The sequence below is a fragment of the Candidatus Planktophila dulcis genome, assembly GCF_002288225.1.
GTDB classification, from domain to species: domain Bacteria; phylum Actinomycetota; class Actinomycetes; order Nanopelagicales; family Nanopelagicaceae; genus Planktophila; species Planktophila dulcis.
The window spans coordinates 1-57,671 of sequence record NZ_CP016777.1; the positions used below are offsets into that span (position 1 = coordinate 1).

Below are 57,671 nucleotides of genomic sequence, written 5' to 3' on the forward strand. Positions count from 1 at the left end.
TCCACAGGTATCCGTCATTTCCGGCCTAAATCAAGGGTAAACCCCTACTTTAGACCACAGCCTGTGGATAACATTGTGGATAGACCTGGGGGCTTGATATGGCAGTTGTTGGCGTTGAGCTAACTGAGCTCTGGGATCGCATCGTTGAGCATGTTTCAGCAGGTGAACCCCAGCATCGCGCCTTCTTAGCGATGACTAAGCCCCTTGGTCTTCTACAGAATGAAGGTGGCGCCACATCCCTTCTTGTTGCAGCCCCTAACGCCTTTGCAAAAGATGTTCTCGAATCAAGGCTTCGCTCTGTTGTTAATGAAGTGCTCACACAAGAACTTGGTGAGAAGGCAAATATTGCAGTGATGGTCGATGAGACTTTAGAGCTTGCAGATCTTCCTGCGCCAACCATTGTTGTTGAAAGTGTCTCCACGCGACCTGGCACAGGACGCGATGATGAAGGCTCGCGCAAAACAGATGAGCCATCACAGCTCAATGCTCGCTACATCTTTGAAACTTTTGTTATCGGTGCATCAAATCGCTTTGCACATGCTGCAGCAGTTGCTGTCGCTGAAGCGCCAGCGAAGGCATATAACCCACTCTTTATTTATGGTGAGTCAGGTCTTGGTAAGACTCACTTGCTCCACGCAATTGGTGCTTATGCAAAAGAGCTCTATGGCAATACTCGCGTTCGTTATGTCTCCTCTGAAGAATTCACCAATGACTTTATTAACTCTATTCGTGATGATAAAGCAACCGCTTTCCAGCGTCGCTATCGCGATCTCGATATCTTGCTTGTTGATGATATTCAATTCTTAGAAAATAAAGAGCGCACACAGGAAGAGTTCTTCCACACCTTTAATACGCTCTATAACGCTAATAAACAAATAGTTATTTCATCAGATCGCCCGCCAAAGCAATTGACTACTTTGGAAGATCGTCTGCGTTCACGATTTGAGTGGGGTTTGATTACAGATATTCAGCCACCAGAACTAGAAACTCGTATTGCAATTCTTCGCAAGAAAGCTGCGCAAGATAAGTTAAATGCACCCGATGATGTCCTTGAATTTATCGCATCAAAGATTTCGACAAATATCCGCGAGCTTGAAGGTGCGCTGATTCGTGTGACGGCATTTGCATCCCTTAACCGCCAGGTGGTGGATATGGGTCTTGCTGAAATCGTTCTCAAAGATTTGATTCCTAATGAGATTAACTCTGAGATCACAGCCCCAACAATCATGGCGCAGACCGCGGCTTACTACAGCCTGACTATCGATGACCTTTGTGGTACTTCTCGATCTCGTGCACTTGTGAATGCTCGCCAGATTGCGATGTATCTATGTCGCGAACTCACAGAGTTATCGCTACCAAAGATTGGCCAGACATTTGGCGGCCGCGATCACACCACTGTGATGCATGCCGACCGAAAGATCCGCGAGCTTATGGCTGAGCGCCGTTCGATTTATAACCAGGTAAATGAGTTGACCACCCGTATTAAGCAGCAGATGAAGTAGACCCCAAATAGGGGTTATGTCCGTTTTCACCCCCTTTACCCCCAGATGGGGATAACTTGTGGATAACTGTGGATATAGGCGCTATTTATGTGGGTAACAGGCTTTGATCAGCACATGCAAAGAAAGGGGAGCTTTTATGAAGGCGGTAGTGCACATTCTTACCCACAGCTTAAGCGGCGTTTCCCACAGCGCCCCACAGGTCAATCAAGGCTCTGACCAGCACTTTTACCGCTTTTCCACAGCTTTACCCCGCGGTTACTACTACTACCTTTATCTATACAAATCCCGTTTCCAAGCGGACCGCTTCCACATTAGATTTCCACTACTACAAAACACCTACATGGATCTGAGGGCTACGGCGTGAAATTTACTGTTGATCAACATTCTCTAACAGATGGAGTGAATTGGGTTTCAAGATCCCTCTCCACACGCCCTATTAAAACCGAGCTCCTCGGAATCAAGATTGATGCAACCGGTGATGATGTTGTCTTAAGTGGTTCTGATTTAGAGACATCTTCTAAAGCGCACTTTAAAGCAGATATTTTAGAAAAAGGCGCAGTACTTGTGCCAGGAAAGTTACTTGCAGAAATCTGTCGCTCACTTCCTAATAAACCAATCTCGATCACACTAGATGGCACACGAGTACTTGTGACATCAGGCTCTGCAAAATTTACTCTTCCCACACTTTCGCTCTCTGAATATCCAAACCTTCCAGAGCTACCTGAGACAACAGGATCGGTTGCAAGTGATACTTTCGCAACAGCTGTGGCACAAGTTGCCATCGCAGCTGGCCGCGATGACTCCCTTCCCACACTTACTGGTGTTCATGTTGAAATCAATGAAGAGACAATCACACTTGCTGCCACAGATCGCTATCGCCTTGCAGTTCGCGAATTTAATTGGAATCCCGCAACACCAGGGTTTTCAACATCAGCACTGATGCGCGCTCGCACACTTGCAGATGCTGCAAAGTCATTAGTGGGCTCAAAGAATGTTTCACTGTCTTTCGCACCCACAACCTCAAATGATCGCCTTGCGGGATTTAGTGGTGATGGCAAGACAATGACATCACGTATGTTGGATGGAACTTTCCCTCCATACCGCCACCTACTGCCAACAGAGACAGTTACCACTGCAGTTGTTGAAGTGGCACCTTTCCTAGATTCAGTACGCCGCGTTGCACTCGTGACAGATAAGACTGTTCCACTACGCCTTGAATTTAAAGATGGCGGGGTCTCACTTGAAGCAGGCGCGGGGGAGGAAGCGCAAGCAACCGAAACTATTGATGTGCTTCTCAATGGCGAGCAAATCTCCATTGCATTTAATCCAGTTTTCTTAGCTGATGGCCTGCAAGCGGTGGGAACACCATTTGTGCAGATCTCATTTACTGGCTCCAACAAACCTGCGATTCTCACAGGGCGCACAGAACCTAATGGCGCATCTATTGAGAACTACCGCTACCTGTTGATGCCTATGCGTTACGCCTCTTAACGAGTTACTTACATGCGCGTAACCCGGCTAGCGCTGACGAATTTTCGCTCCTATAAAAGCCTCGAGCTGGAATTTTCATCTGGCCCCACTACCTTTATTGGCAATAACGGCAGCGGCAAAACAAATATTGCAGAAAGCCTTATCTATCTCGCATACCTTTCATCCCACCGCGTCTCTAATAACCAACCACTAATTTCACTCGGCGCAGATCAAGCAATCATCCGTGCCGAAATTGAGAGTCAAGGTCGCACACTGCAAGTTGATTTAGAGATCAATGCAAATAAAGCAAACCGTGCACGCCTTAATGGCAATGCGGTTAAATCACAGCGCGAGATATTGGGCGCTCTGCAGATTATCTACTTCTCCCCCGAAGATCTTGATTTAGTAAGAGGTGAGCCCACACACCGCCGTGACTTCCTCGACAAACTTCTCATTACTCAATCACCACGCCTTGCAGGTGTGATATCTGATTATGAGCGCGTTGTGAAACAACGCAACACACTTCTTAAAACAAGAGCGCCGGAGAATGCGCTCATCCCATGGACTGAGCAACTGATCGCACTCGGCGCGCAGTTATCTGCAGAGCGCATACAACTAGTGGATGAGTTAAGCCCTTATGTTGCAGCCAACTACGCAAACCTCAATGAGGTAAAAGCTGCATCTATCTCATATAAATCATCTACCGATAACTTATCTGCAGATATTGAACACAACATCGAGATTATGACTGCGCGCCAACTAGAAGTTGCGCGCCAAGAACAAGAACGCGGTGTTTCACTGATTGGTCCACACCGCGATGACTTACATCTTCAGCTCGGAGACTTTCCTGCAAAAGGTTATGCAAGCCACGGTGAATCCTGGTCGATGGCAATCTCGCTACGTATTGGTTCCTATAACTTACTTAAATCAGAAGGGGCAGAACCCGTCTTAATCCTCGATGACATCTTTGCTGAGCTCGATACTGTGCGCCGCCAACAATTAACCTCTGTCACACAGATGGCTGAGCAAACATTTATTACTGCAGCAGTTGAAAGTGATTTACCGGCAGAGCTACTATCGACCAAGTTCTATGTGACACCGGGGGTGGCGGTTAAATGAAGCGCGATCTCGCCCACGACCTCTTCCAAAGTTATAAGACAGGTTTTACTAAAAAGAAGAAAGTCATTGAAGAGCGCAGCCAAACCCCAGGAGATCCCACACTCATCGCCAGTGTCTTAAGTGAGTTAATCCAACAACGCGATTGGGATGCAGGCCTTGCTGAAGGAACTCTCTTTGCAACCTGGCCACAAGTAGTCGGCCCTGAGATCGGCCAACACACAACACCACTTTCGATGCTCGATGGTCGCCTATTAGTTCAATGCTCTTCCACTGCCTGGGCGACCCAACTCAACCTTGTGGGGCCATCTCTGCTTGAGAAGATCCGCTCCAGCGCACCCGGCGCCCTCGTTGAATCCCTGGACTTCATCGGCCCCCAGGCGCCTTCATGGAAGCGTGGTCTTCGCACCATCTCCAACGGCCGCGGGCCCCGCGATACCTATGGCTAGGGAATAAAGCTCTCCCACCTGCTGTTCAACTGTATGAAACCTGAGTCGACTCGACTCAACTCTTTGCGTAGAATCGACTCAGGTTACAAAGAAGCCTCGACCCAGATCGGCTCGAGAGATCACCAGTTCTATAGAAGGAGCAAGAGAAATGGCTAGAGCAGTCGGAATCGACCTAGGAACAACAAATAGCTGCGTATCAGTACTCGAAGGTGGAGAACCAACGGTTATTGCAAACGCGGAAGGTGCTCGCACAACCCCATCGATCGTGGCATTTGCTAAGAATGGCGAAGTTCTCGTCGGTGAAGTTGCAAAGCGTCAATCAGTGACAAACGTTGAACGCACAATCCGTTCCGTTAAGCGTCACATGGGTACTAACTGGTCGATGGATATCGACGGTAAGAAGTACACAGCACAAGAAATTTCAGCGCGCGTATTGCAAAAGCTAAAGCGCGATGCAGAGGCGTACTTAGGTGAGACAGTGACGGATGCAGTTATTACTGTTCCTGCCTACTTCAACGATGCACAGCGCCAAGCAACAAAAGAAGCTGGCGAGATCGCAGGCCTTAATGTTCTACGTATTATCAACGAGCCAACTGCGGCTGCCCTTGCCTATGGTTTAGATAAGGCTGATCAAGAGCAGACAATTCTTGTCTTCGACCTTGGCGGTGGAACATTTGACGTCTCACTTCTAGAAATCGGCGATGGTGTTGTTGAAGTTAAAGCAACCAACGGTGATAACAACCTCGGTGGCGATGACTGGGATCAAGCACTTGTTGATCACCTCGTGAAGACATTTGGATCTGCAAACGGCATTGATCTCACAAAAGATAAGATGGCGATGCAGCGTATTCGTGAAGCAGCAGAGAAGGCGAAGATTGAACTTTCATCTTCACAATCGGCAACAATAAACTTGCCATATATCACAGTTGATTCAGAGAAGAACCCGTTGTTCCTTGATGAAACAATTACTCGCGCACAGTTCCAGTCATTGACCGCAGATCTACTTGAGCGATGCAAGAAGCCATTCCAAGCAGTTCTTAAAGATGCTGGAATTCCTATTGCAAATATTCAGTCAGTTGTACTTGTGGGTGGATCAACTCGTATGCCAGCTGTTGTGGACCTAGTTCGCGAACTCACAGGCGGAAAAGAGCCTAATAAGGGCGTAAACCCTGATGAAGTAGTTGCAGTGGGTGCATCTCTTCAAGCCGGTGTTCTTAAGGGTGAAGTAAAGGATGTATTGCTTCTTGATGTGACACCACTTTCACTTGGTATTGAAACCAAGGGTGGAGTGATGACAAAGCTCATCGAGCGCAACACAACTATCCCTACAAAGCGCTCTGAAATCTTTACAACTGCTGATGATAATCAGCCAGCTGTACAGATTCAGGCTTACCAAGGTGAGCGCGAGATGGCTGCATATAACAAGAAGCTCGGAATGTTTGAGCTCACTGGAATTGCACCAGCACCACGCGGTGTTCCACAAGTTGAAGTGACATTCGATATCGATGCAAACGGAATCGTTCACGTCTCTGCAAAAGATCTCGCAACAGGTAAAGAGCAAGGAATGACCATCACAGGTGGTTCAGCTCTTTCCAAGGATGAGATTGCACAGATGATGGCAGATGCTGAAGCACACGCTAACGAAGATAAGCAGCGTCGTGAAGAAGCAGAAATCCGCAACACTGGAGATTCACTTGTCTATCAGACAGAGAAGTTCCTTACCGATAACGCGGATAAGTTCACTGAAGGTGAAGCTGCAACGAAGAAGGCCGAACTCGATGAAGCACTTGCTCTATTGAAGACAGACCTCAATGGTGCAAACTTCGAATCAATTAAGACAAATACTGAAAAAGTCTCGACTATCTCACAAGCACTCGGTGCAATGATGTATGCAAACGCATCTGCGCAAAGTGAGGGCGCACAAGGCGGATCTGAAGATCATGTTGAAGATGCAGAAGTAATCGACGCTGAAGAAGCTAACTAATGTCAGATACAACAGATCAAGTTGTCGATGAGACAACACCTGTTGTTGAAGAAGTTGTGGAGGCTGCACCGGAGCAAGAGATTGATCCGGTTGCAGCGCTCACAGCTGATTTACAACGACTTCAGGCTGAATATGCCAACTACCGTAAGCGCGTAGAGCGCGACCGCGCAGTTGCCCATGAAACAGCTATTGGTTCAGTACTAACCGAACTTCTTGCAACTCTTGATGACATCGATCGCGCATCAGAGCACAACGAGCTCACCGGTGGCTTCAAGGCGGTTGCAGATCAGATTGCTGCCATCACAACACGTTTTGGACTTGAGAAGTATGGAACTGAAGGCGATGCCTTTGATCCCCAGATTCATGAAGCGCTACTGCATGACACTTCAAATGAAGTAACAACACCTACTGCATCAAAGATTTTGCAGCCTGGATATAAATACAAAGAACGCATCTTGCGCCCTGCGCGCGTTGCGGTTACGGATCCAGAATAAAAAATGGCCGCTAAAGATTTATATGAGAAGGATTTCTACAAGATCCTCGGCGTAGATAAGAAGGCATCTGCCGATGAGATTAAGAAGAAATACCGATCTTTAGCGCGCGATTTACACCCTGATAAGAACCAAGGCGATACAGCACTAGAAGATAAGTTCAAAGCGGTCTCTGAGGCATATGACATCCTCTCTGATTCTAAAAAGCGTGCTGAATATGATGAAGCTCGTTCTTACTTTGAACGTGGGGGATTTAAAGCGCCACAAGGCGGTGGACAGAACTTCCAAGGTGGGGATTTCTCAGACATCTTCGGTGGTGGAAACCCACAAGATATCTTTGCCAATCTCTTTGGTGGAGGCGGCCGTCGCGGTCCACGTAAAGGAAGTGATTTACAGACTGAAGCAGCGATTACTTTTAAAGAATCTGTCTTTGGCACAACACTTGATTTGAAGTTAAATACTGATGGCAATGGACCACAGAGTATTTCTGCGCGCGTTCCTGCAGGTGTTAACGATGGTGCAAAGATTCGCGTGAAAGGAAAAGGTGCACCGGGCGAAGCAGGCCCTGGAGATCTCTTCATTGAGCTACATGTAAAGCCCCACGCTACTTTCTCACGCAAAGGTGAGAACTTGTTATTAACTCTTCCTGTGACATTTGCAGAAGCAGCCCTTGGCGCAGATATAAAGGTGCCGACTCTTTCTGGTGATGATGTCACCGTGCGTTTAGCTGCAGGAACACCAACTGGTCGCGTGCTGCGGGTTAAAGGTCGAGGTATTAAAAAAGGCGCAGTTATTGGGGATTTACTTGTCACGGTTGAAGTGCAAGTACCACGTCGGGTTGAAGGAAAAGCAGAGGAAGCCATTAAGGCATTTGCGCAAGCCACTGCAGATCACGATATCCGCGCAGAATTTATTACAAAGGCAAAGTCATGACAAAAGATTTGCCACAAGATGAGCATCCAGATGATGATGCAGGACTTTATGTAATTTCAGTTGCTGCAGAGCTTTCAGGGCTACATCCACAAACTCTTCGTCAATACGATCGCTTAGGTTTAGTTTCCCCCGATCGCACCGTAGGACGCAACCGTAGATATTCATTGCGAGATATTGCATCCCTTCGCATGGTCCAGCGCCTTGTTGGTGAAGGAATTAACCATGCAGGTATTAAACGAATTATCGAATTGGAAGCCGCAATGGCAAATATGGCTGTTGAAGTCGCCAAGCTCCGTATTGAAGTGGATGCACTCCTTATAGAAAATCCACCTAAAGGGCTGTCACTACGTAAGAAATCAGATGTGATTATCTATAAAGAAGAAAACTAAGCCTTTAAGAATTTAGTGCGACCACTCCACTTACCTAATACAGGTTCAACAGGGGATTTAAGCAGCGATTCAAGAATAGTTGCATAGACATCACGGAAGTCGGTTGTGACTGCAAGATCTCCATTGATTAGGTTCTTCAGCGATGGTTGATCTCCATAGAAGCCACCATTGACCTTCTCGCCCACAATAAACATTGGTCCAGATGTTCCGTGATCTGTTCCTTGTGAACCATTGCCCACAACACGTCTTCCAAACTCGCTATAAACAACGACGGTGACATCTGCGCTACGTGATGTGCTCTTCATCTGCGAGATAAAACGTGAAATGGAATCTGAGACTGAGCCAAGAAGTGCTGCCTGAGCATTTGCCTCATTAGCGTGAGTATCAAAACCGCCGAGTGAGACCGACCAGACCTTTGTGGGTGAGCCTGCAGCGATGAGTTTTGCAACAACATCAAGCTGCTGAGCAAGGTTGCTATCGCCGCCGGCATTACCACCATTAGTGACAGGAAGATCTACTGCAACAGGTGCTGGAGCTTTCAAAATAGGTTGCACAGTTGTTGATACCGAGAAGAGATTGCGCATCGATGTTGCAGCAGCAGCCATTAAAGAGCTATCTGCGCGAGAGATCTTGGCAAGCTGCAAGCAGTTTGTGGCAACACTTCCCTTAGGAATAACAAGGCCACCCAGTGGCAATACAGAGCCAGAACGCTTTGCACCAGCAAAGAGTGGTGGCAGAACAGAACCAAGTGAGATTGCAAGCATCGAATCTTCTGCCTGTGTATCAATCCAGCGCCCCAACCAACCTGTGTTGATATGTTTTTCAGGAGATGCTGTCTGCCACTTTGCCATTGAACTAAAGTGAGAACGATCAGGTTTTGGATAACCAACACCACGAATGATTGCAACCTTCTTCTGATCCCACAGTGACTTCAAACCTTTCATTGCAGGGTTGAGTGCAAGTTCAGCATCCAGCGGCAACAAAGTATCTGCCTTATAGGAAATCTCAGGACGAGATGAGAAGTAGAGAGAATCTGTATAAGGAATAACTGTATTAAGTCCGTCGTTACCACCATAGAGAGTCACCATCACAACAATCGGTGTTCCTGCAGCAAGTGGCCTATTTACTGCAGCAGCTGCAATCTCATCAACGCTAAGTAGCGGTGCCGCAGCACCTACTGCAACTGCACCAGCGGTGAGCTGTAAGAATTTTCTACGGGTTACGGTATCCATGCCGGCTCCTATGCACTCACTACATATTCAGGGCTACATAAAGCAAGCAGTGTGAACTCTTGAGGATCACCGAGCGCGTTACGAAGGGCTGCCTGTGTGCGCGGACTCCACTGCGCAACACCTAACCAATCAGCACTTGCTAAGACGCGACGATCTACTGGAATCTCATTGAACGCACGCAAAGGGCTCTGCTTAATGAGCCAAGATGCAAAAGCAATTCGATACTGGGCAGATGCTGATGACAACCATGCCTCAGCCGCAGGCCATCCTCCAACATTCGGTGGATAGAAAGGAATCTGCCCCAACTTATTAAGGTGGTTAATAAGTTGCTTAGAGTCAATAAGTTTCGATGGAGTTAATTCAAGTGCGCGACAGGCAGAGATAAACCATTCAACCGGGGATTTCACCATCGAGTATTTGGGATCAGACATTGCTCCATCTTGGGCAAGTGATGCCACAGCTGGTGCAACTTCACGAGAGGCAAAGGCGCCAACTGCACTCAAATTCTTTGGCATTTCTTCTGTGCTTGAGATAAATCGATACCACAACCGCTCTGCAATAAATGTGGCGCAATCTGCCTTTGCAACAAGGTAATCGCTGGCACTTTCTGCTGTGAATGTTGAACTCTGCCCCAAAAGTGTTACTGCGCCCATATCGCGTCGCTTCGGGTTCACAAGAACAGTTGCAGCGTTAAGGCTGAGTTGATAACCAGTTAACACTCGAGCCAGTGCTTTGACATCATCTTCGGTATAACGATTGACACCGAGAATAAATAACTCCATTAGCTCACGAGCTAAATTCTCATTAGGAGCTTTGGCGGTGCTGGTCTGACCATCGAGCCAATATTGCAACGCAGCATCATTGACCATTGCACGCGACATCGCAGCAAAGTTTCCTAACGCATATTGGCGAAGAATTTGATTCTGTTTATACATCGCAAGTGGATGGTCTACTTTTGTAATTGATGTTGCCCAGTGGCCATGCCAGAACCAGGCCATACGTTCGCTCAACCCATGATCACTCATCGCCATGCGATCAAGCCACCAGATTGTTAGCTGCTCCGTCTGATTTCGCATCCCTGTTACAAAAGGAATGATTTCTGGGGTGTTGGGTTTAGGGCGCACACCAAGATCGGTTATCACTGGGTTAGCCACAAGAGCAGCACCTGCATCAGTAGCTGGAACTGTGAGAACCTTCTGGCGAGTGGCGCTCACACCAGCTGCAAGAGCTGCTGCAAATTCACCGGGACGGGGACCGAATGCAAAGCGATGGGAAAGGCGAGCAATCTCTAACCTCTTTGCATTCATGTTGGCACGGTAACTGAGAAATAGGTCCCCTGTAAGGTGTGCACATGAATTCAAAGGAACTTCTCCGAGAACAAATTCTTAACAAGGCTGTTGTCCACGGCAAAGTAATTTTGTCTTCAGGCAAAGAGGCTGATTACTACGTCGATCTACGTCGTGTAACTCTCGATCATGTTGCTGCTCCTCTAGTTGGTGAAGTAATGCTTGAACTCACCAAAGATCTTGATTACGAGGCAGTTGGTGGGCTCACACTGGGCGCAGACCCAGTTGCCACAGCGATGATGCATGTGGCTGCCCGCGACGGCAAAAAGATTGATTCTTTTGTAGTTCGTAAGGCTGAGAAAGCACACGGACTTCAGCGCCGTATTGAAGGACCAGATGTAAAGGGCAAGAAAGTTTTAGCAGTTGAAGACACATCAACAACTGGTGGTTCAGTTCTGACTGCAGTGGAAGCGCTCATTGAAGCTGGCGCAATTGTGGTTGGTGTTGCAGTCATTGTTGAGCGCGGTGCAAAGCAAGCAATCCTTGATGCAGGTTATAAGTATTACGCGGCCTACTCGCTGGATGATTTAGGTCTCTAAAACTTACGAGTGATGCCTGCGAGTACTCCACTCGCGGAAGAACTCAATAGCAACAGGTATAACGCTCACAATAATGATGAGCCCCACGACAGGTAAAAGGTATTTATCTACTGACCCTTCAAGCTTCTCACCAAGTAGGTAACCAAGACCGATAATTCCTTGGGTCCAGATGATTGCCCCAAGGACATTCCAAAATAAGAACTTCTTCACTGGAATACCAATAATTCCAGCCAATGGATTAATCAGTGTTCGAACAAAGGGAATAAAGCGAGCTAGAACAAGTGCTTTGCCTGTTCCATATTTATTGAGCCACTTCTCAGTTGCTGCAACCTTTGATTGAGTGAAGAAGCGTCCATCAGGGCGGCTAAAGAGTTTGCGCCCATATGTTGCACCAAACCAGTGACCCACTTGAGAGCCGATGATTGCTGCAATCGGTGCACCGATAAAGAGCGCAACTGGATCAAGAGATGCTCCACCAAGAATGGCAGCACCCGATCCGGATGCTGCAACGCCTGCAATAAAGAGAAGTGAGTCGCCAGGAAATGCGAGCCCTACAAGCAGACCAGTTTCAGCGAAGATAATGGCAAGAACACCGATAAGACCAAGATCGCCAACGATTGAATGTGCATCAAAGAGATTTGCTGCCAAGTTCATGTGGTCGAGGATACGCGAAAATAGTTAAATCGCAGCCGTTGTGCTGCGCACAACCAGGCTCAGCGGAACAACAATTTTCCTGCGCTCTAAGGCGGGGTTGGCGACTTCAGCAATTGCCGAAGCTGCAGCTACTTGGCCTTCAAATTGAGGAGGTTGTGAAACCGTTGTGAGCCCGATGTATTGCGCAATGTCGTGATCATCAAAACCAATTACTGAAATATCTTCAGGAACACGCATCCCTTTATTACGAATTGCTTTTAGTGCACCAAAGGCCATCTCATCTGAGTGACAAAAGAGCGCTGTAGGTAACTTCTTACGGCTCAAGAAAGAGTCCATCGCTATTTCAGATGTGTAGATATTAAAGTCTCCGTGGATTTCTAGCTCTGGATTCCATTCAACACCAACAGCATTTAGCGCCTTGATATATCCAAGGTTTCGATTATCTGAGACATCAAAGTTATATGCAGTCTCGCGCTGACCAGATAAGACTGCAATCTGGCGGTGACCTAAACCAGTCAGATGTTCGGTTGCAACTTTCCCACCGAGCACATCATCGATGGCAACACTTGTGCAACCTTCGTGAGTGAAACCAATTGTTGTAATAGGTATTCCCAAACTAAGAAGTGACGTGAATTCTTCATCTGTGGGAGGCATACTCACAACAATGAGAGCATCTACTTTTCCACGCAGCTGTTTCTGTTGAAAGATTCGCTGTCGTGCATCGACTTGTGAGAAGTTATAGAGAAGTAAATCCATTCCCACTTCACGCAAGCTCTGCTCAATTCCATTAATTGCTTGAGAGAAGAACCATCGAGAGATGTAAGGAGCAATGACACCAATTCTGTTTGTGCGCTTTACTAAACCTTGTGGAATGAGATCTGGACGCAACGGATAATTAAGTTCCATTGCTGCTGCAACAATCTTTGATCGTGTTCGCTCATTAACATGGTGCATGCCGCGCAGAGCCCTTGAAACAGTGGCAGGTGAGACTCCAGCCTTCTTGGCGATCTCAACGACTCCACTCATGGCCGATTCCCCCCTGAAAAAACCTGCAAAACCTCTGCAAAAGGTACCCCTGGGGGCTCTTTTTAGATAGAGCTAGGGGTGATAGGTGAGCGTGGAAAGTAGCGCCCAATACCGTTTATAACGGTTTTATCACCGAGGCCCTCAAAACTCGCTAGTTGCAAGCCCCTAGGAATACCGTTGCCCCACGTTCAGGGCCTCTGGGTTCTCCAGCAGGTCTTAACAACCCTCAATAGAAAAGGTACCTACATGCTAAAGAAAAAGGGTCTACTTGTTGGAACTGCAGTAGCAGTTCTTTCACTTGTAGCAACTACTTTCACAGCAACATCAGCATCAGCTGCTGGCTGTGACGAATATTCAAAGTGGAAGGGCACTGGCACAGTAAAGATTTTCGCTGGTATCCGTGATCCTGAAGCTACAACAATGGAAAAGATTTTCGCTGAGTTCACAAAGTGCACAGGCATCAAGATTGCTTACGAAGGCACAGACCAGTTCGAAACTCTTCTTCCAGTACGTGTTAAGGGCGGAAACGCACCTGACCTCGCAATCATTCCTCAACCAGGTCTAGTAGCAACAATGGTTGCAACAGGTAAGGCTGTCCCAATTACAGCTGCAACTCGTTCAAACCTCACTAACTACTACAACCCAGCTTGGGCATCATTTACAACAATCAACGGACGTATCTACGGTGCACCATTTGGCGCATCATCGAAGTCACTTGTTTGGTACTCACCAGCACAGTTTAAGAAGCTTGGCGTAACAATTCCAAACACTTGGTCTGAAATGGAAGCAGTTGCAGCGAAGTTCAAGGCTGCAGGAGCTAACCCATGGTGTGCAGGAATCGAATCAGGAGCTGCCACAGGATGGCCAGCAACTGACTGGATCGAGCAGATGGTTCTTCGTGAGCAGGGTCCAAAGAAGTACAACCAGTGGTGGCAAGGCAAGCTCAAGTTCTCATCACCAGAAATTCTTGGTGCAATGAACAAGGTTGCTTCATGGCTCGGAACATCTTCACAAGTTGGAGATCTCAAGTCAGTTGCTACACGTAAGTTCCAGGATGCAGGCGTTCCAGGACTCAAGGCAGGAACTTGCGGCATGTTGCAGCAGGCTTCTTTCTACTCATCAATGTACCCAGCAGGAACCACATTCGGTCCTTCAGGTGATGCTGATGCGTTCTACCTCCCACCAACAAACTCTAAGTTTGGTAAGCCAATCATGGGTGGCGGAGAGTTCCCAGTCGCATTCTCAAAGAAGAAGGAAGTTGGATTCGTCCAGGATTACCTATCTTCACCTGTATACGGCATTGAGCGCGCAAAGGCAGGCGGATGGACATCAGCTAACACTGGTATTCCTCTAGCTTCATACGCAGATCCAGTTCTTAAGGTTGTGGCAGCACAGCTTCAGAACAAGTCTGGCGCAATCGTGTTCGATGCATCTGACTTGATGCCAACTGCAGTAAACGGTGCTTTCTGGAAGGAAATGACCAAGTTCTACGCAGAAGGTAAGTCAATGAAGGAAGTAGCATCTTCAATCGACGCTAACTGGTAATTAATACCAATTAGCTTCACTGCAATAAAGAAGTAAAGATGCCGGGGTCCACTCCTTGTGGGCCCCGGTCTCTTCTTGGATAATCACCACCTAATAAGAAAAAACAGATTTCACAATGAAGGGATGGACGAGCTATGACATGGTCAAGTTTTCTCAACAGCTCTGGTCCAAAAATCCTTCAGATCCTCGCAGTGCTCGTTATCTTTTTTGGTTTCTATGGAATCGCATTTGCAGCTGGAGCACGCCTACAAGGCAAGAAGCAGAATGTTTTAGCACTCTCACTATTTTTGGTTCCAGCCCTCATCCTTGCGATGACAGGCCTTGGAATTCCGGCAGTACAAACTTTTATCGAATCATTTAAGAACGCTGACTCATCTAAATGGGTTGGCTTTGCTAACTACACACGTGCATTTAAAGACCCAGATATTCTCCTTGCATTCCGTAACACCATGCTCTGGATCATCATCTCCCCAGTTGTCGTAACAGCTCTCGGCCTAGGCCTTGCGACAATGCTCAATAAGATGAAGCGCGAAGCACTCGCCAAGTCACTGATCTTTATGCCTATGGCAATCTCATTCGTGGGCGGCTCACTTATCTGGAACTTGATGTATCAATACCAAGAGCCAGATATGAATCAGACAGGTCTTGTCGGTCAGATTATGAAATCACTTGGAATTCCACTACAACACCTTTTGTTGTGGTCACCATGGAACAACTTGTTCCTTATGGCTGTTTACATCTGGGGAACTACAGGCTTTGGCATGGTGATTCTCTCTGCAGCTATTAAAAATATCCCACAAGATATTGAAGAGGCAGCTCAGCTCGATGGCGCTTCAGGATTCACACTCTTTCGCACAGTCACGGTGCCGATGGTTAAGACCACCATCATCGTTGTCCTTACAACTGCGATGGTTGGCACGCTCAAACTCTTCGATGTCATCCACACAATGACCGGCGGTAACTTCAAGACCGACGTGCTCTCCAACCGTATGTTCGATGAGCACTTCGTCTATCTCAACAATGGCCGCGGATCTACGCTTGCAATCTTGATCTTCCTTGGCGTTCTACCTATTACTTACTACAACATCCGCTCTCTTCGCGCAGAACGGAAGCACTAACTATGGCAACTCTAAAATTGAAGAAGAATAAGCCACTCGTTGCACCTTCTGGCACAAAGCCATTTACCTCACCTATCGCATCAGCGATTGTCACGGTCATTGCGCTCTTGTGGACAGTTCCAACTCTCGGCCTTGTTGTTACATCCTTTCGCACCAAGGAAGAGATCTTGTCTTCTGGCTGGTGGACATCTTTTACTAATCCATCATTTACTCTTGAAAACTTCCGCACAGTTCTCTTAACTGGTGGTGGATCCCTTGGTTCAGAAGGAATGATTCCTTTCGCAGTGAACTCACTTGCCATCACAATCCCTGCTGTTGTTCTCTCAGTTGGCTTTGGACTTATGGCTGCATACGCACTTGCTTGGATTCCATTCCGCTTTAGTAACCATGTCTTCTACGGCCTCTTTGCACTACAAGGCGTTCCACTACAGCTCTCACTCCTGCCATTACTCACATTCTTTGCAACAGGTGTGCAGCTCTTTGGAGTGCAAATCCTTCCACCACTGGGAATTGTGGGCTCCCTTGCCGCAGTCTGGTTCCCACACGTGATGTTCGGTCTTCCCCTTGTCACATACCTACTTCACAACTTTGTATCTGCTCTGCCTCGCGAGCTATTGGAGGCAGCTCGCGTCGATGGTGCTAATCACTTCGAAGTCTTCCGCAAGATTGTTCTTCCGCTATCTCTTCCTGCAGTTGCATCGATTGCAATCTTCCAGTTCTTATGGATCTGGAATGACTTGCTTGTTGCGCTCGTATTTGCAGGCGGCACAGATGATGTTGCACCTCTGACGCTTCACCTTGCAAACCTTGGTGGATCACTGGGCTCTAAGTGGGAGAACGTTGCACCTGCTGCGCTCTTTTCAATCATCATTCCTTTGATCGTCTTCTTCTCACTCCAGCGCTACTTCGTGCGCGGACTTCTTGCAGGCTCTGTTAAGTCTTAAATCCCTTTGCCATTAGTGGCAATTTGATCGCGATACCAATAACCAGAGTCCTTAATGGTGCGCTTTTGTGTTTCAAAATCAACGTGGACAATGCCAAAGCGCTTCTCATAACCAAGTGCCCACTCAAAGTTATCCATCAGTGACCATTCGTAATATCCCTTCACAGGAGATCCTTGAGCAATGGCATCTGCAACAGCTGATAGGTGTGACTGCAGGTAATCAATACGACGCTGGTCGTGACACTTTCCATCTTCGCTAATTCCTTCATCATATGCAACACCGTTTTCAGTGATGTAGAGATCAGGAAGAGCGCTGCCATACTCCTTATGCCAGCGCACAAGTAGCTTTGTTAAACCAGATGGAGTCAGCGGCCAACCCATATCTGTCAGTGGTCCAGGAGCTGTCTCATCGATGTCAAGGCCAAAGAGGCCTGCAATGGAATGCCATTGATTGGCGCCTCCAAGGGAGGGGTGGATGAAGTTATCGAAGTAGTAGTTGATTCCAATGAAGTCATTTTTAATTGTTGCAGACTCTAGATCTCCTGGCTTAATGACAGATGTGAGCTCATCGCCATATTCATCAAGGAGTATCTGTGGGTAGCTACCTTTCATAAAGGCATCCATCCAGAATCTATTTTGGTGTGCGTCCGCTATATCCAGTGCGTGCTTTTGAATAGGCTCATTCGGATCATCGGCAATGCTGTTTGCTTGATTGAGCACAGGTCCAGTCAAGATATCGCTACGCACAGCGCGCATCGCCTTAGTGGATGCAACGTGAGCTAAGACTGTGTGGTGGGCTGCTGCAAATGCTGCCCTTCTATCTTTCACGCCAGGTGCGTGAATTCCAATACCGTATCCAAGCCAAGAAACTACCCACGGTTCATTAATCGGTGTCCACTTCTTCACGCGATCACCAAAGTGTTCAACTACAGCCGTTGAGTAATCAGCAAATGCTTTAACGATCTCGCGGTTGGTCCAACCACCTTTATCTTCTAGCGCTTGTGGTAAATCCCAGTGATAGAGGGTTGCAAGAGGTTCAATACCAGCTTCCAGTAGCGCATTGATAAGACGGTCATAGAAAGCAAAGCCACGCTCCTCGCGCACGCCATCGCCATTAGGAAACATGCGAGGCCATGCAAATGAGAATCGGTATGACTTAAGACCAAGCTCTTTCATCAGTGCAATATCTTCGAGATAGCGGTGATAGTGATCATTTGCCACATCTCCCGTATCGCCATTAGCAACCTTGCCTGGGGTCTTAGAGAATGTGTCCCAGATCGATTGGCCTCGGCCATCGATAGTGGCTGCGCCCTCGATCTGATAGCTGGAGGTCGCAGCGCCCCAGATGAACTCCTGTGGAAAGTTGGCCATTGGGTGAGCGTACATAGTTGTCATTCTTTTCACGCTAATAAATATGTATAGATTTGCTAAAACCGACCCCTTTGACCCTAAACTTCCCTAATCTTCGCGCCCCTCCCTCAAATAGAGGGCGCCCTGACCAAGGTCACAAGGATGTGGCCAATGGAGGAAACAGCATGAGTGCTTCTTACGCACTATCGACGGTTCAAGTCACCGGGTCCAATCTCAACATCACCTACGTAGTCCTCGCAGTCGCACTCGGTGCGCTCGCGATCGCCTACGCCCTTCGCCAGCAAGTCCTTGCAGCAAGTGAGGGCACAGCGAAGATGCAAGAGATTGCAGAAGCTGTCCAAGAAGGAGCTGCCGCATATCTTGCCCGCCAGTTCCGCACACTCTCCTACTTCGTAGGAATCGTCTTCTTCTTACTTCTAGCACTTCCTGCCGATACGACATCACTTCGTATTGGCCGCTCCATCTTCTTCCTACTCGGTGCTGGTTTTTCAGCCCTTGTTGGATATAACGGCATGTGGCTTGCTGTGCGCGCAAATGTTCGCGTCGCAGAAGCTGCTCGCCAGAAAGATGGCGCTAAGGCAGTACAGATCGCATTTCGCACAGGTGGCGTTGTCGGTATGACAACTGTGGGTCTCGGACTTGTTGGTGCATCCCTCGTTGTCATTCTCTTCCGCGAGAACGCACCCGTTGTTCTTGAAGGATTTGGTTTTGGTGCTGCAATGCTTGCGATGTTTATGCGCGTTGGCGGCGGTATCTTCACAAAGGCTGCGGATGTTGGAGCAGACCTCGTCGGTAAGGTTGAAAAAGGTATTCCAGAAGATGACCCACGAAATCCAGCAACGATTGCAGATAACGTCGGCGATAACGTCGGTGACTGCGCTGGAATGGCTGCAGACCTCTTTGAGTCTTATGCAGTCACTCTGGTTGCAGCGCTGATCTTGGGTAAGGCAGCATTTGGTAACGAAGGTCTTATCTACCCACTGATCGTTCCTGCAATCGGAATCATCACAGCAGTAATCGGAATCTTCGCAACTCGTTTGCGTTCAACAGATAAGTCAGCGATGAGCGCAATTAACCGCTCATTCTTTATGTCAGCAATTATCTCAGCAGGCCTTACAGGCCTTGCAACATTTACTTATCTTCCAGGTAAGTTCAACTTGCTTACTAACTACTCACCAACAGTTCTTGAAGAAGCGGGAAACATCAACCCACGTGTTCTCGCCTTTGGCGCAGTCATCATCGGAATCGTTTTGGCCGCTGCAATTCAGGTACTTACAGGCTTCTTTACTGAAACCGGCAAGCGCCCTGTAAACGATGTAGCAGCTTCATCTCAGACAGGGGCAGCAACAGTAATTCTCGCTGGTATCTCAGTTGGTTTTGAATCAGCTGTTTATTCAGCACTATTAATAGCATCGGCAGTATTCGGTGCATTCTTGCTCGGTGGCGGATCAATCGTCCTCTCACTCTTTGCAATCGCACTGGCAGGCACTGGCCTTCTTACAACAGTAGGCGTCATCGTTGCGATGGATACCTTCGGCCCAATCTCAGATAACGCACAAGGCATTGCAGAAATGTCAGGCGACGTTAAGGGTGAAGGCGCACAGATTCTTACCTCACTCGATGCAGTGGGTAATACAACCAAGGCAATTACTAAGGGCATTGCAATCGCGACAGCTGTGCTTGCAGCAACTGCGTTGTTCGGTGCATTCACCGATGCAATCAAGGAAGCAGTGATCAAGGCAGTAGGAGAGGGCACAACAGTGGCCCTTGAATACCAAGGCATCCTAGATATTGCATCCCCTCGCAACCTCGTTGGTCTAATTATTGGAGCAGCGGTTGTATTCCTCTTCTCAGGACTTGCAATCAACGCAGTCTCTCGCGCAGCAGGTGCTGTAGTAGTTGAAGTGCGTAATCAATTCAAACTTCACCCAGGAATCATGAAGGGCACTGAAAAGCCTGAGTACGGTCGCGTTGTCGATATCTGTACTCGTGATTCCTTGCGTGAACTTGTAACTCCAGGGTTACTTGCAGTGATGGCACCCATTGCTGTGGGCTTCGGCCTTGGCGTTGGCGCACTCGGTGCATACCTTGCAGGTGCAATCGGCACAGGTACTTTGATGGCTGTCTTCCTATCAAACTCAGGTGGAGCTTGGGATAACGCAAAGAAGATGGTTGAAGATGGACACCACGGTGGCAAGGGCACAGATGCCCATGCTGCAACAATCGTTGGTGACACTGTCGGAGATCCATTTAAGGACACAGCAGGGCCTGCAATTAACCCACTGATCAAGGTGATGAACCTTGTTGGCTTGTTGATTACACCTGCGATTGTTAGCTTTGCTCTTCCAACACAATCATCAAAATCACTTCTTATTGCAGCGATTGCAACTCTTGTGATTATCGGAGCACTTATCCGTAATCGTCGTCAATCGACATCTATCGAGTACTAAGCCAAGAGAAAGAACTTCCCCCTCTACCTAATGGCTAAAAACTTGAAGAAGCTGGTGATTGTTGAGTCCCCTGCAAAAGCACGCAAAATTGGCGGCTACCTCGGCGATGGTTACATCGTCGAGGCTAGCGTTGGCCATATTCGCGATCTGCCTCAGAGAGCAGCTGACATCCCTAAAGAGGTCAAGAAGCTCGCCTGGTCTAAAGAGGGCGTCGATATCGAAAATGATTTCGCACCTTTATATGTCATCAACCCAGATAAGCGAGCGAAAGTTGCTGAGCTTAAGGAGTTGATGAAGGAAGCTGATGAGATCCTTCTTGCAACTGATGAGGACCGCGAAGGCGAAGCTATCGCCTGGCACCTGGTTGAAGTACTACAACCAAAGATTCCTATTAAGCGCATGGTCTTTAATGAGATCACAGAAGATGCCATCAAGGCAGCAGTTGAAAACACCCGCGACCTTGATTACAACCTGATTGATGCGCAAGAAACCCGCCGCGTCCTAGATCGTCTTTATGGCTACCGACTTTCACCAGTTCTTTGGAAGAAAGTTATGCCACGCATTTCAGCAGGCCGTGTGCAATCTGTTGCAACAAGGTTGATTGTTGAAAAAGAACGTGAACGCATGGCCTTCATCTCATCCTCTTGGTGGGATCTCAACGCTAAGACAGAGCTTGGCTTTACTGCGCGATTACTGTCGGTTGATGGCAAGAAAGTAGCCTCCACCGCTGACTTTGGAGCAGATGGGGCAGTGAAAGAGAAATCCCTTAAAGACATTCTTTTGCTTGATGAAAAGCAGGCGACAGCGCTGACTGAGTCTTTAAAGAACACTCCACTGACTGTGAAGTCGATGGAAGAGAGCCCACGCACTGAGCGTCCTAAGCCACCATTTACAACTTCAACAATGCAGCAAGACGCCGGTTCTCGCCTTGGTTGGGGCGCACAGATCACTATGCGTATTGCACAGCGCTTGTATGAAAACGGTTACATCACCTATATGCGTACAGACTCAATCAACTTATCTGATCAAGCGATTAAGGCAGCACGCGCTGCTGCGACTTCTCTTTACGGAAAAGATCATGTTTACGAAACCGCACGCGTCTACCAAGGTAAATCTAAGAACGCACAAGAAGCGCACGAAGCTATTCGCCCTGCCGGTGATGTCTTTAAGACACCTGGCGAACTAGCACCAGAACTTTCTCGCGATGAATTCGCGCTCTACGACCTCATTTGGAAACGCACCGTCGCATCCCAAATGGCTGATGCCAAGAAGATGCAGATGCGCGTTGATTTCGATGCAAAGACTGCAGATAAGAAAGAGACCATCTTCCGCGCCAATGGCTCTGTCATCACATTCCCTGGATTCTTAGCCGCTTACGATGACATCGCAACCGATGAAAATAAGGATGAAGAATCTGAAGACCGTCGCTTACCTGCAATGACAGTGGGTCAATCAGTAAAGGTCGATGAATACTCTTGCGAAGGCCATGACACCAAGCCACCTGCGCGCTACACCGAACCAACTCTGGTTAAGAAACTAGAAGAACTCGGCATCGGCCGCCCATCAACATTCGCATCCATTATTCAAACTATCCAAGATCGTGGATACGTCTCAAAGCGTGGCCGCGCACTCGTTCCAACCTTCCTCGCATTCTCAGTGACAGGCTTGCTCGAAACCCACTTCACCAAGCTTGTGGACTATGACTTCACCGCATCAATGGAAGAAGATCTCGACAAGATTGCAGCCGGTGAAGCAGGCCGCGTTGATTGGCTCCGCGATTTCTACTACGGCGTCGATGGTCAACCAGGGCTAAATGAGCTCTCACTTGATCTTGGTGTGATTGATGCCAGAGCTACCAACACAATGAATTTATCTGACACGATCGAAATCCGTGTGGGTCGTTACGGTGCGTATCTACAAGAAAACATTCCTGATCAAGATCGCAAGCTTGCCAACATCCCTGAAAACCTTGCACCGGATGAACTCACACTTGAAAAAGCAATCGAACTTCTTGCTGCCCCATCAGGAGAACGCGAACTCGGCGTAGACCCAAAGACAAACTTTGAAGTGGTTGCAAAGTCAGGACGATTTGGTCCATACATCACTGAAATCTTCCCTGAAGAACCTGTAGAGCTCAACGATAAGGGCGAGCCAAAGAAGAAGCGTAAGAAGAAAGATGCACCAAAGCCAAAGACAGCATCCTTGCTATCCACCATGAACCTCGACACCATCACACTCGATGATGCGCTACAACTTCTCTCACTTCCTCGCGTTCTTGGTACAAACAGTGCAGGCGATGACATCACCGTGCAGAACGGCCGATACGGTCCTTATCTCAAGGCTGGTGCTGATTCACGCACACTCACATCTGAAGATCAGCTCTTCTCCATCAACCTCGATGAAGCACTTGAGATTTACTCAAAACCAAAGGAACGTCGCCGCGGTGTTGCAAAGCCACCACTGAAAGAACTTGGCGTTGATCCAGGCAGTGAAAAACAAGTCATCATTAAAGATGGAAGATTTGGTATGTATGTCACCGATGGCGAAACCAATGCAACGCTTCGTCGCGGTGACACTCTTGAAGCAATGACTCTCGAGCGCGGACTCGAACTCCTTGCAGGCCGCCGTGCATGGGAAGCAGAGAACGGCCCTTCACCGAAGAAATCACGCAAGAAAGCAGCAAAGGTAAAGCCCGGCAGTGTGGCTCCTACACTGACAAAGAACACCCTAAAGAAGGCTGCAATTAAGAAGAAAGCAGCTAAGCAAGCATCAGGAAAAGCCAAGAAGAGCGCTGAGTAGAATCTAATCATGAAAGTAACCTGGTACACGAACGCGTGCGTTCGCATAAGCGTTGTCTCTGGAGCAAACATATTATGCGATCCATGGGTCAACCCGGGGGCATTTCTTGGAAGTTGGTTTCAATGGCCCCCGCTCCCCGAAGATCTTGAGGAACAATTGCTGTCTGAGCGGTGTCACGGTGTATATATCACCCACTTGCATCCCGATCACTACGATCCAAAATTCTTGGCAAAATTTACAAAAAGGAATCCACACGTACCGATATATATTGCAGAATTTGCTCATAGCTGGTTAAAAAGATCAGTGAACGCAGTGGTAGGACCACAAACAAGAGTAATTGAAATCCCAGTAATGGGCCTTGTAGAAATTGAAAAAGACTTCACCTTAAAGGTCTTTGCATCTGACACGTGCAACCCGGCAGTTTGTGGCTCAAACATCCCATGCCAATCCGAACCCAAACTGCGAGGCATTGATTCAATTGGTGTTTTCAAAGGAGATGGATTTACTGTTGTCAACGCAAATGATGGAATGGGGATTCAGCTAGTACCGAGGATTGCAGCAAATATAGGTCAGGCAGATTTGATTATGGGGCATTACGGTGGTGCAAGTCCTTTCCCGCAATGTTTCCCAGAAGTTTCTAATAAAATAGAAGCAGCTAAAAAAGTAGTGGAAGCAACTTGCCACATGCTGATATCTGCTGCTGATGCCGTCGGGGCCAAGAAGATAATGCCTTTTGCAGGACAGTACATCCTTGGGGGAAAATTAACACACCTGAATGATTTTCGAGCAACTCTGCCTCTCGATGAAGCTGCAATTCTCCTGCGGCAAATCACGGAAAGAGAAGTAGTCACCGTTACCCCAGGAGGAAATATAGATTTAACTCAAGGTCTGCAGAGCGCGAGCTACGTGGAGCCTTCCGAAGATGTTAAGAGAACCTATATTCAGAACATCTCCAAAATCGATTTTAACTACGAAAAAGAGCGTAGTACCGCGTGGAATAGCATTGAAACCGACCTGATAGTTGCGGCTACACCAGTAGCAACAAGAAGCGTTCTGGCAAAGATTCAAAAGGAAAACAGTTTTGTTATTGGTGATGGTGAGAATTTTGTAACAATCAACCTTGACCCACAAGGGAAGAGAACTGGCGTTGTATCCGGTAACGCCCCTATTTTTGAAAGCGTTACAACCATAACAATGCCAACGGAACTCCTCAGGAGGCTGAGCACTCGCGCGAAAGGATACAAAGGTTTTACGCCCATGCATTGGAATCAAGCAGATGTTGGTTCCCATTTCACCTGGCAAAGATGTGGTGATTATGACCGTTCATCGCACTCGCTCTTGAACTTCTTTGGGATTTAAATGAGTAAACTTCGGACATGACTCAAGAGACGTGGTTACTTACCGGAGGCGCTGGATATATCGGCACGCATATCGCTGATGAATTCATCGCAAGCGGCAAGAACGTCGTCATCTATGACTCGCTCTACCAGGGCCTTGAATCCCGCATCGTCTACCTGCGCGCAAAGCACAAGGTAGAGATCCCACTCATCAAAGCTGATATCCGTGATTACAACGAGATCGAAAATGTAATTCGCACCCACAACATCAACGGCATCGTCCACACCGCAGCACTCAAGGCAGTCGGTGAATCAATGGAGAAGCCAGATGAGTACTTCGAAGTAAACCTCGATGCAACAACAGAACTTTTGAAAATCGCAAAACGTAACGGTGTTAAGAAATTCATCTTCTCATCCACTGCAGCTGTCTATGGCAGCCCAGATTCAATGGATCCATGCAAAGAAGATGGGGAAAAGAAACCAATCTCTCCTTACGGGGACTCAAAGTATCAAGCAGAGTCAAAGGTCACCGACTTCATCAACACTGATGGTAACTTTGGTACATCACTTCGATTCTTCAACGTCGTAGGAGCCGCAGCCCCAGAACTTTTCGATAACTCAGTTGAAAACCTTGTCCCAATCGTTCTCGGCAAACTCAACAAGGGTGAAGCACCAACAATCTTCGGTACCGACTACCCAACTCCTGATGGTACATGTATCCGTGACTACGTCGATGTTCGCGATATCGCTCGCGCACATTTAGCTGCAGCAAGCGCCACAACCAAACTTCCACCTGCAATGAATATCGGCACAGGCCGTGGCGCTTCAGTGCGCGAGATCATCAAGCTCGTCCTTGATGCCACCAACAAAGCCGATACCAAGGTTATTGAGGTCGAACGTCGCGCAGGCGACCCAGCCTTCTTATGTGCTGATATCAATCTCGCAAAGAGTGCGATGGGCTTTGAATCTGCCTATTCACTCGAGCAGAGTGTGAGAAGCCTCTTTTAATTAAATTGTTGCAACTCCAAAGAACTTTCGGATGTCAAAAATGGCAAAGGATTTCTTAAAGTTTGACTTTGAGGCCATTCCCCATGCAGTCGAAGCGTCGATATCGTCCGAAACGAGCAGTCCACCAGAATGTAATTTTGAGATTGCAAGATTGTATTCAAAAGCTTGCCACTGGTAACCATGATTTGAATCATGGATCCAAAGATCTACTTCACCAAACTTGGCTACCTGATTAGCTAGATCCTGTTCAAGGTTTCCCCTTAAAAGATGAAAGCTCCAGGAACCCTTTCCCTGGTAGACATTTTCGGTTCGCGGATCAACATCAAAGGAATGGAGTGAACCACCAGTCACCTCTAATGCCCTCATGATTACATTTGTCGTAATCCCGTTCGCGACACCAGTTTCAATCACCAATGAAGGCTTGGCACTAAGTATGTGAGCATAAAGAAATGAAGCTAGGCCAGCTTCGCAATCGAAATTCTTACCGAAATTCTCACCAGATTTTTCTGCAACTACTGATTCAAACACCTCTAGCCCTTCATTCAGATGATTCGCCAGTAGGCCCACGACGCAATCTGGGCCATTAGCAAAACTTGAAATGTCAGGAAAAATAGAATCACATTGTTTAGATAGCCAATTACCACTCACGCCGTGGAAGTTGCCTTCAGTAAAATAGTGGACTCTTTGCTGTAACAGGCGCCATTTTCTATTTTGCATGTTCGAAGAGTACCGAACAAACACTCACAGCCCTACGGGGACATTTGTTTGGGGACGGCATCGTCTCCTAACCGCTCCTAAAGGCTTCTCGCACGATCTCAAACATCTTGCGATGTCCTTCTTCACTCAGGTGAACACAATCTAGAAGATAGTTCTCTTGTGTGAGAAAGCTTTCTGGCAAGGTGATCACTGTGAAGTCAGAAGATCTGTATTTCTGCAGACAGCGCTCAATCTCCGTGTAGTAACGCTTATAGCTGCGTCTCTCCAAGAAGATGCGCCGATTCTGCAGGGCTTGATGCTGAATCCACATGATCCGTTTGCTCTGGTGCTTTGCAAGGTGCACAACAGCATCTAACTGATCTTCAATCTCACGTCTGCTGATTCGTGACTTATAGAGACCCGTGAAATACAGAGCGTATTTGACTGTGTTTCTAAAGCGCACCTTCAGTGCGCGCTTTAAGCGCTTACTCCATGCTTTGCTGGCATAGGCAGGTTGATGGAAGCTAAATTCACTTGCAAAGTCAATTCCCATCTTGTGGCCGAGTCTTACGACAGAGACTGGCCAACCAATAGAAGTCCCAAAGTGGAAGACGAGGAGATCTTCATTGGGGAAGTCTGCAAGCTCAGTGATTGCGCGAACAAAGGTGAGACCACCACGTGTCTCCACGCGAAAGTCGATATGTGAGGGAAGGGATGATTTGAGCAGATAAGGCCACGACTTCTGCCTAACGTCATTAAAGCTGGAGGCTGCTGAGCCCCCCAGCACTGTGATTGATTGCAATCTCTCCAAGAATATTCTCCGTAACCACCGATGAATCGGTTGTAGGCGTGTGTGTATGTAAATGCGCAGACACGACTGCAGGTGGAGAGTTGGCAACTGGCAAGAATATTGAAGAGTGGATATGTGAAAGATTTATATATGTGACATCACTTGCTCGCACAGTCTTACGTTTAGTATGTGCAACATCAACCGAGAGTGATTTATCAGGAGTTACATATTTCTTATAGGTTGCATAGGTGCGATGCTTTTCAGGAATTGAATTTGCACCTTCGTTGCTCTTAAGCTCTGCTTGGTGAAGCAGAGCGTGTCCATCAACCGCACTGTCTGTGACAAGATGCTGATCCACAATCAGTGAAGTGAAATTAACTTGAGCTTCAGATGCGCCTGTGAACACGCGGGCTGTAACCGATAAAAGCATGACGAAGAGAAAGAACCCTCTAAATCTCTTAAACATTCGTGGCATAGCTAATGGTAGGTAGGGGGGGTGAGATAGGTCTGCTACGAATCTTGAGAGAAGAGTAAGAAATGGGCGGATTTAGCCCTTTCTAGCCCTATCAGCGCCTGCCGATAGACTCACCTCATGCCTGCAAGCCTTCCAACCCCTGCTGCTCCAGCGCAGGATGCTCGCCGTGGAGTCCTTGCAATCCCAGCCTTTCGCAAGCTCTGGAACTCGATGCTCTTCTCATCCCTTGGTGATTGGCTCGGCCTTCTTGCAACTACAGCCCTTGCACAACAACTCTCTGGTGGTTCTTATGCCACAGCAAACTTTGCAATCGCAGGAGTCTTTATCGCTCGTCTCTTACCGGCTGTCTTTCTTGGACCAATAGCTGGAGTAATCGCAGATCGCTTTGATCGCCGCAGATTGATGGTTTCAGTTGATGTGATGCGAGCTGGGCTCTATATCTCTATTCCAATCGTTCACACATACTTCTGGCTCTACACCGCAATGATTCTCGTTGAGTGCCTCACTCTCTTCTGGTCACCTGCCAAAGAGGCATCAGTTCCCAACCTTGTCCCACGTGACAAGCTTGAAAACGCAAATCAAGTCTCACTATTGGCCGCCTATGGCACAGCACCTATTGCTGCAATCCTCTTCTCACTTCTCACACTTCTCTCTGGTGCTATTGCAGCAATTAGTCCACTCTTACCAAGTAACTCAGTTGATATTGCTCTCTATATCAATGCACTCTCATTCCTCTTTGCTGCATGGACAATCCGTGGCCTCAAAGAGATTCCAAAGGGTTCAGCATCTAAATCAAACAAGGATGAGAACGTAGGACAATCACTGATTCAAGGATGGAAAGCCGTCTCTGAATCTAAAATTATCCGCGGCCTCATCATCGGAATGGTCGGTGCATTCTCAGCAGCTGGCGCTGTTATCGGCCTTGCTCGCACATTCGTGGGCGACCTCGGTGGCGGAGATGCTGCATACGGTGTTCTCTTTGGTTCTGTCTTTACCGGTCTTGCAATTGGTATTGCATTTGGCCCAAAAGTATTTGCACAGTTCTCACGTCGCAGGCTTTTTGGAGCATCGCTCACAACATCAGGTGTATTCCTTGTTCTCTTAGCTCTTATCTCAAACCTAGTTCTCTCAGTGATAATCGTTGCAATCCTTGGTGCCTTCAGCGGAATTGCCTGGGTCACTGGCTTCACCATGCTTGGCATGGAGGTCCATGATGATGTGCGCGGCCGCACCTTCGCCTTCGTACAATCATTGATCCGCATTACTTTGGTAGCTGTTCTCGCTATTGCCCCCATTATCGCAGCGACTATTGGTGTGCACCGTTATGAATTCCAGACAATCGTCCTTAACTACAACGGCGCACAGATCACCATCCTTATTGCGGGCCTCATCGCTGTTCTCATTGGTTCTGTCTCTTATCACCAGATGAAAGATCGCCCAACAGTCTCTCTCTGGTCAGACATCCTCGCGGCCCTTCAAGGTGAACTCGGTGCAATCACCGGAGCACAAGCAAAAGGAATCTTTATCGCATTTGAAGGTGGAGAAGGCACAGGAAAATCAACACAGTCAAAGTTATTGCAGAAGTGGTTAGAGCAAGAAGGAGAGACTGTTGTTCTCTCTCGTGAACCTGGTGGTACAGACCTTGGAAAAGATCTACGCAAGATTCTTCTTGGACATGAAACCGGAGTCATTAGCCCACGGGCTGAAGCGCTTCTCTATGCAGCAGACCGCGCTCACCATGTCTTCTCGGTTATCCGCCCTGGCCTAGATCGCGGAGATGTTGTCATCACCGATCGCTACTTCGATTCATCTGCTGCCTATCAAGGTGCAGGTCGCGTTCTCAATCCTTCAGAAGTCGCACGTATCTCTCGTTGGGCCACAGAGAGTTTGTATCCAACTCTGACAATCCTGATCGATGTTCCAGCGGAGGTGGGCTTAAGTCGTCTTCAATCACGCGACCGACTAGAGGCAGAACCCACCGAATTCCACGAGCGAGTACGCCAAGAGTTCTTACAAATCGCAATTATGGACCCAGAGCGATACTTCGTAGTCGATGGCACACAAAGCGTTGAAGAGATTCATACACAAATCATCGCCCGCGTCGCCGAACTTCCTGCACTCAAGCGCAATGCTCAAGGCCCACAACAGAATAAGTTCCTCAAGCCAATTCGCATTGCAACACATGCAGTTACAACGACAGTTACCCGCGCAGCCAAGGCAAGCAAGTCAGCGACAATAAAGAAGAAGAAGTAGTAGATGACCTCCGTCTTTGACGATCTTGTCGGCCAAGAACACATCGTTGAAATTCTGCAGGGGGCTGTTGCCGCAGCTCGCACAGGCGAAGAATCACAGGAAATGACGCATGCTTGGGTCTTTACAGGCCCTCCAGGATCGGGTCGTTCATCAGCTGCAATTGCCTTTGCTCAAGCCCTTATCTGCCCCAACAGTGGCTGTGGCACTTGCAACGACTGTAATTCAGCGAAAACCCACAGCCACCCAGATGTTGAACTAATTCGCACGGAAGGTCTTTCGATTAAAGTAGAAGAAGTTCGCGAACTCCTAACTCGAGTTGCATGGGCACCATCAATGGGTGGTTGGCGTGTAGTTGTGATGGAAGATTCTGATCGACTCACTGAATCTGCAGCTAACGCACTCCTTAAATCAATCGAAGAACCTGGCACACGCACAGTCTGGTTACTCTGTGCACCCACTCTTCATGATGTCTTGCCAACAATTCGTTCACGTTGCCGCCACCTCCAACTACGCACACCATCTCTTGAAGCAGTCACCAACGTTCTTATCAATCGCGATCACATCGCACCTGCCATGGCAGATTTTGCGGCACGCGTAAGCCAAGGTCATATTGGCCGTGCAAAGTATTTAGCAACCAACGAATCAGTTCGCAGCAACCGCAAAACCATCATGCAACTTCCTCTACAACTTGGCTCACTTGCAGCAGCATTCCAAGCAGCTCAAACATTTGTGGACCTAGCAACAACAGAAGCGAATGCCACGTCGGATGAACGTGATGAGATAGAAGTCGAGAAACTTCAAGAAGCCTACGGAAAAGGCGCAACCGGCCGCGGCATGGCTACCGGCGGAGCCAAGGCGGTTAAAGAACTTGAGAAAGAACAGAAGTCTCGTTCTACCCGCATGGTCCGCGACTCAATAGATGGCGCACTTCTCGATATTGCCACCTTTTACCGCGATGTCATGATGGTGCAGTCTGGGAACATTGATTCAATGATTAACACGGATATGCACGAACAGATTGAAAGCTACGCAGCTAACTCCCCATCACACTCAACCATTAACAAAATCAACGCCATCATGGAAGCGCGCGAGAACCTCGCACGGAATTCAGCGCCGCTTGTCACCTGTGAAGCGCTGATGTGCCAATTAGCGCGTAAATAGCCTCTCAACCAACCCTTGAGGGTGGTCACCAGCACCCCTTTCCATACGGCAGAATTCCACCATGCGTCTAGACCATGTTTCTTATGTGACTTCCCATGATCAACTTGCTGACACAGTACAACGCTTAGGTTCGCGCCTCGGCAGTACCTTCGTAGATGGTGGCATCCACCCACGATTTGGAACACGTAACTTCACAGCATCATTGAAGAACGGTCAATACATTGAAGTTGTTTGTCCACTAGATCACCCAGCAACCGAACAAACTCCTTGGGGTAAAGCAGTTTCGAAGAAAGCCAACGAAGGCGGCGGTTGGTTTACATGGGTATTTAGTACAAAAGACATTGCGCCAATTGAAGAGAAGTTTGGACGCGAGGCTATTGAAGGTCACCGGACACGTCCGAATGGGACAGATCTGAAGTGGAAACAAATCGGTGTGAAAGAGATCGCGGACACTCGCGAATTTCCATTCTTTATACAGTGGTTATCGGCCGACCACCCATCACAGGATGGAACCCCGCTAGCTGAAATTAAGAAGATTGTTATTGCTGATAAAGATCAGCTCACAGATTCATGGTTTAAAGAAGACATCCTTGCCTCACTCGGTGACGTGAATATCAAGTGGGTTGATCCATCAACAAATGACGACCAATCAGGAATCGTAGCTGTACACCTCTCAACACCAAGTGGTGTTGTTGTTCTAGACTAGTAAAGTTACATTTATTGAAGTCAAGGGGTCTTAAAGCTAACTAAGAAATCAATAACTCTTTCTGCGCCTTTGAGATCAATTAAGCCCGAAACGGCTTGCTTCAAGGCATTACGTTTTTCTTGGCTTCCTAACAAATCTTTAATCGCTTCCACATTGAATTCCCAACCCTCGGCGAGAGTCCGCACCCCAATTTGAGTGGCATAACCCAGTCGACCAAGTTGTTCGAAATAATCCTCTTGGTTACCCATTGCACACACCATGCCGGTGGGAATCTCCCGAGCAATAAACTCGAGACTCGAAGTACTTGCGGTGGTCAGCACCACATCTACTTCGCGCGCAATTAAGTCGAGCTCTGTCCCAATCGGATGGAAAACAACCCCCTCAAAAAATTTAGTATGGATTTCTTCATTCGTGAAAAGATGAACCTCCAAGTTAAATTTGAGTGAACGTATTACCTCAGCAACAGCTGGCACATATCCGAAGGGATCAGATCCGCCACCCACAACAAGCACTCTTGTAATTCCGCCCTCATGTTTCATTTGAATTGATTTGACAATGCCTTTACGAATCAAAATGTGCTCTGCACCAGATAGCACTATCGGTGTTGCCGGAATTTCTCCAGGTTTCTCAAGCCCAGGACGCAATTCAATATCAACAGCATATTTAGGTGATACCTGGTCACAAATGCTCATCGCAAACCTCCAGTTCGTTTTCGCGATAAATGCATCGGAAACCGGAATCGAATACGAATCCAGAACAAGTACATCAGTTTCTGCATCAGCCACGAATGAGGATTCATCTGAAAGCACTTGCGCGAACCCCAAGGTTGAAATTCGGTCAGCAACCCAATTAAGACCCGATATACTTCCAACGAAAATGCACTCATAACCGCGGGAAATCGCTTCCTCGGCCAATACCGATGACCTCATCACGTGCCCCGACCCGATTTCTGGCGAAGCATCCGCGCGAAAAATGAATCTCATAGGAATCAAGAGTATGCTCTACACGATATTTCGCAAATAAAGCACCGCATGGGGGAAATTGATGTCTCAGCTAGACAATTCTTCAGTTTTAATCACCGGAGGAACGGGTTCTTTAGGTAGAGCGCTCATCAAATACTTGATGGAGAATTCTAAAGTTCGCCGTATCGCTATCTATTCACGCGACGAACTCAAGCAACACAACCTGCGAAATGAAATCGGTGAGAACGAGCGCTTAAGATGGTTCATTGGAGACATTCGCGACCTAGAACGTCTGAAGCGCGCACTTCACGGTGTTGATTTTGTCATCCATGCGGCAGCACTTAAACAGGTTGATACCGGTGAATACAACCCGATGGAGTTTATCAAGACAAATATCTTAGGAAGCCAAAACGTAATTGATGCCTCGATTGAAGCAGGCGTAAAGAAGCTGGTAGCACTTTCAACCGACAAGGCGTCCTCTCCAATCAACCTCTATGGTGCAACGAAATTAACTGCAGACAAATTGTTTGTAGCCGCCAACAATTACAGCCACAGTTACGGAACAACATTTTCAGTTGTCCGATACGGCAACGTCATGGGCAGTCGCGGTTCGGTCATACCTCTATGGAAATCACTTGCGGATTCAGGACAACCACTTCCCATCACAGATTTAAGAATGACGCGATTCTGGATTAGCATCGAACAAGCCGTCCGGTTTGTAATGGAATCTCTCGAAATTATGCATGGTGGAGAGCTGTACGTCCCCCGTATCCCCAGCATGAGAATTGTGGATCTCGCATCGGCAGTCGCACCAGATGCACAGTTAGAAGAAGTCGGCATGCGACCTGGCGAAAAGCTTCATGAAGAGATGATTTCAGCGGATGACAGCCGTAGAACTTTTCTTATTGGCGACCGGTATGTAGTTACTCCCGTAGTTGCAGAATGGGGATATAAATCCCCTAAAGGAACTCAGATGCCTGAGGGAGTGGCCTATCAATCCCAGACAAATGATTTGTGGATGTCAAAAGAAGACATTAGAAATTTCCTTACCGAAATTTAATTTTAATGATTCCTTACGGACGCCAGTCGATAAATGACGATGACATTGCAGCGGTAGTTCAAGCATTAAAAGGAAATTTCCTAACTACAGGTCCATTGGTAGAGCAATTTGAGCAGGAAATTGAGAAAGTAGTCGGCGCACCTTGCGTCGTGGTCTCATCGGGTACTGCAGCGTTGCATTGCGCATACGCTGCTATTGGCTTAGAACCTGGTGATGAGATAATTACCCCACCCATTACGTTTATAGCAACCCAAGCGACGGCGGCTCTAATGGGCGCAAAAATAGTGTTTGCTGATATTCAACTTGATACAGGCAATATTGATCCAAAAGCAGTTGAAGCCGCAATTACGCCCCGAACTAAGGCGATAGTTGCAGTTGATTACGCTGGACACCCCGCAGACCTTGACGAATTACGAGCAATCGCAGATAAACATGGTGTTTACCTAATAGAGGATGCGGCGCACGCAATCGGCAGTTCCTATAAGAACCGTCCTGTGGGCTCAATCGCAGACATAACTACTTTTTCCTTTTATCCAACCAAGAATCTGACTACTGCAGAAGGAGGTGCTGTTTCGTCAATTCACCCTGAGCTTCTCCAGAAAGCTCGTAGGTTTTCGCGTCAGGGTTTAATTCGAAACAAGGAGGAGTTTGTAAATAGAACCGAAGGGGCATGGCATCAAGAAGTGCAACAATTTGGATTGAACTACAGACTTCCTGATGTCCTATGCGCATTAGGTATATCTCAACTCAGCCGATTGTCTGATTTTAAGGTTCAAAGAAGCAAACTATTTAATGGATACAACTCACATTTCAATGAATTAGAGGGAATAGTTGTTCCGAGAGTGAGAGATTATGTTTCTCCCATGTGGCACTTGTACCATATGCACGTAGCGCCAGAAATCAGAGAATCCTTATTTAATTTTCTAAGACAAAGCGAAATTTTTGTACAAGTTAACTACATTCCAGCTTATGCACACCCTGTTTTTTCTTCAATTGAAACGCATCAGGGTGAATTCATAAATAGCGAATACTTTTACAAGTCTGAAATCTCACTGCCAATGTATGTGGGATTGCAAGACGAAGAATTTGCTAAAATCTTGATAACTATCTCAAAGTATTTTGGTTAGTAAATCTCACATAGCGCACGAGAAACCCTGAAACCTTCTCTTCGAAAACAAACCCACATCTTTCAAAAAGTGAAATAGATCTAGTATTGGATAAGTGAATTAGTGCTTCAATTCTGGAGAATCTGAGCGAATCCGCACGAAACATCATTCGTGTCAACAATTCCTGACCAATCCCTTGCGATTGGTACTTAGAATCGATATTGATTGAAATGGAACCAGAGTTGTCGTCTAGCGGAACTAGAAATACAATTCCAATTAATTGGTTCGACAATACCGCAACAATTTGAAGTGCTCTAAAATCCGTCAACCTAGAAACGAACCATCTTGCGTGATCCTCAGAGGAGACAGTGCGAGGGTTCTTAAAGAACTCCAAATTCGAAGGACTATTTCTAAGTGTTAATAAACTAGCTTCATCATTAAGCTCTATATTTCTGAAAATAACTACATCAGGGTTTGTCATTAAAACTACTCTCGCATGAAAGCGATTTGAAAAGCTTCTGCATTCGAAACGCCGACGGTAACTCCACGAACCATACTCCGCGCCTCTATTCCAGCGAAAGATCTTGCCTCTGGGAAAGCCTCAATCTCAACCTGGTATTCCCTGAGAGCTTTCATTTTAACTTCAAAACTTTCGGTGATGTCGACAAACATATTTGGTTTAAACTGAGAAGCTCCAAAATTCCACTCTGTGCTGGATTGAACTTCAAAGAAAAGCAGGGACTTGATTTTGCAATTTACTTTTGGTCGAGCGGCAACTAAACACGCCTGGCCAGTAATTCTATGATCAACATTTAGGTCGTGGGGAAAATGGGTGAATAAAACTGTAGGACTAAAGTCATTTATGCTGTCCTCAATGGTCTTGACAATATCGATTAAAGTTACAGAATCCATTGAATTGTCTGGGTAATCACAAAAATACACGTCCGAACAATTTAAGATTTTCAAAGCCTTTGTTGCGGCTGTTCGCCTACTAACTAAACTCTCTCGAATGTCTTCTCGAGAATTAACTCCATCAGAGAGAAAAACAACTCTGACCCGCGAACCCAGTAAACCCAATTTGTGAATTGTTCCGCCCATTCCAAGAGTTTCATCGTCTGGGTGCGCGGCAATAACTAACACCTCTTCGTTGCTAAATAACATCATTCACTGCTTTCAAATATTGCATAGGCAGATAGAACCCCATCCATTTTTATAACTTTTGTAAAGTAAACTTTGTAATTATCTTGACTTATAAATGCATTTGGGTAGTCAAGACCATCAACCATTCGAATCCTGTCGTAGAGATCGTTTATACCGGCTCGTTTTGGGAGCTCCGAGTTTGATGCGATTAAACGCTTGTTAACTTCAAAATTGTCAACTTGTGGCGTCGGCTTTAGATTACCCATGACAATTTCAGTCATCATGGAAGAAATAAGCAATGATATTTTACGCAAGATAAATTCGATATCACCTTCAGAAAGATCGATTTTGCGCTGCGTGTATATTGCACCAGAATCAATTTTATCCTCAAGGGCGATAGCAGAAACTTGTGTCAGATATTCTTTCCTTAAAATTTTATTCTGAATAGGGGAGCCCCCGCGATCTTGTGGAAGCGTACCCGTATGGAACCCTATAAATCTTACATTTGGGAAAGTCTTCAACTCAATAATTTTTGAATAGTGGGGTACAAAAACGGTGCAGTTTTCTGAATTCTCGAGGATTTCCTCACAAATCTCTTCTAAGTGATTACTTACTTGGATTTCAATTCCGAGAGCTGCGAAAGATTTTTTGGCATCATCCAAATAAAAATCATGCTTCGCCACTACAAAATACCTGTGGCTTTGCTTGATTTTATCTTGACTCGAACTCACTATGGCATTATGACATGGTAACTTCTTAAAATCACCTCTATAATAGGTCCTTCAAGGTCGTCTAGTTAGGAACCATTGTGCGGGATTATCCATTGTTTGTCGCAGAGATTTCAGCCAACCACATGGGGTCTCTGGACCGGGCTCACCAATTGATTGAAGCATCTGTCGACGCAGGAGCAACAGCAGTCAAGTTCCAGACTTATACACCCGACACGATGACATTGAATCTAGAAAGTCTAGCTGTTTCGGGCGGCCACGAATTATGGGGAGGGCGAGCCCTGTATACGCTTTATCAGGAAGCCATGACGCCATGGGAGTGGCACGCTGAACTCTTCGAACATTGTAGAAATCGTGGCGTTATTCCATTCAGTTCACCATTTGACCCAACGGCAGTAGAGTTTCTAGAGTCGCTGAACGCACCGATGTATAAAATTGCATCTCTTGAAACTTCAGACCATCAACTCATTAGGCTAGTTGGCGAGACAGGCAAACCTACAATAGTTTCTACTGGAGCGACTGAGCTCGAAGAAATTGAAGAATTGGTAAGCGTTTTCCGAGCCACAGGAAATCAGGATTTAACATTACTTGTTTGCACTAGCTCGTACCCAGCGCAACCCCGAGACGCAAATGTAAACCGAATGGAATTGCTTCGGGAGAAATTCAATGTCAGGGTTGGACTTTCCGACCACACCCTTGGAATAGGTACATCAATTGCGGCTATTGCACTCGGAGCAACCGTAATCGAGAAACACATAACTCTTGATCGTAGGCATGGCGGACTTGATAGTGCATTCTCAATGGAACCGGCTGAATTTGCTCAACTTGTCTTAGAAGGGAAGTCGGCATCGGAAAGCTTGGGAGTGTCTTCTTGGAGCATACAGCCATCAGAAAGCGAGTCACGAAGACTTAGGAGGTCACTCTACATCGTTCAGGATGTACTTTCAGGAGACTTTGTATCTCATGAAAATGTAAGAGCAATTAGACCAGGTTATGGTGCACACCCAAGATACTTGGATGGTTTGATTGGACAAAAATTCAATAGCGACTATGCAATCGGCACACCAATGTCTCAAGGATTAGTTGATTGAAACTTATTGCAATTATTCCCGCTAGGGGTGGATCTAAGAGGATACCTAAAAAGAATATAAAAAAATTCTGTGGACAACCCATTCTTGAACTCACAATTCATCGACTACTCGGGTTTGAGATATTTGATCAGATTTTTGTAAGTTCTGATGATGATGAAGTTAAAACAATAGCGAGACAGGCTGGGGCTGATGTAATAAATCGCCCAGTAGATTTAGCCGATGACTTTGCTACAACGGTAGAGGTTATGTCTTCGGCTGTTAGGGACCTGAGCCTGAACCAAAATCTGGATAACACGCTCGTATGTTGCGTTTATCCCGTATCACCTTTCATCACTAAGAATCGTCTTGAAGCGGGGTTAACTCTTCTTGATAAAGAGAAAGTAGATTACGTGTTCACTGCTAAAGCAAACATCGGATCGATCTATCGCAGTTTCTCCAGAGGCCCAAACAATGAACCTCTGTTGCTTTACCCGGAGAATTCGGAAAGTAGAACACAAGACTTACCAGAAAACTTTTTTGACGCCGCTCTCTTCTACCTTGGCGCGCCAAATGCATGGATTGCCGAAAAGCCTATTTTGACCGGAAATTCAAGATTTATAGAAATCGGGAAATATGAAACAATAGATGTGGATGAGATTGAAGATTGGAATTTTGCACAAGAAATCTATAAATTAAGAATGAAAAGTTAGCTCGCAACTAATTTTAAGCCTTAACAAAATTCACTGCTACCTTTAGAATTATGGAGTGGCTTCACCATCTTTGGGGGGGTAATCAGTTCCTTCAAACCTAATTGCCTGGTATACGTGCTGGTATTTTCCAATTTTTTCTGCAGCAATAGAATTTCGATCTACAGGAGGAGTGAGTACAAATTCCGGAAGTGGTATCCCGAAATCGGATGCTGTGAATTCAAGTTGGAAAAGCAAACGGTCTCCAGAGACGCAGTGCTTACCCTTGTGCAATCCGCGAGTATCTTCCACTATCAGAGTCCCCCCCTTACCAGTAAATTCCTTGTATTGGTTCGGCAAGAATGAAGAGGCTACTTCTTGATCGGTTAGTCTCACGTATCCCTTCTTTCGAAGACTAAAGGGTATTCCAAGCTTTCTGTGACTTCTGGCAATAAAAGTATGAGGCCCCGTGTTGGTGTCAACATCGGTTATGTAGAAGAAAAACTTAATCCATTTGAGACGGTCCATATCGAAGTGGAACCACTGCGCTGCTTCTTTATCTGGAACAGTACTAAAAGTAGTGTGCCACCACATTGCAACTAAGTCTAAAATTGGTGCAGAACCAAGATAATTTTGTGCAAATCTTAGAATCGATTCATCGAATATTAATTGTTGGAGTACGGGGCTGGAAATAAGGTCTGAACTTTCATAATCAAAGCGGATACCCGCAGGCGCTTCGCGATTGAAATAGATTTGCTCATCTACCCTTTTGCCCCCATCCATAATTCTGGTCTTCCCTGGGATAATTTCCGACTCCTTCAGGATTCTGCTACAAAGCTCAGCCGACAGCACATTCTGCAAAACTATGAAACCTTCATCTTTAAGATGCTTTGATGCAAACTTAAGATCCTTTTCTGAAAATTTCGAGAGGATTCCTTCTTCACTAAAATCTATTTTTGGGGAACCTAACCATTTCGATGCAACTAGTGGAACAAATCCACCAAATAAGTAAAATGTACTTAAAAGATGGGAATGAGCGTTGGAATTTCTCTTCCGCAGAAATTTCATCGCTAAAATATCAACTAGAAACAAAATTGTATCTAGACTTCGCCTTAGAATTATTCTGCCACTTTGCAATATCGGCAAACTCATGATCAAGCTCCTTGGGCTAATTTGGTGTACCTACATCGTAACTTCAAGGGAGTCTCTTCGCTAGTATGTGTAAATGCGAATCTTGATTTTTTCACCTTTTGCCAGTATTTGGAGACATTCCATCCTCGAATCCCAGTTGATTGATGCAATTTCAAAGTCTCCAGAGATAGAAACTTACTGGGTGGGTTGCGGGGGTCTCTTCCCCTCGGACTGCACTGCACGAGAGTATTTGAGGGGTGGGGCTATTAACACGGATGAGCGATCCGCCGCCAACTGCATCAAATGTCTAGCTAGCCGTGAAATTCTTGTCCAGCACTCCTCAGCTCGTACTTTGGAGTTATTGGATTTTGTAAATCCAGAGGAAGTTGTTTGCGTCGAGAAATTTGTATCAGAACTAAAAAACGACAATTTACTTGAAGTCGTTTATCAAGGCATTGAAGTTGGTAAAATGGCACTCTATGAAATAATGCTGAAACACAAGAAACGAAATTTAGAATTAACTGAGCCTCAGTTTGACGAGTGGAAAACCATAGTCAGAAATGAGTGCCTGATAGTTTTCCCGTCAGCTGAAATATTGAAAAGCGTCATCCCGGATACAGTGGTTACTTATAATGCGCAATACGGTATTCCAGGAACTTTTGCAGAAGTTGCAATCATGGCAGGTATTAAGACCTACACTATGACTGGCTCTTCATCACCAGCCGAAGTTGCAACAGCTTTACAGATCTGGGATTGGGAAAAGTACAAAACAGAAGGCCCAGCCAAATATGAATGGCCCGGTCTAGAAGACGCACCGCACATCCAGCCGAGGGATTTTTCCCGATTATGGCGACATGAAAAATACATCGAGACAGGGAAATCCCCGTGGACTTATAGTAAGGGGAAGTCGGGCCAGAACCCCTTCGAATTCTTCGGGATAGACAGCGCCGATAGAATTATATTAGTAGTTCTGAACAGCGAAGATGAAATTTTTGCAGCGAAAACGGCAGGCTTTTTCCCCTACGCTCGAACGCAGAGTCAAGTTTTCTCCTCACAGCTCGAGTGGGTTAAATACCTGATAGACATGTACTCTAATAGGAATGGCGTGCAGGTGATTATTCGGTTGCATCCGCGAGAATTTCCAAATAAGCGAGAAAAGCAACTCTCCGAACAGGCTTTGATTTGGATGAAACTTCTAGATTCGCTACCTACCAATATTCACTTAGACCACCCCGATAGCGAGTTCTCGCTTTACGACTACTTTCCATATATACAAGTGTTAACCACCGGTTGGTCTTCTACGGCAATCGAAGCTCTTTCCAAAGGGATCCCTGTTGTGACTTATGACCAACAGCTTTTAGGTTATCCTGCGGACATTCTGTTGACCGGTAACTCTAGAGAAGACTACGCAAGAAATCTAGAACTCGCTGAGTTCTTGCTGCGGGATTCCAAATATACTTCCGCTGCCCATAACTGGACCCTTTTTTCACTCTTTCACGGTTCGGTTTACTTGGGTGGTGGGCTGCAAGATGCACATCTACGTTATGATAATTCTTATTATAAGTTTCTACTTCGAGGAATTAATAGATTCTTAAACACTTTTTTTCCAGGAAAAATTAGATTGATTGATCTGAGAATTCCAAGGAGCAAAAGGGATGATAAAAAGATTATAAGTCTATTTCTAAATAAAAAGGACAATCTCTATCAAATCTAGTTAAGCTTCAACGCTCGACTTTAAGTGACGAATTTGATTTGATGCACTAAACATCTGAAAGTTGCAAAATGACACCTTTTGAATGAAAAGAAGACACCTAAGGGACACGGTAGACGAATTAGTTCTGTTCACCATGAGTCGGTATCACTACTTAGATGGTAAAGAAATCCCGATCCCAGCACCTGGGTACCAATGACTTAATGGCTCCTCAGCAAAATACAAGAAATTGCGGTCCTTGAGCAGAGAATATTTCAGTAATGAGTCCGAGATGTGTGCGTTATCACCCAGAATCACAGCCATTTTGGAAAGCTTGGACTCCACTGCTGAATACTCTCGGAATTCGTAATCAAAGCTATGGTCGCTGTCATTAATAAATAGATCAATCGAGTTCTCCTCGAATTTACGAATTGACTCAATTGAGTCGCCATAAAGAATCGTACAGTTATCATCAATCAGGTCTCCAACCAGCCAGCCTGCCTGAGTATCGATATCTGTGCCAAAGTACTTTCCTTCAAACCCCTCAGCCCTATTCCTTGCGAGGGCTCTATTGAGAACTAGCGCGCCCACACCATGATGCACACCGGTCTCCACAACTATAGATGGTTTTAATATTCTTGCTATCGCATACCAGCCCAACCGTCGACCAAGAAACATCTTACTATCCCGCAAATTAGGGTTTTCATTCTTGAAGTTAGAGAGTTTTGCAATCAATTCTTGATCAGTATCAATTTCATTGAAGAATTCCAGGGTCGACTCTGTACTTACATTAAAAACATAGGATATCAAAGCAGCAAGTTCGTTCCTGTTCTTAGTCGTAAGGTCATAATAGAAATTGCTGAATTCCGTATGCTGCTTTGACCAAGCGCGCGCAGAAATTAAGTCATCTTTAAAGTAAGACTTTGCCCGAGAGCTTCGATGTCTACGTCGTAGATACTCTTTCAATAAAGTTTCACTAAGAAATTTTTTCATGAGTGTAAGCATTCAAAACACCCTTCATGTGAATTGTTCTCAAAAATATGAGAAACTGGAGTACGGAAGTTCAAGGAAAGTCTAAGCTAGAGGTATATAATTCTATCGAGCGCACTAATACACTACAAAATCAACATAAGGTGAAATCACCGTGATATTGTTCTTGGATGAATAGTATAGGAATTAAACCTTTATGAACCCTTCAAATTCCTTAATAGCACGATTTGCTCAGAGATTGAAGAACGGGATTCCTTTTCGGAGTGACAAAACAATTGTTCTGTCGAAAAATTATGATGATCCACTTATTGCTGAGTATGTGACTCGAAAGACGATGGATGGTCTAAGGAATACAAACTCATTAGACTTCAATTCACAGAACTATCGCTATTTTGCCCTGTTCGCATTCCTTTCTGATCATTCTGGGCTAAGGGTACTCGATTTTGGAGGCGGAGCGGGGCAACATTTTTATTCTCTCGAGAAATACTTCTTAAATAGAATTTCAAATTGGACTGTTGTAGAGACTAAATCAATGGTGATAGCGGCGAGTAAAGTAGCTGCTAACACCCGCCTTAGGTTTGAAGAATCGATTTCTTCAATTATTGATCAAGAATTTGACTTCGTATTAGCAAGCTCGTCTATCCAATACTCAAAGAACCCAATTAAAACCTTGGAGGAATTGATAAATGTTAATGCTAGGTATATGTTTATAACCAGAATGCCCGTGTGGGATAACCCAACAACTACAGTAATTCAAAAATCTCGTTTATCAAGCAATGGACCAGGACGCCAACTGTATGAATTTGAAGACGGCGTAGTTGAATATCAACTTACTATTCTAAACAGAGAGATATTTGAGCGCTACTTCGAAGAGAGATTTGAACAGATATTCTGCTCCCTTGAATCTGAGGGTGTGCATAAAATCGAGGGAAGAGTAGTTAGTCAATATGGCTATCTTTTCCGAAATAAGGAATTAGCTTAAAGCGTGAACCATTCTATGTGATTTTTAGTGTACGCTTGAGTGTATTCTTTAATACCCACATGAAATCTTGGCTGATTCTAAATTGGTGGGAGCGCAATCTCAATTTCGTTGAGGTAGCAAGAAGCTGAGAAACATATGGCTTGTAGATTTCTTTGAGAGGTAGAATTTTGATTTGGTAGCCTGCTGCAGGGACATAAATTCCCGCGAAACCTCGTAGGAATCGAAATTCCAACCCATGAAAATGAAAAAAATACACTTTATTTAGTCCAATACATATAGCCTCATCTTTTGAGTGGATTTGGTAGTTGTTTAAATTCCAAGGGGCGAGCCCGATTCCAGGATTCTCAAATATGTGCAACGAAGAATACTTCGTTGGCCACTCATTCAAATATGTTTGATCACCGCATCTACCGTTCGACATATCTACATCACACCGAAGAAGAACTTGCTCTCTCCAGACTCCCACGCAAGTATTGAATTCGGTTCCAGATCTCCCAATTACAACTCCGACGTTAAAGCGCCCCGATTTTGGAAGCCATTCGATGCGGTCTGGAGAAAATTTGTGCTCATGGATCGCGAAGTTTTTGGAATCTGGAATTTCCGACAACATCTCAAATACATCAGCTACGAAAAAACAGTCTGCGTCAACGTAACCCACGAAGTCATAGTCTTTTTCTGAGTTTAGGCAAAAATAGAGTAGGCAAGCTGCACTCGTCCAACAAATCTCACGCCAAGGACGCTTTCCAGTGAGCGACCTCAGCTCCTTATCGTCAAAATCTTCAAATGAAATAACCGAAATATTCGCTTTAGATAATTTCCTCAGTTCAATACTTACCGTGGAGTCAAGAGCGAGAATCGTCCAATGAATTTGCCCTGAAGAATTTTGTTCAACACTATTGATGAGTGTCAATCCCTGAGCAAGAAAATTCGAATCGAAAAGGGTGCACAGATGAATTGCCGGAATTCGGGTGGTCTTTTCCATGGATTCCTTAAACGGTAATTGACATATAGAAGCATAGTATAGATGCCCTTTAGCCTTCTAATTCCATTAGAATAAGTTTATGAGTCTTGCACCAATCGCAATATTTGCGTTTAATCGACCCGATGCCCTGGCCAGACTTCTGGATTCATTAAAAAGGAATCCAGAGGCCGGTCAATCGAGAATTTACATTTTTATTGATGGTGCGAGAAGTCCAATTGAGCAAATGAGAGTCTTGAATGTTGAGAGAGTCGCACGTGATTTTCGAACAAGTGGTCATGTGGAAGTGATTAAGCGGACATCCAATTTAGGATTGGCGAAATCAATTATCTCTGGAATAGATAGAGTCTTCGAAGAGTTCGACTCATTGATAGTCCTCGAGGATGACCTAGTTGTTGCAGAAAACTTCCTGCGCTTCTGTAATGTTGGACTAGATCGTTATGCCGACGTTTTGAATGTAGCGAGCATTCAAGGATTTACCCATGAACTTGGGTATCGCAAACATGATGTTTACTTCATGATGGGAGCGGATTGTTGGGGTTGGGCAACTTGGAAGAATCGCTGGCAAGAATTTGAACCGGACGGAAGTAAGCTACTGAAAAATCTTAGAGGCTCAAAAAGAGAAGCTGAGTTTGATTTAAAGGGTTCCTATCCATATACAAAAATGCTTGAACGGCAAGCTTTGGGTCTCGTCGACTCCTGGGCTATTCGTTGGCATGCTTCGATGTTTTTACAGAACCGATTGTCGCTATATCCGTCACAGACTCTAGTCGAAAACTATGGACAAGATGGCTCAGGTACCCACATCGGTTCGGACGACTTCGTCCCACGAGAACTAACTTCTTTTCAACCAAAACTGGAAGACATTCCAGTAACGGAAAGTGCAGAGGTACGTCGTAAAATTCGAAAAGCATTAAGAGAGAAATATGGAACATACTCATTTTTTTACCCAAAGAAGTACTCTAATTTTCTCAGACGAAAAATAAGCGATGCGGTTAGATAATAGAATTCTGGTTTGCGGTTTGGCAAGAGATGTCGAGCATTCCATCTCATCTGAAATTCTGAGAATGTGCCGATCGTTAAAAGGGTTCCGCGAAGTTCACTTCTATGTCGTTGAGTCAGACTCGAAAGATAGAACTAGGGAAAAACTCGAAAAATTGAGAAATTCTACAGTCAACTTTAGATACATTTCATTAGGGAATCTCGCCACGGCAATCCCAAATCGTATTGAAAGAATTCGATACTGTAGGAACAAGTACGTAGAGTATATTCGAGAAAATTCCGAGAAATTTGATTATGTAGTGGTTGCAGATTTGGATGGAATAAATACTGGAATTTCTAGACAAGCTTTCGAATCCTCATTTACTTCTGTACTTGAGTGGGACATGTGTGCCGCAAATCAAACTGGTGGTTACTATGACATTTATGCACTTAGAGCCAAAGGGTGGTGTGAATCTGATTATTTGAGAGAATTAGAAGTCAAAAGTCAGGGTCTGAATAATCGACAACTTTTCCACTTTAGGACGGCCCTAATTTATGATCGAATGAAAAAAATTAATCGACAATCGCCTTGGATAGCAGTCGAATCGGCATTCGGAGGGATAGCGGTGTATAAAAGTAAGCTATTCCTTGAAGCAGATTACAGTGCCCTAGATGAGAGTGCCCTAAGACAGTGCGAACATGTTGACTTTAACCTTAAGCTAAAGAATATGGGCTATAAACTATTTATAAACCCGGCACTAATCAATTCCCATTGGAACACATATAACATCAATCGATTCACGGTAGTCAGGAGAATAAGAGGGCTGAGGCGAAAAATCTCCGAGAAACTTTCTTAAATGTAAAGTACGTGGACAATTAGCAATGTAGGATGAAACAGTGTTTATAGAGTTGAGCCTGCCATGAGTAGATCTTCCGTACTGATTACTGGCGGAGCAGGTTTCATTGGTTCTGAATTTGTGCGACAGTGCGTTGAGTCGGAGACTTATTCAGATATTTACGTCATCGATAGCTTAACGTATGCAGCAGATTTAAATAGAATTCAGGACGCCCTAGATGGTTCAAAAATTGAATTCATTCAATGTGATATTTCTGATATTGAGAAATACCAGAATGTGTTAAAGAGTGTGAATCACATCGCACATTTTGCAGCAGAATCTCATGTGGATAGAAGCAATGAAAATGGAATGCCATTTCTACAATCTAATGTTATCGGGACGTATGCTCTCCTCGAGGCGGCAAGATTTCATTCACAGATCAGGACTCTGTTAGTTTCAACCGACGAAGTTTATGGATCTATTGACGAGGGCCTATTTTCGGAGATTAGTCCTTTGAATCCCTCTTCTGCCTACTCCGCAAGCAAGGCATCATCGGACTTCTTTGGCCTTGCTATGAATCACACTTTCAATCAGGACATTGTTATTACTAGAGGCTGTAACACATACGGTCCTTTTCAGCATGCTGAAAAATTGATTCCACTTTGTATTTCCAAACTCTTACAAGGGACCAATGCACCTCTTTATGGTGACGGTAACAATATTCGCGAATGGATTCATGTTTCGGATCATGCGCGTGCCATACAAAGTGTAATTCTCAATGGAACAGCTGGGGAAATCTATAACATTGGTTCAGGCTTTAGGTTGTCGAACAGAGAGGTACTTTCACATATTTTGACTGAGCTGAAATTGGATTGGGGTAGAGTTGATTTTGTGGCCGATCGACCTGGTCACGATAAACGTTATGCGCTCGATTTTTCGAAAATTAAAAAGGAAACTCAGTGGGAAGCCCAGATAGATTTCCTGAATGGAATAAAGACCACAGTCGATTGGTATCGTCGAAATCACGTGAACCCATGAAAGCAATACTTCTAGCAGGTGGAACTGGAACCAGAATCTGGCCATTAAGCGCCGCGGTAAACAAACACCTTCTCCCGGTCTACGACAAGCCAATGATTTACTACCCATTGACCACTCTTATGTTGGCTGGAGCAAGCGAAATTCTCGTTATAACTGCGCGTGAAGCAAAGGAAGCAATAGAAAAACTTCTTGGAAACGGAAGTAAATGGGGGCTATCTATCACGTATGCAATCCAGGAAAGGCCGGGAGGAATTCCTGAGGCGTTCATACTAGCTCCAGAGTATTTTAGAGATAACTCGGTGATTCTTATGCTCGGTGATAATTTGCTATATGGCATGGGGCTTGGAGAATCACTAAATCAGAACTCGAAACTTGTAGGTGGAAAAATCTTCGCATACAAGGTATCAAATCCCGAGGAGTATGGGGTAGTGGTTCTGGGGCCTAACGGACAGCCTACACGCATCGTTGAAAAACCAGATTCGCCAATTTCCAATCTGGCTATTCCTGGGCTTTACTTTTTTGATTCAAGTGTTTACGACCGTGTTCAAAGCATTCAACCAAGCAGGCGCGGGGAACTCGAAATTGTAGACATCTTGAATTCCTATTTGGAAGATCAATTACTTCAAGTGCAAGTTCTTGAGAGAGGCACCGCTTGGCTAGATACTGGCAACCCAAAATCACTCCTAGCCGCGGGGGAGTTTGTTAAAGTAATCGAGGACAGACAAGGTTTAAAAATTGGCTGCCCAGAAGAAGTAGCCCTAAGAACCGGGTTCATTTCGATTGACACTTTAGAAAAGAATTTGAGAGAAATTCCAGATGGAGAATATAAGAATTACCTTAAACAACTTCTGTTATAGAGGTGGTTCAGCAATTAGATAATCTTCTTGATCATATGGATGACTTGCTAGCACGCCCATTATCGAATTATTTGAATTGAATCTAATTTCACACCAATTGTATGGTGGGACAATAAGGAGTTGGTCTGGCTTCAAAACGTGGGTCTCGACTCCACTGAGGTTTTTGATTACAATCTCTTGACTTCCTAAACAAGAGAAAAAAGCCTGCCAGCACTCCTTGTGTGCATGTCTCCCACGAAATAAATCTGGACCAGTTACAGAAATTGCAAAGTATCTGTTTACTTGAAATGGAATCTCTGTAAACTCTATAGCCTTAAGTTTACCTCTTGCATCTTCTCTTACTAGAAAATTCAACAAGAATGGAGACTCCGCATCCTGATACTCCAATTCAGCCACCATTCCGCCTAAAGAAGTCATTGAGACCCTCTTCCACATGGCTGATCTCAGCTTCGGACAACTCCGGGAATAATGGTACAGACACAACTTGATCACAATGAATCGAAGTGCGAGGCAATCTAACCTGTTTACTCGACTTGAGTCCTGGCTGATCATAATCCGGGAACGGATAATGAATAGCTACCCCGATATTACGCACCCCCATGTGCTTTATGAACTCTTCTCTTCTGGCAACCTTTAGAACAGCTAAATGCGGGACAAAATCATCTGCCTTATGTCCAAGAATTTGGACTCCGAAATCCTCACAGAGAAGTGAATATCGATTCCAGATGCGTTTACGAATTTCATTTCTAGATTTCAAAGTTGCCAGCTGGTCAAGTAGCACTAAAGATTGAATTTCATCATTTCTATGATTTCCGCCACCGGCCACAGTGGAGGAATATCTTTCTGTCCAGCCATATTCACGAAGCTGCCGAACACGATAGCTTAGAATTTGAGAATTAGTGCCAACAGCACCTGAATCTCCAATGCCACCCAAATTTTTTGTAGGATAGAAACTGAATGCTGCAATATCTCCCAGTGAACCAACGTGCATGGAACTAAATGTAGATCCGACGGCCTGTGCACAATCTTCAATTACTTTGAGGTGATTTCGGGAAGCAATTTCAATCAAGGTATTCATATCGCACACTTGGCCGTATAGGTGGGTAACAATTATTGCTGATGCACCTTCGAGACTTTGCTCCAAATTGATTAAGTCTATTAATCCAAAATCATCAACGTCAACGTACCTCACTTGAAACCCTGCATTTCTTGCAGCAATGGCCGCGTAACCTCCAGCGTTTGCCGTCGTAAGAATTATCGAATTTACGGGAAGTTCAAGGGCCTTGATAGAGAGTTCCAGCGCAGAAGTTCCAGAAGCAACCGTGGTACAGAAATTTACCCCTACAAATTTAGCAAATTCAGTCTCGAAGCCTTCTGTATATTTGGAGTTAAAGTACGGTCCATTAACGATTAATTCGTTAACTGAACTCAACAATTTACTTCCATGCGCAAATCTTCGTGAAAGATCATTGATTGGAACGCTTGATGAAGAAATTGCCATGTTGGAATATTACTTCAATAATAGTGAATATGAGGCGGCTTATCGAGAATTTTCTCAAGCTGTGATTCCATTTGCCAGGGTAGCAATGAAACCAGATTCTCCCCTGAGTTCATTCGGAAAACTGTAACCCACTCAGAGATTTTGCTAGGCGTACCTACGAAGCATAAAACACGTACGAGAAAATAGATAGTTTCTTGAGGAGTTAAGTCTGTTGGGATGAATTTTCCAGCTGGGAAATGTTCACCTAATTTCGACACTGCAATTTCCACGGAATCAGAACAAACAAATACTGGTGCATTTTTGTCTGAAATCAAATCTTTGGCTAATTCAAGCCCACGTGCCAGGACTTCCACCTCTAAGGGCTTTTTACTTTCTAAGTGGAGCAAATCTCCCAACCTAAAATGTATGGCCATTTCAGAAAGACCCGAATCCCTTGGGTGAGTAGCAATTCCCTTGAATAATTCAGCACTTATCATTGAACTCACATCTTCTGATATTGTTCGATTAGAATAATGGCCGCGGAGCGAAACTACCCAAGGTTTTAATTTTGTAAACTCCTTGTTTGTATTAGCTACAGCGACTAACCCAAATAATCTGCACGGAATTCTCAAAATTCCAAAGCAGAGTCGGCTCAAGTAAATTCGACACCTGGCTGGAAATGATTCTTTTGAGTTGTTTATGTAGTCCTGAACATAAACTTTTCTTATTCCCGCCGTATAGGAATCAATCTCTGGCTCCCTTTGAGTCACACCGCCGTTGTGAAATACGAGCACAATTTCTCTTCGAGGGTACCTCCGCTGGAGAGAGATCAGAAGTGCCCATGCGTAGAGTTGAGAGCCTAATCCTCCCCAAATATGCACACGAATTGCGGGGTAAGATAATCGCATAATGGGAGATATTATCCCAATTTGGGAGAACTGAGGACGCAATTGTTGGCTATATATGTGTCAACGCTAGATCCAAACTACTCCCGTTCAGGAGCGATTTTTGCCTCTGATCCTGGGGCGAAAGTTTTTATCAAGTTCCCTTCAGAAAGATTGAAGCAAGTACGAAAAATTCTCGAACTTAAAAGAAAACACAATCCAAATGATGCTTGTATTGTACTTATGTCCCCCAACCACATTCTGGTCCCATTCTTTCGAGTACTAAGTCGCTTTCAGGTTATCCTCGACGCGGGATGGCCACTGTCTGACTCAACCCAAAATATCACCAAGCGTGGTCTAAAACCGAAGCAAATCCTCAATAGACTAATTGACAAGGTCAGCTTTACGTTAGCAAATCAAGTGGTACTGGAATCCAAAAACCAGATTGCCTCTGTTGAGGAAAGATTTGAAATTTCAGGAGCTAAGCTTTTTTGGATTTTTACTGGTTTCAATGAGCTTGAATTTAGCAAAGCGAAAGAAAACCCCGAGATACCGGCAGAATGCAGGTATGAATATGACAAGGGTAAACAATTTGTTTTCTTTCGCGGAAAAAGCAATTCTGAATCAGGTTTGGATTTAGTTCTCTCGGCTGCGAGATTACTAAAAAATGACGTCAACTTCGTGTTAGCAACAAATACCACAATTGTGCCGGGCTCCCCGAATGTTATTGTAATAAACAGATTTGTTTCAATAGAGGAATTAGTTTGGTTGTATACACATAGCACTCTTGTTTTGGGGCAAATATCAAACATGGAAAGGCTTAATAGAACACTTCCTCACAAGCTTTTCGAAGCGGCGTACTTTTCCAAATGCTATGTTTCCCCCCCAAGTCCAGCGCTATTCGAGCTTCTTAATGAGGATTCCTTCATTTCGGTGTCGACAATCACCCCTGTAGGGCTCTCTGAAAGCATCAAAAAAGGATTATTAGACGAAGAATTGAGATCTCAGTGCGAAAAGAATATCAATCAAAATTACCTCGAAAATGCCTCGCAACTATTTTTAGGAGCACGAATGCGAGAAATAATCGAAACTAAGAAGTAATGTCGTTATAAATTTTTAAAATTTTGAGCGACATTTCACGGGGATTAAAAAGGGAAATTCGAAGTGCCTGCTGGGCTAACACTTTTTCTCGATATTCCCTATCCGAGAGGGCCAAAATTTTCTTTGCAAAATCTTCAGCAATCGAAGTTTGTGCTAAACCCAAATGATTTGTCCCCAAAACCTCAGGGATAGCTGAATTATTTGAAGCTACTATGGGGCATTTAGCAACAATAGCCTCAATCAAAACAAGTCCGAAACCCTCATAAAGACTTGTAAGAACAAAAACATTCATAATTGCGAGGTACTCGTTGATTTCTGAAGTTCGGCCTACCCAGATTATGCGATTTGAAACACCAAGATTAAACGCTTTATTTGCAAGAAACTCTTTGTCTGGACCTCCACCAACTATGACTAATCTTGCATGAGGTAAATCTTTACAAATATAGGCAAATGCCTGCAAAAGAGTTGAAAGATCCTTTTGAGGAGATAACCTTGCAATCGTTCCGACGACAAAGTCGGATTTTGAAAGTTTCATGTCTTCCCTCAATTGTTCAACTCTTAAAAAATCAGTAGGTGCGCAATCAGGAATGCCATAAAGCACCACGTCTAGCTTAAAATGTCGTGAAATTTCACCGGAGCTAACAAGATAATTTTGTACAGCGTCAGAGATTGCTATGCCCTGTATCGCTCGAAAAGATACAAATCGAGAGAGAGTTTTAGATAGAAGTCTTGGAGCTCCTGGGAAAAATGGCTCTGTGTTATGACGAGAAAACACGAAATAGCGTGGTCCCGATAGTGCGACTAAGAGCTCAGCCCGAGGCAAGTGGGCATGGACCAATGACTTCTTGTATACCGAATTCCGAAGTGCTACAACCTGCGCGAATATGGACCTGTTCATGATTTGTAAATCAACTCGAGCGCCGGCAGTCAAAAACTCTTCCAACAATTCAGGATTTCCCTTTAAAGGAATCACCGTCACAGTCAAACCTAACGAAACTTGTTCACGGACTAGAATCAATAATTGGTTTTCAGCCCCCCCACGTTCAATCGTGGTTATTACATGAACAACCTCATTCACTGCTTCAGCTCGCCTGAAAAGTATTCGATTGTTCTTCCTAGGCCTTCGTCGAGCTCAACTTCTGGTCGCCAATTTAGAAGGGAGATGGCCTTGCTTATGTCGGGGCGTCGCTGCCTTGGGTCGTCTTCAGGCAGAGGCAAGAAATCAATTTTACTATTTGATTTAGTCATCTGAATAACCTTGTTGGCCAACTCGAGCATTGTAAACTCATTAGGATTCCCAAGATTTATCGGTGTGTCTGGAGAATACGGAAGATTCATCATTTTCAAAATACCTCGCACTAAATCATCAACAAAACAAAATGATCTTGTTTGCGACCCGTCACCATAGATTGTTATGTCCTGATCCGTGAGTGCTTGGACTATAAAATTGCTGACAACTCGGCCATCAGCTATGGCCATGTTGGGGCCGTAAGTGTTAAAAATTCGAATTACACGGGTATCGATACCGTATTGACGTTTATAGTCGAAACAAAGGGTCTCAGATGCTCGTTTACCTTCGTCGTAGCATGATCTGATTCCGATTGGATTTACATTCCCCCAATACTCCTCAGGCTGTGGAGAAATATCGGGATCGCCATAAACCTCGCTTGTTGATGCTTGGAGAAGAGGGATATCACGAGCCTTTGAGAGATGAAGTAAATTTATCATCCCCAAAAAATTGGTTTCTATTGTTCTGACTGGGTCTGATTGGTAGTGAATCGGTGAGGCAGGGCAAGCAAAATTGAGGATTTGATCAACTTCTACAGTGATTGGGTCTCTAACATCGTGCTCCATAAATTCAAATTTGTCATTTTCAACAAATGGACCCATATTCTTGATTCTGCCCGTGGACAGATTATCAATCGCTACCACAGAGTGGCCCTCCGAAAGGAGTCGGGCGGTTAAGTGGGAACCTAAAAATCCTGCTGCCCCGGTGAGCAATATCCTCATCTGCTTATCATAACGGATTGGTTCGTCAATTTTGGGGCTAATTGAAGAAGTTTGCGATAGCTCTTGTCCAATTTTCCAAACTATGATTTTGTTCAGCAATCTCACGACGACTCTTTGCGATTTTGGCAATTTCGACTTTATCCTGATTTAAAAAAGATTGACACTCTTGAAGAAGTGAAGGGTTTTGTTTCCCAGACCACGATCCAAAAATCCTTATATATTCTGGGTTAACCGTTATAACTGGAATCGTGAGAAAAGTGGCTTCAATCAGAGTCTTATCAAGTGAACCTCTATAAGCATGAATGAAGGCTGAATGTTTTTCCATTTCACTCGAGATATCCGCCCGTAAAATTGATGGTAAGAACGAGACCCAGTCCAGCTCTCTGAACTCTTCGCGAATTAGGAACGCCTGCTTTTCATAAATATCTGTCGAAGGAGCACCAATTTGAGTGAAGATTATTTCTTGTCCAGATTCTCTCAAAACTTCACAAGTTTTGAGAATTTCTCTTATGTTCTTGCTCGGATCAAACCGTCCAAAATGTAAAAATCTTACTTTCTTTAAATCTGCGTCTAAATGGATTGGCAAAAATTTTGAGGAATCCACACCTTGACCTACTGGATGTACTTTGAAATCACTTATCGGGCAGGAACCAGAAGTCGAAGTAATAATTCCAGACGTCAACAAATGACACCATTTGAGAAAAATTGAATTTGATAGATGCGCGTACCAAAGATAGTGTCGAATTCGGAATAATCTTGTAAGTGGGGCAATTAGCGCAGATTGCACTTCGGTCATGTGCGAAAAGATTTGAGTATTTTTCTTCATTAACAACGGAATGACCTTAATGTAAAACTGACCAATATTTCGACATCTATGACCTGGCATCCATTCGGTGCTTATTACTCGAATATTTGAACTAGGCCGATAAGTTCCGATTTTTCCGGTGACCACCGTGATTTCTTCAAAGTAAAAAGCAAGTGATTCTACGGCTTGTGCTTGGTGGGCGAATATTGGACTGGAATCATCCATGACGTAATTAAAAATCAATAGCTTGTGCTTCAAATTGAACCAATCCACTCGACAAGACACCATTTTAACTCGGAATTCTCACTTATGGGTAGACTAGAATCGTGCGATATTTGGTAACGGGTGCAGCGGGCTTTATAGGGTCGCACCTAACTCGAAACCTCCTGTTATCAGGGGCAGAAGTTGTTGCTGTTGATAATTTTTCAGATTACTACTCCCTAGATCTAAAAAGGGCGAGAGAGTCTAATTTGATTTCTCCACTGGGCCTGAATATTTCAAGAATTGATCTAGCCGATGGAGAACAAGTCACCAAATTGTTGAATTCATACGTTTTTGATTCTGTAATTCATTTAGCGGCCCAACCCGGAGTAAGAGTCCCTTTAAGCCAGCACCAGAGGTATATATCAAGTAATCTCACGGCATACGCTAATTTGCTAACTAAGGTCCGAGAAAATTCAATTCCGAATTTTCTCTATGCCTCTTCATCAAGCGTATACGGAAACAGTAACGACCAGTTGTTTTCTGAGCAAGGTTCAATTACTGACCCATTAAGTTTCTATGGTGCAACTAAATTGACAAATGAAGTGCTGGCAAGATCCGGTCGACATGAATCGCCTACCAGGACGCGTGGCCTTCGATTCTTTACTGTATATGGACCGTGGGGAAGACCAGATATGGCCTATTTCCGAATTATTGCCAGCCTACTAAATGGGTTTGAGTTTCCCCAATACGGCAACGGGAGTGTCTTGAGAGACTTCACTTTTGTAGATGATGCAATAAACGCAGTCGTGAAATTGAATGTGCAACTGTCATCGGAAGAAGAAGGTCACTCTGACGTTGTGAACATTGGCGGCGGTCACCCCTATTCGCTGATGGACATGATTGAGACCCTACAAAATTTAGTAGCAAAAAAGGTAAAAACAAATTTAAGTCCCACTAATCCGAATGATGTGATTAGGACTTGTGCGGATTCACAACTTTTGAAATCACTGGTAGGAACTTCACCCGCAACTTCGCTAGAAGAAGGACTGAGCGAGGTAGTGAAATGGGCGCAGCGTCAAGATGTTCAATCAAAACTCACCGCATGGTGTGAGTCCGTTTCCTAATTTGCTGTCCAGCTCTCACAGATTCTTTTCATTGATTCGCGATCGATTGCCTCCTGGATTTTTCGTCCCTCGATGCACTGGGCGGGCGACCTATCTCCTGTTAGTAAATTTGTGATCATGCCGTTGGCTTCGAAGACCGTGTCGTAAAGGTAAATGCCGGATTGAAAGCTTTCCATGACTATTTGGGTTCCTTCATTTCTTCGCGCTACTACGATTGCTCCGGAAAGAAGCGCCTCTCGGATTGCAAGCCCATACCCTTCCTTTACTGCCGCACTAATCACAACGTCCACATCAGATAATCTATTTAACAGCTCGAGATGTGAGAGTGAACCTTCCAAAGTGATCTTTTCAGGGTGCTCGGACTTATATTTCCAGACTCGAACAATCTTTTCTAATGGACCGGAACCAAGAAAGTAAACTGTAGAAATCCTGGAGCTTCCTAGAAGACTATCAAGAATTTCAAGAATTTCAGTAACATTTCTTTCCATATGGAGCCGGCCAATCACTCCAATATTAATCGATTGAAAATCACGAGTGTGGAATATTGGGTAAACAGAAAATGGAATCGGTGCAATAAAAATTATTTTCGGGTCAACTCGAAATGAACTAATCATTTCATGCTTAACTTCAGGAGAAACCACGCGAACGCTCTGTACCGAAGGAAGCGAAAGTCTCAACAGCGCAATTCGCAAGAATGATTTTGCAAATGAAATGGGATCGCGCCTATGGCCAAAAAATGATCCATGAATCGAAATTTGAATAGGAATCTCAAGATTGCTAATGGACCTCGCTCGAAAACAAGACAACAGTCCTAATGATGTATCACCTGCAATAAATACATTGGGCTGTATTTGGAGCGTATCAAGAATTGCCATGCTTCGTTTCGCGAAAGATTGGAAATTAAGAGTCGGACTTGAAACACGAATCACCCGCAAGTGGGGGTAGCTGGAGCTCACGTTACCGGGTAAATCCGCAGAGTGAAGACCAACAAGTAGAGTGAGTTTGAATTCTGAGTCATCGATTTGGTTGGAAATGTTTGAAGCGTAGAGATTCATTCTCTCCAGAAAGTCAGATGGCCTTGTTGCAATCTTGGATAGGCGCGGATGAAACATCACAGGCATTGGAGAAAGAGATTTCTTCATTTGATACACAAATCCATGATCTTCCTATAATTAATTTCTAAGTTAAAACTCCTTTCAACTGAAAGTCTTGCAGCAACTCTCATTTCTTTACTATTTTCGTCTTTATATAATCCAATTCTCATTGCTTGGTTTAAATTGATCCCAGACTTTACGCCGCAAAGTAAGCCGGTCAAATTGTGTGTGATCACCTGTTCACTTCCAGTACTTTCATTGGCGATTGTGAGGAGTCCATTGGCTTGTGCTTCAATCAGTGCATAAGAAGTCGCCTCAAAATTACTATTTAACACAAACGTTGAACAATCTTTCAAATACTGTGGTACATCTTCGGGTGGAATCTCACCAACAAAAGTGACGTTCGCGTTTAATGAATCCGACAATTTTTGGAGAGAATCCCGTTCGGGACCGTCACCAATTACCAATAACTTCACGCCTAATTCCGAAACGTTTATTATTATTTCATCAACACCCTTCCAAGGCACTAATCGGCACACAGTCACAAAATCAAACTTCTTTTCTTCACTCGAGAAATCTGGTTTCGTAGGAAGAAAAACAGAATTATTTATCAGAACTATTCGAGATTTCTGTACACCCCAAGATTTACAAAGTTCTCCGAGATGCTCGGATGGCACGATTACCCATTCCGCTTTGCGCAGGGAAAAAGCGAAAAAATATCTCAAAATTTTATAGCTTAGCCCAAGTGGTTCATTTTGAAAATTGTCGATGTTCTTTGTAGTTTTGCCTAGATTTCGTGCTCGCTCCCACACTATGTCACCAGGAACCTTTGCCACGTATTTGAAATTCATTAGGTGGCGGGCAATTGCAACTTCCCAGAAACTCCCATTAACTAAGATTGAATTATTCGACTTCGCAGATTTAAGAATACACCAAGTCATTTGAAGAAA

The 57,671-nt window shown here is 45.1% G+C and carries 54 protein-coding genes (1 of these 54 running past the window's edge); 31 read left to right on the plus strand and 23 right to left on the minus strand.

Features of this window, described 5'->3' with window-relative positions:
* Window positions 1-98 precede the first annotated feature (98 nt).
* The 8 genes from dnaA to A1sIIA65_RS00040 all read left to right on the plus strand — a co-directional run bounded on the left by dnaA (window position 99) and on the right by A1sIIA65_RS00040 (window position 8,334).
* Window positions 99-1,502 carry a chromosomal replication initiator protein DnaA gene (gene dnaA / locus A1sIIA65_RS00005; RefSeq protein WP_095675573.1) on the plus strand — a complete coding sequence of 468 codons (1,404 nt, stop codon included), beginning with the start codon at window positions 99-101 and terminating at the stop codon, window positions 1,500-1,502.
* A gap of 360 nt (window positions 1,503-1,862) precedes the next feature.
* Window positions 1,863-2,993 carry a DNA polymerase III subunit beta gene (gene dnaN, locus A1sIIA65_RS00010; RefSeq protein ID WP_095675574.1) on the plus strand — a complete coding sequence of 377 codons (1,131 nt, stop codon included), beginning with the start codon at window positions 1,863-1,865 and terminating at the stop codon, window positions 2,991-2,993.
* Window positions 2,994-3,005: 12 nt separating this feature from the next.
* On the plus strand, window positions 3,006-4,091 hold the full coding sequence (recF, locus tag A1sIIA65_RS00015) for a DNA replication/repair protein RecF (RefSeq protein WP_095675575.1): 1,086 nt from the start codon (window positions 3,006-3,008) through the stop codon (window positions 4,089-4,091).
* Complete coding sequence (locus tag A1sIIA65_RS00020) at window positions 4,088-4,537, plus strand: DciA family protein (protein WP_095675576.1); 450 nt, start codon at window positions 4,088-4,090, stop codon at window positions 4,535-4,537. The genes recF and A1sIIA65_RS00020 overlap by 4 nt, the downstream gene beginning before the upstream one ends.
* 148 nt (window positions 4,538-4,685) lie before the next feature.
* Complete coding sequence (gene dnaK / locus A1sIIA65_RS00025; protein WP_095675577.1) at window positions 4,686-6,521, plus strand: molecular chaperone DnaK; 1,836 nt, start codon at window positions 4,686-4,688, stop codon at window positions 6,519-6,521.
* The gene (gene grpE / locus A1sIIA65_RS00030) at window positions 6,521-7,015 is read left to right on the plus strand and encodes a nucleotide exchange factor GrpE (protein ID WP_095675578.1); all 495 of its coding nucleotides are present in this window, start codon (window positions 6,521-6,523) and stop codon (window positions 7,013-7,015) included. The genes dnaK and grpE overlap by 1 nt, the downstream gene beginning before the upstream one ends.
* 3 nt (window positions 7,016-7,018) lie before the next feature.
* Complete coding sequence (locus tag A1sIIA65_RS00035) at window positions 7,019-7,945, plus strand: DnaJ C-terminal domain-containing protein (RefSeq protein WP_095675579.1); 927 nt, start codon at window positions 7,019-7,021, stop codon at window positions 7,943-7,945.
* Window positions 7,942-8,334 (plus strand): heat shock protein transcriptional repressor HspR, encoded by a 393-nt coding sequence (locus A1sIIA65_RS00040; protein WP_095675580.1) that lies wholly within the window; start codon window positions 7,942-7,944, stop codon window positions 8,332-8,334. Before A1sIIA65_RS00035 ends, A1sIIA65_RS00040 begins: the two co-directional genes overlap by 4 nt.
* Here the strand turns inward: A1sIIA65_RS00040 and A1sIIA65_RS00045 are convergent.
* The gene (locus A1sIIA65_RS00045; protein WP_095675581.1) at window positions 8,331-9,566 is read right to left on the minus strand and encodes a DUF1501 domain-containing protein; all 1,236 of its coding nucleotides are present in this window, start codon (window positions 9,564-9,566) and stop codon (window positions 8,331-8,333) included. The genes A1sIIA65_RS00040 and A1sIIA65_RS00045 overlap by 4 nt on opposite strands.
* Before the next feature lie 8 nt (window positions 9,567-9,574).
* A complete protein-coding gene (locus A1sIIA65_RS00050) occupies window positions 9,575-10,873 on the minus strand; it encodes a DUF1800 domain-containing protein (RefSeq protein WP_095675582.1) in 1,299 nt (432 codons plus the stop codon).
* A 44-nt stretch (window positions 10,874-10,917) separates the two neighbouring features.
* Between A1sIIA65_RS00050 and pyrE the strand changes: the two genes are divergently transcribed.
* Window positions 10,918-11,451, plus strand: coding sequence for an orotate phosphoribosyltransferase (pyrE, locus tag A1sIIA65_RS00055; RefSeq protein WP_095675583.1), 534 nt, complete (start codon window positions 10,918-10,920; stop codon window positions 11,449-11,451).
* 3 nt (window positions 11,452-11,454) lie between these two features.
* Here the strand turns inward: pyrE and A1sIIA65_RS00060 are convergent, their stop codons facing one another.
* On the minus strand, window positions 11,455-12,105 hold the full coding sequence (locus A1sIIA65_RS00060; RefSeq protein ID WP_095675584.1) for a DedA family protein: 651 nt from the start codon (window positions 12,103-12,105) through the stop codon (window positions 11,455-11,457).
* 24 nt (window positions 12,106-12,129) lie between these two features.
* Window positions 12,130-13,131, minus strand: a complete 1,002-nt coding sequence (locus A1sIIA65_RS00065; protein WP_095675585.1) for a LacI family DNA-binding transcriptional regulator — start codon at window positions 13,129-13,131, stop codon at window positions 12,130-12,132.
* 246 nt (window positions 13,132-13,377) lie between these two features.
* Between A1sIIA65_RS00065 and A1sIIA65_RS00070 the strand changes: the two genes are divergently transcribed.
* The 3 genes from A1sIIA65_RS00070 to A1sIIA65_RS00080 all read left to right on the plus strand — a co-directional run bounded on the left by A1sIIA65_RS00070 (window position 13,378) and on the right by A1sIIA65_RS00080 (window position 16,738).
* Window positions 13,378-14,676: an ABC transporter substrate-binding protein gene (locus A1sIIA65_RS00070; protein WP_095675586.1), complete on the plus strand. Its 1,299-nt coding sequence runs from the start codon at window positions 13,378-13,380 to the stop codon at window positions 14,674-14,676.
* Window positions 14,677-14,810: 134 nt separating this feature from the next.
* On the plus strand, window positions 14,811-15,794 hold the full coding sequence (locus tag A1sIIA65_RS00075; RefSeq protein ID WP_095675587.1) for a carbohydrate ABC transporter permease: 984 nt from the start codon (window positions 14,811-14,813) through the stop codon (window positions 15,792-15,794).
* A 2-nt stretch (window positions 15,795-15,796) separates the two neighbouring features.
* Window positions 15,797-16,738, plus strand: coding sequence for a carbohydrate ABC transporter permease (locus A1sIIA65_RS00080; RefSeq protein ID WP_095675588.1), 942 nt, complete (start codon window positions 15,797-15,799; stop codon window positions 16,736-16,738).
* Here the strand turns inward: A1sIIA65_RS00080 and A1sIIA65_RS00085 are convergent.
* A complete protein-coding gene (locus A1sIIA65_RS00085; RefSeq protein ID WP_095676800.1) occupies window positions 16,735-18,108 on the minus strand; it encodes a GH1 family beta-glucosidase in 1,374 nt (457 codons plus the stop codon). The two genes, A1sIIA65_RS00080 and A1sIIA65_RS00085, sit on opposite strands and share 4 nt — an antisense overlap.
* 164 nt (window positions 18,109-18,272) lie before the next feature.
* Between A1sIIA65_RS00085 and A1sIIA65_RS00090 the strand changes: the two genes are divergently transcribed.
* Genes A1sIIA65_RS00090 through galE form a run of 4 tightly spaced genes read left to right on the plus strand, consistent with a single transcriptional unit; the run spans window position 18,273 to window position 25,702 of the window.
* Window positions 18,273-20,558 carry a sodium-translocating pyrophosphatase gene (locus A1sIIA65_RS00090; RefSeq protein WP_095675589.1) on the plus strand — a complete coding sequence of 762 codons (2,286 nt, stop codon included), beginning with the start codon at window positions 18,273-18,275 and terminating at the stop codon, window positions 20,556-20,558.
* A gap of 30 nt (window positions 20,559-20,588) precedes the next feature.
* Entirely contained in the window at window positions 20,589-23,357 is a 2,769-nt protein-coding gene (topA, locus tag A1sIIA65_RS00095) for a type I DNA topoisomerase (protein WP_095675590.1), read from the plus strand.
* A gap of 9 nt (window positions 23,358-23,366) precedes the next feature.
* Window positions 23,367-24,716, plus strand: a complete 1,350-nt coding sequence (locus tag A1sIIA65_RS00100) for an MBL fold metallo-hydrolase (RefSeq protein WP_095675591.1) — start codon at window positions 23,367-23,369, stop codon at window positions 24,714-24,716.
* Between the two features lie 17 nt (window positions 24,717-24,733).
* Window positions 24,734-25,702 carry a UDP-glucose 4-epimerase GalE gene (gene galE / locus A1sIIA65_RS00105; protein WP_095675592.1) on the plus strand — a complete coding sequence of 323 codons (969 nt, stop codon included), beginning with the start codon at window positions 24,734-24,736 and terminating at the stop codon, window positions 25,700-25,702.
* Here the strand turns inward: galE and A1sIIA65_RS00110 are convergent, their stop codons facing one another.
* The 3 genes from A1sIIA65_RS00110 to A1sIIA65_RS00120 all read right to left on the minus strand — a co-directional run bounded on the left by A1sIIA65_RS00110 (window position 25,703) and on the right by A1sIIA65_RS00120 (window position 27,663).
* Window positions 25,703-26,419 (minus strand): class I SAM-dependent methyltransferase, encoded by a 717-nt coding sequence (locus A1sIIA65_RS00110; RefSeq protein ID WP_095675593.1) that lies wholly within the window; start codon window positions 26,417-26,419, stop codon window positions 25,703-25,705.
* 67 nt (window positions 26,420-26,486) lie between these two features.
* Window positions 26,487-27,086 carry a hypothetical protein gene (locus A1sIIA65_RS00115; protein WP_095675594.1) on the minus strand — a complete coding sequence of 200 codons (600 nt, stop codon included), beginning with the start codon at window positions 27,084-27,086 and terminating at the stop codon, window positions 26,487-26,489.
* Between the two features lie 67 nt (window positions 27,087-27,153).
* Window positions 27,154-27,663 (minus strand): hypothetical protein, encoded by a 510-nt coding sequence (locus A1sIIA65_RS00120; RefSeq protein ID WP_125932717.1) that lies wholly within the window; start codon window positions 27,661-27,663, stop codon window positions 27,154-27,156.
* A gap of 117 nt (window positions 27,664-27,780) precedes the next feature.
* Here A1sIIA65_RS00120 and tmk point away from each other — a divergent pair, with 117 nt between their 5' ends.
* The 3 genes from tmk (at window position 27,781) to A1sIIA65_RS00135 (ending at window position 31,783) form a co-directional block, all read left to right on the plus strand.
* Window positions 27,781-29,916: a dTMP kinase gene (tmk, locus tag A1sIIA65_RS00125; protein WP_095675596.1), complete on the plus strand. Its 2,136-nt coding sequence runs from the start codon at window positions 27,781-27,783 to the stop codon at window positions 29,914-29,916.
* A gap of 3 nt (window positions 29,917-29,919) precedes the next feature.
* A complete protein-coding gene (locus tag A1sIIA65_RS00130) occupies window positions 29,920-31,077 on the plus strand; it encodes a DNA polymerase III subunit delta' (protein WP_095675597.1) in 1,158 nt (385 codons plus the stop codon).
* 61 nt (window positions 31,078-31,138) lie between these two features.
* The gene (locus A1sIIA65_RS00135; RefSeq protein WP_095675598.1) at window positions 31,139-31,783 is read left to right on the plus strand and encodes a VOC family protein; all 645 of its coding nucleotides are present in this window, start codon (window positions 31,139-31,141) and stop codon (window positions 31,781-31,783) included.
* Between the two features lie 20 nt (window positions 31,784-31,803).
* On the opposite strand, the gene A1sIIA65_RS00140 is transcribed toward A1sIIA65_RS00135, so the two are convergent.
* Complete coding sequence (locus A1sIIA65_RS00140) at window positions 31,804-32,568, minus strand: hypothetical protein (protein ID WP_125932718.1); 765 nt, start codon at window positions 32,566-32,568, stop codon at window positions 31,804-31,806.
* A 259-nt stretch (window positions 32,569-32,827) separates the two neighbouring features.
* Here A1sIIA65_RS00140 and pseB point away from each other — a divergent pair, with 259 nt between their 5' ends.
* Both pseB and A1sIIA65_RS00150 read left to right on the plus strand, forming a co-directional pair.
* Window positions 32,828-33,805 carry a UDP-N-acetylglucosamine 4,6-dehydratase (inverting) gene (gene pseB, locus A1sIIA65_RS00145; protein ID WP_095675600.1) on the plus strand — a complete coding sequence of 326 codons (978 nt, stop codon included), beginning with the start codon at window positions 32,828-32,830 and terminating at the stop codon, window positions 33,803-33,805.
* Between the two features lie 5 nt (window positions 33,806-33,810).
* Window positions 33,811-34,932, plus strand: coding sequence for a DegT/DnrJ/EryC1/StrS family aminotransferase (locus tag A1sIIA65_RS00150; protein WP_095675601.1), 1,122 nt, complete (start codon window positions 33,811-33,813; stop codon window positions 34,930-34,932).
* Here A1sIIA65_RS00150 and A1sIIA65_RS07070 read toward each other — a convergent pair.
* From A1sIIA65_RS07070 to A1sIIA65_RS00165, 3 genes are read right to left on the minus strand one after another with little or no spacing between them, the layout of a single operon-like run.
* Window positions 34,910-35,392 carry a GNAT family N-acetyltransferase gene (locus A1sIIA65_RS07070; RefSeq protein ID WP_095675602.1) on the minus strand — a complete coding sequence of 161 codons (483 nt, stop codon included), beginning with the start codon at window positions 35,390-35,392 and terminating at the stop codon, window positions 34,910-34,912. The two genes, A1sIIA65_RS00150 and A1sIIA65_RS07070, sit on opposite strands and share 23 nt — an antisense overlap.
* 5 nt (window positions 35,393-35,397) lie before the next feature.
* Entirely contained in the window at window positions 35,398-36,075 is a 678-nt protein-coding gene (locus A1sIIA65_RS00160; RefSeq protein WP_095675603.1) for a PIG-L deacetylase family protein, read from the minus strand.
* Complete coding sequence (locus A1sIIA65_RS00165) at window positions 36,072-36,782, minus strand: formyl transferase (RefSeq protein ID WP_095675604.1); 711 nt, start codon at window positions 36,780-36,782, stop codon at window positions 36,072-36,074. The genes A1sIIA65_RS00160 and A1sIIA65_RS00165 overlap by 4 nt, the downstream gene beginning before the upstream one ends.
* Window positions 36,783-36,856: 74 nt before the next feature.
* On the opposite strand from A1sIIA65_RS00165, the gene pseI reads away from it, so the two are divergent.
* Window positions 36,857-37,870, plus strand: coding sequence for a pseudaminic acid synthase (gene pseI / locus A1sIIA65_RS00170; protein ID WP_420021974.1), 1,014 nt, complete (start codon window positions 36,857-36,859; stop codon window positions 37,868-37,870).
* Entirely contained in the window at window positions 37,867-38,559 is a 693-nt protein-coding gene (pseF, locus tag A1sIIA65_RS00175) for a pseudaminic acid cytidylyltransferase (protein WP_095675605.1), read from the plus strand. Before pseI ends, pseF begins: the two co-directional genes overlap by 4 nt.
* A 48-nt stretch (window positions 38,560-38,607) precedes the next feature.
* Here the strand turns inward: pseF and A1sIIA65_RS00180 are convergent, their stop codons facing one another.
* Window positions 38,608-39,687: a phytanoyl-CoA dioxygenase family protein gene (locus A1sIIA65_RS00180; RefSeq protein WP_095675606.1), complete on the minus strand. Its 1,080-nt coding sequence runs from the start codon at window positions 39,685-39,687 to the stop codon at window positions 38,608-38,610.
* Between the two features lie 73 nt (window positions 39,688-39,760).
* Between A1sIIA65_RS00180 and A1sIIA65_RS00185 the strand changes: the two genes are divergently transcribed.
* Complete coding sequence (locus tag A1sIIA65_RS00185) at window positions 39,761-41,380, plus strand: glycosyltransferase family protein (RefSeq protein WP_095675607.1); 1,620 nt, start codon at window positions 39,761-39,763, stop codon at window positions 41,378-41,380.
* A 147-nt stretch (window positions 41,381-41,527) separates the two neighbouring features.
* On the opposite strand, the gene A1sIIA65_RS00190 is transcribed toward A1sIIA65_RS00185, so the two are convergent.
* On the minus strand, window positions 41,528-42,349 hold the full coding sequence (locus A1sIIA65_RS00190) for a class I SAM-dependent methyltransferase (RefSeq protein WP_190277120.1): 822 nt from the start codon (window positions 42,347-42,349) through the stop codon (window positions 41,528-41,530).
* A gap of 193 nt (window positions 42,350-42,542) precedes the next feature.
* Here A1sIIA65_RS00190 and A1sIIA65_RS00195 point away from each other — a divergent pair, with 193 nt between their 5' ends.
* Window positions 42,543-43,328: a methyltransferase, TIGR04325 family gene (locus A1sIIA65_RS00195; RefSeq protein WP_095675609.1), complete on the plus strand. Its 786-nt coding sequence runs from the start codon at window positions 42,543-42,545 to the stop codon at window positions 43,326-43,328.
* Between the two features lie 13 nt (window positions 43,329-43,341).
* On the opposite strand, the gene A1sIIA65_RS00200 is transcribed toward A1sIIA65_RS00195, so the two are convergent.
* A complete protein-coding gene (locus A1sIIA65_RS00200; RefSeq protein WP_095675610.1) occupies window positions 43,342-44,310 on the minus strand; it encodes a glycosyltransferase family protein in 969 nt (322 codons plus the stop codon).
* A 79-nt stretch (window positions 44,311-44,389) separates the two neighbouring features.
* Between A1sIIA65_RS00200 and A1sIIA65_RS00205 the strand changes: the two genes are divergently transcribed.
* From A1sIIA65_RS00205 to A1sIIA65_RS00220, 4 genes are all read left to right on the plus strand, one after another.
* Window positions 44,390-45,310, plus strand: coding sequence for a glycosyltransferase (locus A1sIIA65_RS00205; protein WP_095675611.1), 921 nt, complete (start codon window positions 44,390-44,392; stop codon window positions 45,308-45,310).
* Between the two features lie 19 nt (window positions 45,311-45,329).
* Window positions 45,330-46,145, plus strand: coding sequence for a hypothetical protein (locus A1sIIA65_RS00210; protein WP_190277121.1), 816 nt, complete (start codon window positions 45,330-45,332; stop codon window positions 46,143-46,145).
* A 63-nt stretch (window positions 46,146-46,208) separates the two neighbouring features.
* Window positions 46,209-47,162, plus strand: a complete 954-nt coding sequence (gene rfbB / locus A1sIIA65_RS00215; protein ID WP_095675613.1) for a dTDP-glucose 4,6-dehydratase — start codon at window positions 46,209-46,211, stop codon at window positions 47,160-47,162.
* The gene (locus tag A1sIIA65_RS00220) at window positions 47,159-48,019 is read left to right on the plus strand and encodes a sugar nucleotidyltransferase (RefSeq protein ID WP_095675614.1); all 861 of its coding nucleotides are present in this window, start codon (window positions 47,159-47,161) and stop codon (window positions 48,017-48,019) included. The genes rfbB and A1sIIA65_RS00220 overlap by 4 nt, the downstream gene beginning before the upstream one ends.
* Here A1sIIA65_RS00220 and A1sIIA65_RS00225 read toward each other — a convergent pair.
* The 3 genes from A1sIIA65_RS00225 to A1sIIA65_RS00235 are packed head-to-tail and all read right to left on the minus strand — an operon-like array spanning window position 48,014 to window position 50,293.
* Window positions 48,014-48,436, minus strand: a complete 423-nt coding sequence (locus A1sIIA65_RS00225) for a sugar 3,4-ketoisomerase (RefSeq protein ID WP_190277122.1) — start codon at window positions 48,434-48,436, stop codon at window positions 48,014-48,016. The genes A1sIIA65_RS00220 and A1sIIA65_RS00225 overlap by 6 nt on opposite strands.
* Window positions 48,408-49,520 carry a DegT/DnrJ/EryC1/StrS family aminotransferase gene (locus A1sIIA65_RS00230; protein WP_095675616.1) on the minus strand — a complete coding sequence of 371 codons (1,113 nt, stop codon included), beginning with the start codon at window positions 49,518-49,520 and terminating at the stop codon, window positions 48,408-48,410. Before A1sIIA65_RS00230 ends, A1sIIA65_RS00225 begins: the two co-directional genes overlap by 29 nt.
* 14 nt (window positions 49,521-49,534) lie before the next feature.
* Window positions 49,535-50,293, minus strand: a complete 759-nt coding sequence (locus A1sIIA65_RS00235) for a hypothetical protein (RefSeq protein WP_095675617.1) — start codon at window positions 50,291-50,293, stop codon at window positions 49,535-49,537.
* A 171-nt stretch (window positions 50,294-50,464) separates the two neighbouring features.
* Here A1sIIA65_RS00235 and A1sIIA65_RS00240 point away from each other — a divergent pair, with 171 nt between their 5' ends.
* Window positions 50,465-51,484, plus strand: a complete 1,020-nt coding sequence (locus tag A1sIIA65_RS00240) for a hypothetical protein (RefSeq protein ID WP_095675618.1) — start codon at window positions 50,465-50,467, stop codon at window positions 51,482-51,484.
* On the opposite strand, the gene A1sIIA65_RS00245 is transcribed toward A1sIIA65_RS00240, so the two are convergent.
* Genes A1sIIA65_RS00245 through A1sIIA65_RS00255 form a run of 3 tightly spaced genes read right to left on the minus strand, consistent with a single transcriptional unit; the run spans window position 51,474 to window position 54,524 of the window.
* On the minus strand, window positions 51,474-52,562 hold the full coding sequence (locus A1sIIA65_RS00245) for a glycosyltransferase family 4 protein (protein ID WP_095675619.1): 1,089 nt from the start codon (window positions 52,560-52,562) through the stop codon (window positions 51,474-51,476). The two genes, A1sIIA65_RS00240 and A1sIIA65_RS00245, sit on opposite strands and share 11 nt — an antisense overlap.
* Complete coding sequence (locus A1sIIA65_RS00250) at window positions 52,559-53,494, minus strand: UDP-glucuronic acid decarboxylase family protein (protein WP_095676802.1); 936 nt, start codon at window positions 53,492-53,494, stop codon at window positions 52,559-52,561. Before A1sIIA65_RS00250 ends, A1sIIA65_RS00245 begins: the two co-directional genes overlap by 4 nt.
* 37 nt (window positions 53,495-53,531) lie before the next feature.
* Entirely contained in the window at window positions 53,532-54,524 is a 993-nt protein-coding gene (locus A1sIIA65_RS00255; protein ID WP_190277123.1) for a glycosyltransferase family protein, read from the minus strand.
* Between the two features lie 101 nt (window positions 54,525-54,625).
* Here A1sIIA65_RS00255 and A1sIIA65_RS00260 point away from each other — a divergent pair, with 101 nt between their 5' ends.
* A complete protein-coding gene (locus tag A1sIIA65_RS00260; protein WP_190277124.1) occupies window positions 54,626-55,627 on the plus strand; it encodes an NAD-dependent epimerase/dehydratase family protein in 1,002 nt (333 codons plus the stop codon).
* Here A1sIIA65_RS00260 and A1sIIA65_RS00265 read toward each other — a convergent pair.
* Entirely contained in the window at window positions 55,624-56,769 is a 1,146-nt protein-coding gene (locus A1sIIA65_RS00265; RefSeq protein ID WP_095675622.1) for a glycosyltransferase, read from the minus strand. The two genes, A1sIIA65_RS00260 and A1sIIA65_RS00265, sit on opposite strands and share 4 nt — an antisense overlap.
* Window positions 56,766-57,671 carry the 3' portion of a glycosyltransferase family 4 protein gene (locus tag A1sIIA65_RS00270; RefSeq protein ID WP_095675623.1) on the minus strand. The gene runs 207 nt beyond the window's last position, so only the last 906 of its 1,113 coding nucleotides appear in the window; its start codon lies off the right edge, out of view — the gene reads right to left on this strand; its stop codon occupies window positions 56,766-56,768. The genes A1sIIA65_RS00265 and A1sIIA65_RS00270 overlap by 4 nt, the downstream gene beginning before the upstream one ends.

Bases quoted from the DNA above. Each gene is read 5' to 3' on its own strand.
- dnaA (WP_095675573.1), top strand. From the start codon at position 99: ATGGCAGTTGTTGGCGTTGAGCTAACTGAGCTCTGGGATCGCATCGTT.
- recF (WP_095675575.1), top strand. From the start codon at position 3,006: ATGCGCGTAACCCGGCTAGCGCTGACGAATTTTCGCTCCTATAAAAGC.
- A1sIIA65_RS00020 (WP_095675576.1), top strand. From the start codon at position 4,088: ATGAAGCGCGATCTCGCCCACGACCTCTTCCAAAGTTATAAGACAGGT.
- dnaK (WP_095675577.1), top strand. From the start codon at position 4,686: ATGGCTAGAGCAGTCGGAATCGACCTAGGAACAACAAATAGCTGCGTA.
- grpE (WP_095675578.1), top strand. From the start codon at position 6,521: ATGTCAGATACAACAGATCAAGTTGTCGATGAGACAACACCTGTTGTT.
- A1sIIA65_RS00035 (WP_095675579.1), top strand. From the start codon at position 7,019: ATGGCCGCTAAAGATTTATATGAGAAGGATTTCTACAAGATCCTCGGC.
- A1sIIA65_RS00040 (WP_095675580.1), top strand. From the start codon at position 7,942: ATGACAAAAGATTTGCCACAAGATGAGCATCCAGATGATGATGCAGGA.
- A1sIIA65_RS00045 (WP_095675581.1), bottom strand. From the start codon at position 9,566: ATGGATACCGTAACCCGTAGAAAATTCTTACAGCTCACCGCTGGTGCA.
- A1sIIA65_RS00050 (WP_095675582.1), bottom strand. From the start codon at position 10,873: ATGAATGCAAAGAGGTTAGAGATTGCTCGCCTTTCCCATCGCTTTGCA.
- pyrE (WP_095675583.1), top strand. From the start codon at position 10,918: ATGAATTCAAAGGAACTTCTCCGAGAACAAATTCTTAACAAGGCTGTT.
- A1sIIA65_RS00060 (WP_095675584.1), bottom strand. From the start codon at position 12,105: ATGAACTTGGCAGCAAATCTCTTTGATGCACATTCAATCGTTGGCGAT.
- A1sIIA65_RS00065 (WP_095675585.1), bottom strand. From the start codon at position 13,131: ATGAGTGGAGTCGTTGAGATCGCCAAGAAGGCTGGAGTCTCACCTGCC.
- A1sIIA65_RS00070 (WP_095675586.1), top strand. From the start codon at position 13,378: ATGCTAAAGAAAAAGGGTCTACTTGTTGGAACTGCAGTAGCAGTTCTT.
- A1sIIA65_RS00075 (WP_095675587.1), top strand. From the start codon at position 14,811: ATGACATGGTCAAGTTTTCTCAACAGCTCTGGTCCAAAAATCCTTCAG.
- A1sIIA65_RS00080 (WP_095675588.1), top strand. From the start codon at position 15,797: ATGGCAACTCTAAAATTGAAGAAGAATAAGCCACTCGTTGCACCTTCT.
- A1sIIA65_RS00085 (WP_095676800.1), bottom strand. From the start codon at position 18,108: ATGGCCAACTTTCCACAGGAGTTCATCTGGGGCGCTGCGACCTCCAGC.
- A1sIIA65_RS00090 (WP_095675589.1), top strand. From the start codon at position 18,273: ATGAGTGCTTCTTACGCACTATCGACGGTTCAAGTCACCGGGTCCAAT.
- topA (WP_095675590.1), top strand. From the start codon at position 20,589: ATGGCTAAAAACTTGAAGAAGCTGGTGATTGTTGAGTCCCCTGCAAAA.
- A1sIIA65_RS00100 (WP_095675591.1), top strand. From the start codon at position 23,367: ATGAAAGTAACCTGGTACACGAACGCGTGCGTTCGCATAAGCGTTGTC.
- galE (WP_095675592.1), top strand. From the start codon at position 24,734: ATGACTCAAGAGACGTGGTTACTTACCGGAGGCGCTGGATATATCGGC.
- A1sIIA65_RS00110 (WP_095675593.1), bottom strand. From the start codon at position 26,419: ATGCAAAATAGAAAATGGCGCCTGTTACAGCAAAGAGTCCACTATTTT.
- A1sIIA65_RS00120 (WP_125932717.1), bottom strand. From the start codon at position 27,663: ATGCCACGAATGTTTAAGAGATTTAGAGGGTTCTTTCTCTTCGTCATG.
- tmk (WP_095675596.1), top strand. From the start codon at position 27,781: ATGCCTGCAAGCCTTCCAACCCCTGCTGCTCCAGCGCAGGATGCTCGC.
- A1sIIA65_RS00130 (WP_095675597.1), top strand. From the start codon at position 29,920: ATGACCTCCGTCTTTGACGATCTTGTCGGCCAAGAACACATCGTTGAA.
- A1sIIA65_RS00135 (WP_095675598.1), top strand. From the start codon at position 31,139: ATGCGTCTAGACCATGTTTCTTATGTGACTTCCCATGATCAACTTGCT.
- pseB (WP_095675600.1), top strand. From the start codon at position 32,828: ATGTCTCAGCTAGACAATTCTTCAGTTTTAATCACCGGAGGAACGGGT.
- A1sIIA65_RS00150 (WP_095675601.1), top strand. From the start codon at position 33,811: ATGATTCCTTACGGACGCCAGTCGATAAATGACGATGACATTGCAGCG.
- A1sIIA65_RS07070 (WP_095675602.1), bottom strand. From the start codon at position 35,392: ATGACAAACCCTGATGTAGTTATTTTCAGAAATATAGAGCTTAATGAT.
- A1sIIA65_RS00160 (WP_095675603.1), bottom strand. From the start codon at position 36,075: ATGATGTTATTTAGCAACGAAGAGGTGTTAGTTATTGCCGCGCACCCA.
- A1sIIA65_RS00180 (WP_095675606.1), bottom strand. From the start codon at position 39,687: ATGAGTTTGCCGATATTGCAAAGTGGCAGAATAATTCTAAGGCGAAGT.
- A1sIIA65_RS00185 (WP_095675607.1), top strand. From the start codon at position 39,761: ATGCGAATCTTGATTTTTTCACCTTTTGCCAGTATTTGGAGACATTCC.
- A1sIIA65_RS00190 (WP_190277120.1), bottom strand. From the start codon at position 42,349: ATGAAAAAATTTCTTAGTGAAACTTTATTGAAAGAGTATCTACGACGT.
- A1sIIA65_RS00195 (WP_095675609.1), top strand. From the start codon at position 42,543: ATGAACCCTTCAAATTCCTTAATAGCACGATTTGCTCAGAGATTGAAG.
- A1sIIA65_RS00200 (WP_095675610.1), bottom strand. From the start codon at position 44,310: ATGGAAAAGACCACCCGAATTCCGGCAATTCATCTGTGCACCCTTTTC.
- A1sIIA65_RS00205 (WP_095675611.1), top strand. From the start codon at position 44,390: ATGAGTCTTGCACCAATCGCAATATTTGCGTTTAATCGACCCGATGCC.
- rfbB (WP_095675613.1), top strand. From the start codon at position 46,209: ATGAGTAGATCTTCCGTACTGATTACTGGCGGAGCAGGTTTCATTGGT.
- A1sIIA65_RS00220 (WP_095675614.1), top strand. From the start codon at position 47,159: ATGAAAGCAATACTTCTAGCAGGTGGAACTGGAACCAGAATCTGGCCA.
- A1sIIA65_RS00225 (WP_190277122.1), bottom strand. From the start codon at position 48,436: ATGACTTCTTTAGGCGGAATGGTGGCTGAATTGGAGTATCAGGATGCG.
- A1sIIA65_RS00230 (WP_095675616.1), bottom strand. From the start codon at position 49,520: ATGGCAATTTCTTCATCAAGCGTTCCAATCAATGATCTTTCACGAAGA.
- A1sIIA65_RS00250 (WP_095676802.1), bottom strand. From the start codon at position 53,494: ATGAGGATATTGCTCACCGGGGCAGCAGGATTTTTAGGTTCCCACTTA.
- A1sIIA65_RS00255 (WP_190277123.1), bottom strand. From the start codon at position 54,524: ATGGATGATTCCAGTCCAATATTCGCCCACCAAGCACAAGCCGTAGAA.
- A1sIIA65_RS00265 (WP_095675622.1), bottom strand. From the start codon at position 56,769: ATGAAGAAATCTCTTTCTCCAATGCCTGTGATGTTTCATCCGCGCCTA.